The organism is Chamaesiphon sp., assembly GCF_041738855.1.
GTDB lineage: Bacteria > Cyanobacteriota > Cyanobacteriia > Cyanobacteriales > Chamaesiphonaceae > Chamaesiphon.
Genome location: NZ_JBGSPA010000197.1, coordinates 1 through 54,621, shown reverse-complemented (window position 1 = coordinate 54,621; position 54,621 = coordinate 1). Strand labels below are relative to the sequence as shown.

Here is a 54,621-nt window from a genome sequence, read left to right as displayed (position 1 = left end):
AAATCAATGTTTTTTCAACTATTAATGATATTGATGGTGGATTTTAATGTGCCAAAAATTGAAAAAATTCTGCTGTTAGCCTAAAAGTGTTGAAATGCCTGAGTTTGAGGAGACAAAACTTCATCGAACTCAGGTTAGTAGAGCGGACAAATTAGATCTCCAAGTGCGATCGAGTTGGATCTCGATCGTGGAAAATGGACAACTCATTGGCATCTTGACGGAACGAGATGTCTTCAAGCTGAGTACCGAGCGGCAGGATTTAGCTAATCTCGCGCTCCGAGATGTGATGAGCAGGAAGATCGTCACCCTGATGGCGTCAGATTTTACAGATATATCCGTGGCGATCGATCTCCTCGATCGACATCATGTTCGCCATTTACCAGTTGTAGACGATCGCCATCGTTTGATGGGATTAGTTACTTATGAAAGCATCCAATATCATCTAGCCGCAGCTTTAAACGCCCAGGTTGCCCAGTTAGCAGCAGAAAACGTGGGACTTTTGGAACGGCTGACGATCGATCGCTGTGAGGAGAAGACGATTCAATTACAAGCGCGGGAGGCTCAACTCCAAGCATCGCAACAATTTTTGCAAACTGTCATTGAAACTTTCCCACTCGCCGTATTTTGGAAAGATCGAGAATCTCGTTATTTAGGTTGTAACAATAACTTCGCCCAAGATGCCAATTTAAACTCACCGACAGAAATCGTCGGCAAAACTGATTATGAGCTGCCCTGGGGGGCGATCGAAGGTGATGCTTACCGCGCCGACGATCTTCAGACGATCGCTTCAGGTGTTGCCAAGTTGGGCATTATCGAGACGCAGACATTGGCAGATGGTCGTTCGCGCTGGGTCGAAACCAATAAAATACCATTGCGTAGTGTCGATGGCGATCCGATCGGGGTACTGGGCACCTATCAAGATATTACCGAGCGCAGACACACAGAAGCTCAACTATCTAGACTATCCGAACGATTGTCGCTATCCCTCAAATCTGGCTCAGTCGGTTGTTGGGAGTGGGACATTGTGCGAGATCTGCTGATTTGGGACGATCGGATGTACGAACTGTATGGACTAACAAAATCTTCAGATTGCGAAACTTACGCTGTTTGGCTCGATACGATCCATCCCGAAGATCGAGCGGCGACAGCAGCTCTGATGGCGCAAGCCCTGTCGGGACAGGCGGACTTTGACACCGAATATCGAGTCATTCATCCCGATGGTACTATTCATTTCATCAAAGCTTATGGTTCATTAGAACAGGTGCGACAAGACTGTTCGTACAGCATGATTGGCATCAACTTTGATATCACCATTGCCAAGCAAGATGAGGTGATGCGTCAACAGAACGAACAAATGATTCGTCAGCAAGCCGAACGAGAATTGGTGCTGCGAGAAATTACCCAACGGATTCGGAAATCGCTCGATCTCAAGACTATTTTTGAGACGGCGGTGCGAGAGATTCGGCAGTTTATGGCAACCGATCGAGTAACGATATTTAAATTCAATGACTCAAACTTTGATGAGGGCAAATTTGTTGCCGAATCTGTAGATATTAATTTTAAATCGATTTTGGAAGTCAAGATTGACAATTCTGGTTTTGGAGAAAAGCTGGCACATTTTTATCAGCAAGGGCGAATTAATGTGCTTGAAGATATCCATACAGCCGGACTGCGGGATTTTGAAATTCAAACTTTAACCAAATTTCAGGTGCAAGCAAATCTAGTCGTACCATTGCTCAATGGCTCGATGTTGTGGGGTTTGCTGTGTATTCATCATTGCTCGGCAGAGCGATCTTGGCACCAGAGTGAGATTAATTTTGTCAACCAAATTACCGAACAAATCGGCATCGGTATTCAACAAGCGACCCTCTATGCAAAAGTCCAGTCAGAACTAGAAATCCGGTGGCGGGCAGAAGAGGCGATCGCGCTCCAACTCAGACAGCAACAAGCACTAGGCGAACTCACTCAGCAAATTCGCAATTCGTTGAACATCGCCGAAATTCTCGCGACGGCAACCGCGCAAGTGAAAGAATTGATGATGGTCGATCGAGCGAGTATTTTTCAAGTATCAGCCAATGGTCAGCTCCGCGCCGTCGAAGAGGTTGTCTCGCCAGCATATCCCAGCACGATCGAGCGAAATTGGGACAATGAATATTTAAGTGCCGAAGAATTGGAATTTTACTTAGACGGCAACCCCAATGTTGTCTTCGACCTCAAGCAAGATCCTCGATCGGCATCTTTGCAAGCGTATGTAGACCAGATCGGTGCTAAATCTAAAATTGTCGCACCGATTCTACTACTATTTGGCAATAGTGAAACCGATCTCGATCTGGAAACCTGGGATGAACCTTATCTATGGGGATTGTTGAGCGTTCATGCTTGTAGCAATCATCGTCACTGGCAAGATGCTGAAGTAAAATTACTCCAACAAATTGCCGATCGCCTCGCGCTGGCGATTCATCAAGCTAGCTTATTTGAGAAGCTACAGCAAGAATTGACCGAAAGACAACAAGCCGAAACCCGATTGCTCAGTAGCAATCAACAACTTGCCGTCTCCAACCAAGAACTTGCCCGCGCGACTCGACTCAAGGATGAGTTCCTCGCCAGCATGAGCCATGAACTGCGGACTCCACTCAATGCTATTTTGGGGATGTCGGAAAGCTTACAGGATGAGGTATTTGGTACCATCAATGAGCGACAACAAAAATCGATTATCGCGATCGAAAAGAGCGGTAAACATTTACTGGCGTTAATCAATGATATCCTCGACCTTTCTAAGATCGAAGCCAATAAATTCGAGCTGGAATTGACCGATGTGTCGATTCAATCGCTATGTCAAAATAGCGTGCTATTTATCAAAGAACTCGCCCACAAGCGGCAAATTCGATTGCAGACCAAAATATCCGAATCACTCAAATATCTCAATATTTGCGTAGACGATCTCCGCTTTCGGCAAGTCCTGATCAATTTGCTCAGTAATGCGGTCAAATTTACTCCTGAAGGTGGGAGTATTACTTTGGATGTACGGGTGGGAACTGGGGGACTAGGAGCGACAACAGACGGACAATCGTCAGCACCACAGGTACCGCAGATCGCTTTCTCGATTATCGATACGGGGATTGGGATTGCTCCTGAAAATATGGATAAACTGTTTCAATCCTTTATCCAAATTGATAGCAGTCTCAGTCGTCAGTATGCAGGGACAGGGCTAGGACTGGCATTGGTCAAGCGGCTGGTCGAAATGCACGGTGGTACTGTCTCCGTCCAGAGTCAAATCGATCGGGGTAGTTGTTTTACAATCTGTCTGCCATTGGAGCCGACTACAGCGATGTCGCTGACCCCATCGGCTCCCCTTGTGTATCCGAGCGTCACAGCTGCCACTCCTGAAGAAACTCAAGCGGTGAAGCCTCAAACCTCGATTTTGTTGGTGGAAGACAATCAGGCCAATATCGAAACCATGACGACTTATCTGCAAAGTCGTGGCTATCGAATAGTTGTAGCTGAAAACGGACTGCAAGCGATTTCTATTTTAGCAGCCTGCGGCAAAGATCTGGAGCGAGTCCACTATCCTCATCTGATTTTGATGGACATCCAGATGCCAGGAATGGACGGTTTTGAGGCAACTGGGCGCATTCGCCAGCTCCCTGAGTGTGCGAGTATCCCCATCATTGCCTTGACAGCTCTAGCCATGCCCAACGATCGCCAAAGATGCTTGGATGCTGGAGTCGATCGCTATGTGACTAAACCTGTCAAACTCAGTCAACTAGTAGCGACGATCGAAACACTACTAAATGGCGTGTAATCCCTCTGGTGTCAATGGGAAGACAAATGGCAAATTCCCACAGGGTAAATCGAAGGCAAACCGACTACCGATCCCCACTTGACTACTGACATCCACTCGCCCCCCATGTAGCTCGACAATCTCGCGCACCAGATTTAGCCCCAGCCCGGTACCTTTGGCTTGGCGGTTGAGCGCGCTATCGATTTGGACAAAAGGCTGGAATAGCTGGGAGAGATGTTCCGGCGAGATCCCGATACCTGTATCGCAGACAGCCACTCGCACCCAAGCCTGCTGCTGGGCGGTGGCGGCTGCATGTGTCACTTCCAAACTCACGCGACCACCCACTGGGGTGAATTTGACAGCATTGGAGAGCAAGTTGATCGCGACTTGGCGAATCCGACGATCGTCGAGCATGAGATCGGGGATGTCGGCCCCAATATTGAGATCCAGTTGAATCTGCTTGCGATCGGCTTGTGGTTCGACAAACAATAAGCTGGCTTGACAGAGCTGCCCGATATTAGTTGCGGTGCAATATAGTTCCAATTTGCCAGCTTCGATTTTGGCTAAGTCGAGAATATCATCGATCAGTGCCAGCAGATGCGTACCACTGCTGTAGATGACTTCGGCGCACCGGATTTGTTGTTTGTTGAGCGGCCCATGTACCAGTTCTGCCAACCCCTCCGACATCCCCAAAATGGAATTGAGCGGCGTCCGCAGTTCGTGACTCATATTGGTGAAGAAACTAGTTTTGGATGCGTTGGCACGATCGGCTAGTTCCTTGGCAGCTTTGAGTTCGAGCGTGCGTTCGACAACTTTTTGTTCGAGATCGGTGAATGATGCCTGGAGATCGGTATAGAGTTGGGCCTTGACGATCGAAATCGCTGCCTGGGAAATCATCACCTTGAGCATGTCTAAGCGATCGCGTGTAAAGGCACCCACCGTGTGCTGGTTTTGGAGATACAAGATCCCAACTAGCTCACCTCGATCGAGGATCGGGGTACAGAGGATGGATTTGGGTTGATGTTGCGCCAGATAACGATCTGCGGCGCATAGTTCCCGATCTGGCGCATCAAGCAGGAGTATTGGGGTCAAATCATGCAGAACTTTGTTGACTAGGCTGACGGCGATATCTGTACTCAGAGCGAAGGGTATTGGCTCCACTAGCTGGGGTTGTTGCCCCAATTCGACTGTGGCGACGACTTGCAGGTTTTCTGCCTGTTTGAGGAGGAGTACACATTTATCTGCACCCGCATTGGCGATGACGATTTCCAAGAACTTGGCAATGAGTCGATCGAGTCCGATCTGTTCGGAAATGGTTTGCGAGGCTCTGAGGAGGGTAGGCAAATCCAAGATATCGGCAGAACCAGCGATCGATTTGAAGACGATCGTCGTGTCGATGTCGGAATCATCATCACCAGCATCTTCCTGGGGGCGTCGTGCTACTGGCACATTCAGGACAGATGCCAGTAGTTGCGGATACCGGGCGATGAGCTGGTTGACTTTGGCGGTAGCACCCCAACGTCCGTAACAGTAATATGCCTCGATCGCATAAGTTTGGGCGATCGCTGATTTGCCCCAGTCGAGATAAAACTTGGTGGCGAGTTCGTTGGCGAGTGCTTCTTCGTGGATGAATTGATGTTCTTTGGCAAGTGCGATCGCCCGATCGTAATGGTCGATCGCCGCAGCACGATTGCCCAACACCCGCTGCTTTTCGGCTTCGATCGTCTGCCATTTATGAAGGTAATTCATCGGTGCATTTTGCGCCCACTGATGCACGATCGCCTGATGAATATCTACTTGAGTAAGTGCTTCCACCTGCTCCGATTCAGATTTTTCAGCAAATAGTGCCAGATGTGTTAGGGCTGCGTAGAAATGAAACACAGGCACCGGAATCATCCCTGAGACAGCCTGTAGATATCGATCGCCTTGGGCAATATTCTCCAGAGCAGCCGTGTAATTACCAAATAGATACGCCAGCATCAATTTATAAGTGTAGACAAAGGCGATGGCAATAAATTCACCATCTTGATGATGTTTAGGAATCATCACCATCTCGTCATAAGCAATACCTATTAGGCAATCTGAGTGACTATCCGTTGCCATCAAGTTCAGTGCTACCTGCCGCTTCATCTCTAGATAAGCTTGAGCCGAATATTGCTTGAGCCTCCCTAATTCAATGATATGAAGTGATATTTCTGGTTCCCAATCCTCTAATCCTAGCCCACAGATTAGACTTGCATCAAAGTAACAAGAACTACCATAGCCGATTGCAAGCGGATCGCCAGATTCTATGCTAGCCGCATACGCATATTTTAGTATCGGGATGGTCAATTTGATTGGTTCTTGACGATGCTGAATCCAAATAGCAAATAATAGCGAAATTCTACCCTGAAATTCTTTTGCGTTAAGATGATCCACCAGTTTCAGTGCTAGTTTACCAAACCTATAACCCGTCTTTATCTCTCCGAAAAAAGTGCTTATTACAAAGCCGTAGTTAGCATAGCCCATTGCTGATGCAGCAGTATTCCCAAACTGGAGTGAAATTTTCACCATCTCAACGCTCAGAATAGGTATTAAACTTGGTACCACAGTAAAAATAGGTGTGATTAAATCAGCCAGCAATTTCATCGTGAGTTGTGCTGGAATGTCGATCATCACTGGCAGATCTAGGAGATCTTCAATTTGTCTGCCTTCAAGTTGGTGTGCAAGAGCCTGTAGTGCTGTACCAGTCGCAGCTTCATCATGTGAGATAGGGAGTTCAAACCCTAGTTGAGCTAACACATCTCGACCTGTAGAAATCGCTTTTAGCATCTTGCCATTGGCAGTAAGTGCTGCGATTTGAATGCGGTAGATCGCGACTTTATCCAAGATAGTTTGTGCCGATCGCAGTACTATATCCGCAATCTTTTCCATTCCTGCTATATTTCCTTCAAGATAGGCAGCTTCAGCCGCAGCCACATGGAGATCCAGTGTCAACTGATACTGATTTTCCCAACTATTGGCACTCAGCAACTCGATACCTGTTTGCAAATAAATATTTGCCGCTGCATAAGCAGTCGAATTCCTCGCTTTTTTACCTGCTTTAAAGTTAAGATCGACAACGAGTTGTCGATCGCTTGGATCGGCAATTAAGTCTTTGGCGAGATTCAGATGCCCCACAATATCAAATAGTCGGAACTCGTTACCGAGTTCCGAGCAACTTTGTTGGAGTAACTGCCCGATCTGGAGATGTGTTGCTTGTTTTTGATGCTCGGGAATCAAAGAGTAAGCAGCTTGCTGGACGCGATCGTGCAAAAAGCGATATTTACATTCAGCTTCAAACTGGAAGCCACCTCCAGCTCCGGTGAGGTGGGGAAGATGTGTGAGGGAGTGGGTAAAAAATTTGTAGATATCTGTGGTAGGAACTAGTAAATTTTCTTGCAATCCACTCCACAATGCGGCTGCGACATCTGCTGGCGATCGCTGCATCACGATTGCCAAAGTATTGAGGTCGAACTGTGCGCCGATATAGGCTGCGAAGGAGATTGCCGATTGAGTTGCTGGGGGCAGTTTTTGCAACTGCAATGCCATAAACTCGACGACATCATCGGTGACAGCAGCAGCTCTCACCCGAGCGAGATCGCAACTCCACCCACCGACGCCGCCATCCTGGTTGGTGCGATCGAAGGTAATCAGTCCATCTTCATATAGTACTTTGAGAAATTGGATCGCAAAAAAGGGATTACCTTTGGTTTTGATGGCTACCAATTCAGCTAATGGTTGAGCGGTAAGCAGATCGCAATGTAATGTATCTGCCATCAATTGATTTAGATGCTCTTGCTGGAGCGATTGCAGGGCAATTGTATTGACAGTGATGCCAGTTTTGGCAATCTCATCGATCGCCAAAATCGCTGGATGAATGGCGGAGACTTCATTATCGCGGTAGGCTCCCAATACTAGCAAATATCCCGTATCCTGCATCAATGACTGTAACAAATTCAAAGACGCCAAATCCGCCCATTGCAAATCGTCGAGGAATAACACCAGGGGATGTGCTGCGGTGGCAAACAATTGCACAAATTTGTGCATCAGCAGATTGAATCGTTGCTGCGCCGCACTCCCTGACAGTTCGGGGGCTGGCGGTTGCTTGCCGATCAGGCGTTCTAGTTCGGGAATGACATCCACCAATACTTGTCCCTGTGCGCCTACTGCCGCGAGGATCTGTGTTTTCCAGCTCTCCAGTTGGGCATCTGATTCAGACAACAATCGATCCATCAGTTCGCGGAATGCTTGCACGAACGCACTAAACGGAATATTGCGCCCAAATTGGTCGTACTTACCTTTGATGAAATAGCCCCGCTGACGGACGATCGGTATGTGGACTTCACTCACTACCACAGTTTTGCCGATGCCCGAACAGCCAGAAATCAGCAAGACTTCTGATATCCCCTTGCTAACTCGATCGAAAGCATTGAGCAATACCGCAACTTCTGGCTCTCGACCGTAGAGTTTTTCAGGAATGATGAAGCGATCGCTCGGATCGCGCTCTCCCAATTCAAATGATTCAATCTTGCCATGCGCTTGCAACTGCGCCAGACACAGCTCCAGATCGTGCTTGAGTCCCAGCGCATTTTGATAGCGATCTTCGGCATTCTTGGACATCAACTTACTGACAAGCTGCGAGAGCATCAGCGGGATGTTGGGCTTGAGTTGGTGGATAGCAACTGGCTGCTTGGCAAGATGAGCGTGTACCATGTCGATCGGCTCGTTGGCAACAAAGGGCAATTGTCCCGTTAATAGGTGGTAAAACGTCACCCCCAAAGCATAAAAATCGCTCCGGTAGTCAATCCCGCGATTCATCCGTCCAGTTTGTTCTGGAGCCATATATGCCAGTGTTCCCTCCAACATGTTGGCATTTTTAATTTCTTGCGTTTCTTGGGGCAATAATGAAGCAATCCGCAGATCGATCAGCTCGATCTGCTGTGTCTCTGGATTGATGAGGATATTGGAGGGTTTGATATCTTTGTGAATGACCCGCTGCACATACAATCCATTCATTGCCTCGGCAAGTTGAATGGCGATGGGGAGAAATACCATTACTGTCTGGTGGTTTTCGCCAAACGCTCCCGATTGCTGTAAAAAGTGTTTGAGTGAAACACCGCCGCTATCCCCTAAAATCAGTGCATAGGAATTTTGGTAGGTTTCTAAGGCTAGAGTTTTGACAATATGGGGCAAGTCTAAATTTTTACCGATGTCATACTGATGTCGGAACTCCATCCGTTCGTGATGGCTAGGAAATGGCTTCCGCAGGACTTTGATGATGACTGGATAGCGATCGTCGTCTCGCACACCTCGATAGATCAGGGTGCGATCGCTCACATGAATCTCTGATGTAATACTATAGCCTGGGAGGTAGACGCTCACTTTCATGTTCCAGCCCTCAATGTGCAATTACAATTGAAGAGGGCTAAAACGATCGAAAGTTCACGTTATTAGCCGCTCTCGTACACATTTTACGAATTGTTTCCCAGGCTAGCTGTAATCTAGATCGCACCTAAATGATTTGTGAGTCTCCTCACCTAAATTTTCTGCTCACTTATTTGGTCGGTTGGCGATCGTCTACAGGTAACATGCCTGATACATGTCGTTGCAAAAATTCCACAGTACATCAGCAGTCATCTTGACTCCTTGTAACACAGCAGCCTTATCTCCGTCTGAATTATCGATCTGACGTGCTAGGTTCAATACTTCATCAGCATGGTCGCCCTCTAATTCTCCATGCAGGTAGAACCATGATGAAACAGAACTATCCAATGTCGTCCGAACTAACTCTTTGGTGACGATTTTGTCCCTTTGCTCACCACGAACTTCCATGAGAATGGCTGCGCCCACGCCTACATAAGGATTGGGATCGGAGTAGAGTGTCTCCAGACCTTGGCTCAATTTCAAACCAGGTGCTAACATCTCTCGGGTCACAAGTTCTGGCTTGTATGGTTCGAGACCAAGGATGAATCGAGCGAATATTTCTTTGTGAATATGGGACTCATCTCCATTTCCTAATTCTTCATGCAACTGCTTTGCAAAAACACCACGAATTAGATCGTCATCAATGCGATCGACGATGAGAGAGAGTCTCGTAGTAAAATGTGAAATAATTCCTTCCTGGACATTAGCAAAGAACAGCCACAGGTTTGTTAAGTTTGCAGGTTCTCTATGCAATCTTTGAAAAAAAGGATGATCCTCAATCGAGTTAGTTTTATAGTGCCATGAGATCTCTTCTAGCGAATGACAAGATTTTTCTAGTTGCGGTGGAACTATTTTTAGTGGAGGTCTAACTACATTTACCTCTGGATTGAGATAAACGGTTACTCGTCTTTTGTGATGTTCGCGACGCAATGAAGTATATGACTGCATCCCAATCCCTGCTTCTAGGGGACGTGTTGCCAATGCTTGGAGCGTTGAGTAGTAAGTAGATATCGGCAGACCATACTGGCTAAAGTAGCTATCGATTCGATCGCTCACCGCCCGATCGTTGGTAGCGTAGTTAGAAATAGGTATGTGTAGCGTACTACTTGAAGGAGTCGCATCGTCTTCTTCGACCCAGGAAAAGGCAGAGATTACTGACTTGGCTGAGAATGATGTTTGACCTGGTGCCATGGCTTGGCAGAACTCGATCGCGTCGCCAGGGATATAGTTGTGGGCCGCGCTCAGTGCTGCTTCTAGCTCTACTGGAGTAGCATCATGGTGGCGGATGTAGACTTTGACTCGCGCCTTGTCGTGGGCGGCGAGATCGAGAGAGAAGTAGACAAATTGGTCTTTGTCGGGGCCGCGTTGGGCGGCTGTCTCGGCGAGTGTCGGCCAAGCATGGGTGAAACCAAGTCGCACCAAGGATTCTTCGACTACTGCGGCGGCGCGACTCGGTGCTTGGGCTTGGGGGTTGAGATATAGCTTAAATGATGGCTCTTTGTCAGGGTAGAAGCAGACAGCGTGCCACATCGAGAATTTGGCTGCTGAATTGGTGGGCGCAAAGAGGTCGGCGATCTGCTCGAAGCGATCGAGGCTGACGTTGTAGTGTTGGGCGAGGTGTTGATTGAGATCGCGTCCGGCTTGCCAATTGGACTGAAGGTTGGGATCGCTGCCTTGGGCTTCCACCAGGACGCGGAGTTCTGCCTTGTCGGGGTCTAGAGCTAGGGAAAATTCAAAGGGAGCGCAATCGTCGGATACGTCTGATGCCCAGGTTGATGTGTCACCAACTCGACGATCGCCCCATGAGGCAGTCAGTGCCCCAAAGATTTCGGTAATTTGTGGGAGCTTATCGGTTAAGCCGACAGCATGACAGAGCGCGGTCAATTTTTCGACGCCACATTCAACGTAAGTTTGGCTGGGTACTAATTTTTCTGGGTCAAATCCGACTTGCGGATGATGCTCGATCGCGTGCAGATCGGTTGCTGGAAATTCTGTATTTACTGAGTAATTTTCGGATGTATCGATCGATTTTGATGCTGTAGATATGCTTTCATGATTAGTCATATACACCCCAATATTTGATTAAGTAAGTTTTTGTTTCATGGACTTAAAAATACTTCATTTCATACTAGCACATGAATATATAAATAGATGATTTGGTTGCTTTTGCTACATCAAGTGTACGTATAATCTAGAGCATCAGATGGGAATAAAGAGAGATTATTAGTCTACATCTGTTGCTAGGCAACAGCTTATCAGATTTAGCAATATTTTAAATATCCAGATTTCAATCTCAAAAAAAGTCACTATATTATCCTTGAGTACGTAGAAAATCACTAGAGCGGTCGAGATCTCGACCGCTCTAGTGATAAATTGGCTGTTAAATTAAAATTTGTTGTAACGATCGTTACCAAATTTATTTGAACAAGTAAAATTTATAACGGTATCGTTGGTTCCAAGTTTAAATGTGCTTTAAAGTACAATCTGGCTCGATCGAGTCAAGCTAGATTTTATGCCATGTCGATCGCCGCTTTAATTGATTGCCTTGTAGTCTGCGGAGGTAGACTTGGCACCATGAGCGACGACTTCCAGTTGTTGTCAGATCCTCAGCACTGTGGCGGTTGCGATACCTTAGCAGCGGTGATTAGTGATTCGATCGTCACTACCAATTGACTGAGCTTGACAGGCTTACTCACATACTCATTAGCCCCTGCATCGAGACATTTTTGGCGATCGGGAGGCATTGCCAAGGCTGTCAGAGCCACGATCGGAATTGTCATACACTGAGGTAGTTGACGTAGTTGGCGGATCGCGTCAAACCCGTCCATGTCTGGCATCTGGATATCCATCAGAATCAGATCTGGATGATGGATCTGAGCTAGATCGATCGCCGCCTGACCATTGCCAGCTTCGATCGGGCGATAGCCCCGACTTTTCAAGTAACCCGTCATGGTTTCCATATTGGCATGGTTATCTTCGGCAATGAGTATCATAGCTTTGGTAACCGTGGGAGTCGGCTCAGTAGCGGCAGGGAGGGGAAAGACTAGGGGCGGCAATGATGGGGGGACTAAGATCGCGGCACTCGGACAAAAAGGTAGCGATACAGTAAAACAACTACCCCGATCTAGTTCGCTGTGGACGGAGACAGTACCACCGTGCAATTCGACAATTCGTTTGACCAATGCTAGTCCCAGCCCCGTTCCGGCGTATTGGCGACTGAGGCTGCTATCGATTTGGACAAAGGATTTAAACAGCTTCTCGATATTGTCAGCAGCAATCCCGATCCCAGTATCGATCACTGAGAAGACAATCCGCCACGACGATCGTCCGGCTGTGGGTGTAGCGACGTCATCGTCACTATTTGCCATCGGCATCGCGTCCACTGGTGTCCCCTCGGCTCCGCCGCTATCGATCGCTCGGATGTCCAAAGTCACAGTGCCACCTTGTGGTGTAAATTTGACAGCATTGCTGAGTAAGTTGATTAGCACTTGACGGCAGCGACGATCGTCCACTTGGATCTGGAGGTGGTGGAGGTATTCTGGGATGTGGGTAGTGAGCCGAATTTGCTTTTTGAGGGCAAGTTCTTTGACAAATAGGAGACTATTTTGGCACAGATCGCGAATCGGGACATCGGTCAATTCCAGATCGAACTTATTGGCTTCGATTTTGGAGAGGTCGAGAATATCATTGATGAGTGCCAGTAAATGTGTGCCACTTTTTTCGATCGTGGACAGCGACTTGTGCTGACGTTCGGTAACGGGGCCAAAAACCGCGTTTTGTAGTCCTTCTGACATCCCCAAAATGGCATTGAGCGGGGTGCGAAGTTCGTGGCTCATACTTGCCAAAAACTCATCCTTGAGCTGAGTCGCGCGGGCGAGTTCTTGGTTGCGTTGGCGCAATTGGGCTTCGGCTTGCTGGCGTTCGGTCAATTCTTGCTGCAACTGCTCGAAGAGACTCGCTTGCTGAATGGCGATCGCCAGTTGGTCGGCAATTTGCTGGAGGAGTTGGGCTTCGTCAGCTTGCCAGTGACGGTAAGCACTGCACATGTGTACGCTCAACAATCCCCAGAGTTGGGGATGACCCGTCGTAGTATCGCTCAAGCGATCGGTGTCACGAGATCCGAGCAGCAAGATCGGCGCGACCATTTTGGACTTGATATATTTCATGCCCGTCCACTCTTGTAACTTGACCGACCAGGCATCCTGCATCACATCCATCACGATCCGAGGTTGTCCCTGGAGGTAGAACTCTAGCTCTGCTTGACTAAATTGTTCGCGTTCCCAGTTCAACCCGACCAAGCCTGGATCGGTGGAGGCGACACATTCTTCGACCGCCCGAATTTGACGATCGGGAAATACTCGAAAAATCGTCGCCCGATCGACTTTCATCACTTCCTTGACTTGGGCGGTGGCAGTTGCGAGGATATCTTCGACTTGCAATGAGTTGCGGATCTGGTGGGCGATGACTCCCAGTGCTTGCTGTTGGCGGAGTTGGAGCGCGATCGCGACCTCTGCACGTCGGCGAATATCTAGCTCTAGTTGGACTTGTCTATACAGGGTAGCTTGTTGAATGGCAATCCCGATCTGTTCGGCAATATGTTTGATAAAGTCAACCTCGATCGTTTGCCAGGAGCGAGGTGCCACACAATGATGGATACAGAGTAACCCCCACAACTCACAGCCATCCAGCAATGGGACGACTAAATTTGCCCGCACCTGGAAGCTTGCCAAAATCTGGACTTCACAATCTTGTAACCCAGCCGCATAGATATCTTCGACGACATTGATCCGATCTTGCTGATAGTATCCCACCAACTGCTCGGCAAAACACGGATCGTGCAGTTTGGCTCCCAAAATCGACTCAAATTCGGCACCGACAGACTCAGCGACAAATTCACCCTCTTCATGGTGGGAATCAACATCAAATTTGAAGATCCCGACTCTGTCGGTCTGCATAAATTCTCGAATTTCGCGTACCGCTGTCTCAAACACGATCGGCAGTTCTAGCGATTTGCGAATCCGTTGCGTCATTTCTCGCAACACAAATTCGCGCTCGGCTTGCTGGCGGATAGTGACTTCGGTTTGGCGGCGGTTGGCTTCAGCATATTTGGCGGCGGTGATATCAAAGTTAATGCCAATCACGTTGTAGGGACGCGCTAGCGCGTCCCATTGCACCAAGCCATAAGATTTGATGAAATGGATGCTCCCATCAGGATGGATGACTCGAAATTCGGGATCGAAATCGGTTTGTCCCAACAAAGCTTGTGCCAAGAGTGCCTCGGTCGCAGCCCGATCGTCTGGATGGACACTTTGGATCCAGATAGCATAGGTTGGAGTAGTTTCAGTGCTCGATCTGGGTGGTACAATCCCATACAATTCATACATCCGATCGTCCCAAATCAGGCAATCGGTAACGATATCCCACTCCCAACAGCCAAGTGAGCCAGATTTTAGTGCCAATGACAATCGTTCGGACAATCGGTGTAGTTGGGTTTCGGTGTGGTGGCGATCGGTGATATCTTGATAAGTCCCCAGCACCCCGATCGTCTCACCATTGGTGTTCTGTAATGGTAATTTGTTGGTTTCAATCCAGATCGAGGTACCATCCGATCGCGTTTGGGTTTCGATAATCCCCAGTTTGGCAATACCTGAGTCGATGACTTGGCGATCGTCAGCGCGGTAAGTATCCGCCTCATATGCGCCCCAAGGCAGATCGTAGTCTGATTTACCAATTATTGCGGCGGGTGAGTCAAGGTTCGCAGCTTGAGCGACTTTGTAGTTGCAACCGAGAAAACGCGACTCGCGATCCTTCCAAAAGACAGCTAGTGGCAAGGTATCGAACACAGTTTGCACAAATTGCTGTGATTCATCTCGTTCTGATGTTACTTGTTGGTAAATCACTTTGGTGCGATCGCAAAATGCTTGGACTTGCACCTCTTGCTCTTGCAATTGGGCATCCTGTTGGGCAACTTTGGCAGCTAGATCGGCGACTAGCTGCTGCTGGAGACTAGCTTGAGTCAATAGTCCTACTAAACCACCGCGATCGTCAACGACCAGCAGATACCCGATCTGATGCTGCGCCAACAACTCGATCGCCACAGCTAAATCTGTCAATGCCGATACCTGGAGCGCGATCGGATTTGGGGTCATCACCTCCCTGACGGCTAAATGCTCCAAATCCCGCCGCTCGGCGATCATTCGGACTAGATCGGCTGTCGTCAAGATGCCGATCGGTCGATCGTCCTCTACCACCACCATCCAATCTGATGGCGAGGTAGCCACAGTCTGAGGATCGCTGCTACCCATCTGGACAATGGCGTCCATGACGATCGTCTCGGAGGTCACTACCAGCGGATTGCGGACGATCGCCGCTAAGCATGAGAGGGGGGTTCGCATGGATTTTGGGCGAGGATGCTAGCTTTAGAATGCCCTCAAGAGCGCAGTTAATCGCATCTTGTCGGATCGCTATAGACATTGGTGCAAGATATTGGTAGAGAAATGGGCACTCTAGAGGAAATATCAAAAAAGTCATTATTATGAGTAGCTATTCCATCCTAATCGTTGACGACGAACCAGATAACTTCGATGTGATTGAAGCACTATTGCCTGGTGAAAGTTATCAGTTGCATTATGCTAGTTGTGGCGAGGATGCCATTGCCGCACTGGATAAGTTTGACCCTGATGTCATCTTGCTAGATGTGATGATGCCGAGTATGGATGGTTTTGAGGTCTGTCGGCGGATCAAACTGATGTCCAAGTGGCAAGGTGTCCCGATCGTGATGGTGACGGCTCTATCTGGTAAGGAAGACTTGGCGCGTTGTCTGGCTGCTGGGGCTGATGATTTTGTCAATAAGCCTGTCAATGGTCTAGAATTGCGGGCGCGCGTCAACTCGATGTTACGTATCAAAAAACAATACGATCGCATTCAATCTTTTTCCAAACTTCAGCGCAACAATATTCATACATTAACCAACAATTTGAGTGAAATTCGGTTGGATTTGGCGGTTGGTTTTCCCAATGAATTCAATGCACCATTGACGATCGTTTCCGATAACATCGAGCATCTGAAGCAAAATATTACCCATTTAAGTGCGCCAGCTACGATGCAGATTCTGGAAGCCAGCGCACGATCGGCGACCCGATTACACACATTGACTCAGAAATTTTGGTTTTATTTAAAACTACTGATCGATACACCCACCCCACATCGCGACGATCGCTCCCATCCACAATCGATCGTCGCACAGATCCTGAGCGATCGTCGCGACAGATTGCCCACGCTCAACCCGCCACTCTGTGAAGTTGAAGACATGAATCTAGCAGTGAATGCCGATCTGGCTGAGTGGATCTTTAATGAATTACTAGATTATGTATGCGATCGCTGTCAAACTAATTTTTGCTTAAAAATTCACGGTCAAGCGATCGATGGTGCCTTTCATTTATCATTATCCAGCCTCCCATTAAACAACCAAACCAACTCAACTTCTGACATCTCTAGTTTCATCCAATTTAATTCTTCCCCCGAACAAAATCCCGAACTGGCGATCGGTTTGAAAATTGTCAAAAAGATTGTGGAGATCTATGATGGCTTATTTTTGATGTCGGTTGGCGATCGAGAGGAGATGACATTTTATCTGACTTTACCATTGATACCTGAGAGTTTACCTACTGCTGGATCGCCGTCAGCAGCTCCCACACTATCGAGCCAAATTTTTTAGGCTGCAACGGCGATCGGTACCATCGGTATACTTGAGATATTCTGCAAAGGTTAACCGATCGAGTGAGATAGTCATCGCAGATCTTCCGCAACTAGTTACAACGATGATAACACCGCAGATAGCTTACCATAGTACTATTGGCTTCAGGACGATCGCTCGATCGTGCATCCCAAAATGCTGAAAATTGGCTTCCCAATTAGTCTCAAAAACCCAATTTTTCGACAGCTATATCTCGCCCAAACGGTGAGCTTATTTGGGGATGCTCTGACTTGGCTGGGTTTAGCATTACTCGCTTTTGAACTGGCTGGTAAGTCTGCGCCAGTTGTCCTCGCAGGTGCGTTGACGTTGCGGGTGACAGCGTTTACATTATTGTCCCCAGTAGCAGGGGTACTAGCCGACAAATGCGATCGTCAGCCCATTTTGATGTTTACCCATCTGGGGCGAATGGTGCTGGTTTGTTTATTACCTTTTGTGCAGAGTATCTGGCAAATTTACACACTGGTACTGGGGTTAAATATCCTCAATGCTTTTTTCGCGCCGACATATCAAGCGACAATTCCCCTCGTCACAGGCGAAACTGACTATCGTCAAGCGATCGCGCTATCAGGTACTACTTACCAAATTTTGGGCGTATTTGGACCAGGATTGGCGGGGGTGCTGGCGTTATTGATCGGTGCTAGGGAGTTGTTTTTTTGGGACGGTGTCAGCTTTCTGATTGCGGCGATCCTGATTGGTACTCTCCCTGGTAATTTACGATCGGATGTCACTGCCGCTCCACAGCGGCGAGTGGGCAGCATCGGCTCGGATATTTTGGCTGGAACCGCGAGGTTATGGGCTGATGCACCGATTCGTTACGGGTTGATGCTCCAGTTGGTGGCGTCGATCGCGGGTGCCCAGATTTTGGTCAATACTGTGGGCTATGTGCAAGGGACACTCCATCGGACGGCGGTAGAGTATGGTTGGGTAATGATGGGGTTTGGGTTGGGTGCTACCCTGGGGACGATGGCGATCGGGATTTTCCCACAATATCGATCGAAAATTATCACCCTCCTTGCTGGTGGCATCGCGATTAATGCTGCCTTGCTCGGTGCCAATTACGTCGGATTAGCTCCACTAATTTTGCTCTGGGCGATCGCTGGCTGCGGACAGAGTCTCATCAATCTATCGCTGCAAACATTAATCGCCGATCGGACCCCGACAAATATGCAGGGGCGCGTGTATGGGGCACATTTTGCTTGGAGTCATCTCTGGTGGGCGGGGGCTTACCCCCTAGCTGGGTGGCTGGGTACGACTTTTCCCGACCGCACGTTCTGGTATGGTAGTTGCATCGGATTGGCAGTACTAGCGATCGTGCATCTGTGCCTAGCACCCGATCGATTTAGTCATACTCACCCAGAATTTTCCCACGCTCATGCTCATGAGGGCGATCGGCAACATCACCACGAACATGCTACTGATGTTGAGACTGAAGATCGCTCTCTACATCAGCACCCACATGTTCATCCCCAAGTTAGTCATAGTCACTCCTATACAGATATCAGTCATCAACATTAGCAACCTTGAATCATGGCCCATAGACTAAAGTACCTGTGATTTTTTTAGTCTTTTTCCCTTGAGTAATTGTCACTAATACTTCGACCTCACCACTCGGTATCCCATCATCATTACGCTGCTTAATAGACCTAATTTGGTTGACATCAAAGCGAATCCCGCTCCCAGCAAATGAGCCAGTTAGATATGGCGGCACGGGATTTCCACGGGTGCGTTTGAGTGAGTATTCAACGCCATCGATCCCGAGCGTATAATTCTGACTAGTACATCGATCGGAGAAAAAAGCCACTTGGGTACGAGCGGCAAGATGCTGTTGACAAGCCTGGATCTTTTGAGATTTGCCAGGATTGTTCTGGGTACAATATTGGCGATCGAGTGCTCGATGAGCGGCAGTTTTGACAGCGGATATCCTTGGTGCCACACAGTCCCCAAGATTGATTTCAGTGGGTATCAACCGCGACTGAGCAGTAGATCCAGGTGCATGGGCGATCGTCAAGATGGTCGCAACACTGACAATCTTCATCCACCTGGTGAGATCGTGACGACAACTGTAAAATAGGGATAAGTACATTGAATAATTACGATAACTAGTCGTCTGCGCCGATCCTCTCTTTGAGCATCGATTGTTTTGTCACTTATTATAGCTATATCTATGCTTGCCGATCGCCAATTCCTAGCCCCGATGAATGAAACTCAGCCAATTATTCGCCTCGAAAACATCAACAAAACCTATGGGATCGAAGACACCTTCGTCAAAGCATTGGATGAGGTAAACTTGACCATCGCTGCTGGGGAATATTGCGCGATTATGGGGCCATCTGGTTCGGGCAAATCTTCAGCGATGAATATTATTGGTTGTCTCGACAGACCTACCAGCGGGCATTACTATCTCGACAAGTTGGATGTATCGACCCTACCTGATGCCGAACTCGCCAAAATTCGCAATCGCAAGCTCGGTTTTATCTTTCAACAATTTCATCTGTTACCCCAACTCAACGCGCTCGAAAATGTGATGCTGCCGATGATTTATGGGGGGATGCCAGCGGGCGAACGCAAAGAGCGTGCCGTCCACGCCTTGGAGCAGGTGGGCTTGAGCAACCGGATGGCAAATCGCCCCAACCAGCTCTCTGGGGGGCAGCAGCAGCGGGTGGCGATCGCCCGCGCGATCGTCAGCGAACCGCGCTTGTTACTCGCTGACGAGCCGACAGGTGCCCTAGATTCGCGGACGACTCAGGAGGTGATGGATATTTTTACTCAGCTCAATGAGTCGGGAATTACGATCGTCATGGTGACTCATGAACCCGATGTGGCGAAACAAACCAGACGGATTGTGTGGTTTAAAGATGGTCGAGTCGTCCACTCACATCTGACACCAAGTGATATTTATCGGGTGGCAATGGCGGCGGAATAAGTTTGGGTGCGCCCACATCTAAGCCTGTGCCTAATTGCGATCGGCTTCGGCTTGTTCTTCTAGAGTTTCAGTTAGTTCGACCAATACTTTATCGACTCTTTTGCCATCCATATCGATGATTTCAAATCTGAGTTGCCGCCATTCAAAATATTCTCCAGAAATGGGAATCTTGCCGAGCTGCATGATCGCAAATCCTCCCAGCGTGTGGTAATTACCGCGATCGATCGCATTTTCAGGGATATCAAATTGTTCTAGCAATTCCTCGATCGACAACATCCCATCCAGCAACCACGAACCATCCTCACGCTGAATAATTTGGGGTTCTTCGGGAACTTCATTAAAGTCGGTAATATCGCCAAAAATCTCCTCAAACATATCGTGCATCGTCACCAAACCCTGAATTACCCCATATTCATCTACCACCATCGCAATATGGGTGCCAAATTTCTTAAATTGCTCCAGCACTTTCAACCCACGCGTACTTTCGGGGATAAATAATGGTTGGCTCAGGGATGCCGTCAGGTTGATTTCCTCGCCTTTGAGCGTTTGAGAGAGTAAGTCAGCTACATGAATGACGCCCAAAACGCGATCGAGTTCGCCTTCACAGACTGGTAGCCGCGAATAATCACTATTGATAATTTTGTCACGAGTAATAGCGATGCGATCGTTGATATCAATCCAAGTAATATCTGGGCGGGGGGTCATCAGCGCACCAATTTTGAGATCGCCTAAACTCAGTACTCCTTGTACCATATCTTGCTCGGACTCCTCAAACATTCCGGTTTCAGTACCCTGCTCGATCATCACTTTAATCTCTTCTTCTGTCACCTCTGGCTCCTCAGAAGGTGTGATACCCAATAATTTGATAATGAAACTGGTCGAGCCACTCAAAGCAAAGATCAGTGGTGTCGATACCCGCGCGATAAAATTAATCGGGATGGCGAGAAAACTGGCAATTTTTTCAGGACTATTTAAGGCTAATTGTTTGGGTACTAACTCACCAATCACGAGTGTAAGATACGTAATCATCGCGATCGCCAGGATCGAAGCGATCGGTTTGCTATACTCAGCAGGCAGTTGTCCGAATAGCGGTGTTAGCAATCTGGAGACTGCACTCTCACCCCGAGCACCTGACAAAATCCCCATCAGGGTGATCCCAACTTGAACTGTCGGTAAAAATCGATGAGGAGTAAGTGCCAAGTTGAGAGCGATTGCAGCACGACGATCTCCTTGATTTGCTGACTGTTGCAATCGGACTTTTCGGGCTGAGATGATTGCCATCTCTGACATCACAAATATACCGTTGACTAAGATCAGGACGAAAACTAACGCTAATTCCGCAGTTAGGGACATGAAACCAAGAATGAAGGATTGTCTGAAATACTGTCTCTAGTGTAGCTGCTTGGCGGCTGGTCGCTCGGCTAGTTAGTGCCGACCCGCGCTGATGCGCTCGGCGATAGCGAGGATCGCAAATTTCGGTAAGGCTAGCGCGCGCCGCCACCGACTGGGTTCTTGGACGATCCGATACAACCATTCTAGATCGAGATTGCGGATGTATTGTGGGGCGCGATTTTTGACGCCAGACCAGACATCAAAACTACCACCCACACCAATCCAGATTGCCTGGGGACACAGATGAAAATTATCCCTGATCCAAATTTCTTGGCGGGGCATTCCCAGTGCTACTAGGATGATTTTTGGCTGAGTCGTCTGAATTTGGAGCAACAATTTGGCTTGCTGTTCGGTGTCGAGATAGCCATGCTCGATCCCGACGATCTTGAGATTGGGTAGTTTAGCTTGCCAATTTTGAGCGGCGCGCTGGACGATCTGGGGCTGACCTCCATAGAAAAAAACTGGATAGTTGGACTCTGGCTGCGCCGCCAAGCGCAGTAAATCTTCGCCTAGATCGATCCCCGCATAGCGCGGTTGCTCGACACCGTGCAATCGCAATGCCATGATAATCCCCGATCCGTCTGGAGTCACCAGATCGGCTCGATCGATAATCGTCGCTAATTCAGTGTCATGACTAGCTTGGATGATTATTTCGGCATTCATCGTCACCACATGGGTACCAATCCCACGCTGCAATCTGTCGATCAGCCACGGTGTATATTCCGTCGCTAGATGCACTGGGCGATCCAAAATCTTGAATTGTGGCAAAGGCTCGGAGGTGCGGAGCATGGCATCAGTAGAGTCGTTTAAGGATGTGTTCATCGTTGAGTTGTGGTCGAGCTATTGAATATCATTGAGTTGGGCGAGCAACCACTCATCTACTGGTTGACCATCTTGACGCTGTAGCTCGATCGCGATCGCCATCACAGCTCTAGAACCCACAGGTGCAGGTTGTCTATTAAAGATAATATTGTAATCGGCCGGATTTTCATTGCGCTGCTTGAGCCAGTCCTCTACTTTAGTTTTAGCAAATAAAGATTGACCGCTCTCGTACATCCGATTAATTTGGAGTTGAATACTATGAGGATTGTGCTGTGCCATTTGACTGATGCGCTAGGGGCTAGAAACAAGGTGACGCAGATCGTGGCTGCTAATGCTACCACTGCACTAAAATCAAACCACATTTCATCACCTAATTTTACCCATTCTCACACCGAGCGATGATATTTATTGGATTTGTTTGCTGTTTGGCTCTTTATGTTGCCTGTAATCTGGGTGCCAATGATGTTGCCAACTCGATGGGGACTTCGGTTGGCTCGAAAGCGATTACGCTCAAACAAGCGATCGTCATTGCTGGTGTCTTAGAATTTACAGGTGCGGTCTTATTTGGGCGACAGGTATCCTCGACTTTAGCCGTGAGTATCGCCAATCCCGATTTATTTGTCAGTCAACCACAAACACTGTTGCTGGGAATGGTGGCGGTATTGATGAGCTGTGGGCTGTGGTTGCAGATTGCCACTACCAAAAATTTGCCAGTGGCGTCTTCTCATGCGGTGGTTGGCGCGATCGCGGGCTTTAGTTGGGTCGCGGCAGGATCGAGCGCGGTAGAATGGTCGTCACTGGGCACCATTTCGCTGGCATGGATCGTCACGCCAGTGCTGAGTGGAACGGTAGCTGCGGGCTTGTATTTACTGATTAAACGCTGGATTCTGGAGCAAGCGCAGCCGCTAGTGCAGCTTGATACCTGGATGCCCTGGTTGTCACTGATTTTAGTTGGGGTATTTGGGATCGTCGTGTTACCGACTGTTGTCGCATCTTTGCCGTCAGACTTTTTACCAACTGTGCCCCGCCATGATTTTTCACTAGGATTGGGGGGGATAGCTGCACTCGCGATTACGGTGGTAGGCTGGCGGCGGCTGAGAGCGGAACCCCTCACCGTCAACTCAGCCGAAATCCAAGTAGTCGTCGAGCGGCAATTGGCGAGATTTCAATTATTGAGTGCTTGCTGTGTCGCTTTCGCACATGGCTCTAATGATGTGGGAAATGCGATCGCGCCGCTAGCCACCATCTTGTATATTCAAAGTACTGGCACTGTCCCGCAATCTAGTTTGGAGATCCCCCTGTGGGTGCTCATCCTTGGCGGCGTGGGGATTGTCACGGGTTTAGCCATTTGGGGCAAACAAGTCATCACCACGATTGGCGAAGGGATTATCAAGCTCGAACCGAGCAGCGGATTTGCCGCCGAACTCGCCACCGCAGCCACGATTTTGATTGCTTCGAGTCAGGGGATACCCGTCTCGACTTCCCACGCTCTAGTCGGTGCTGTGGTGGGCGTAGGTGCGGTCAAAAATTGGCGATCGCTCAGTCTCGATACCCTCAAATCGATCGCTCTCGCTTGGATTGTCACAATTCCGATCGCGACGGCTCTAAGTGCAGCGATCTTCATCCTCCTGAGATACTTTTTTGGCAACTCTCTCCCCACCTGATTGACGAGTTGTTCCAGAAAACTATAGCAGTCCTAAATCAGATCCTTATGTGTTGACACTGGTGCGTTACGGCTCTATTGTCTTGATTCGCTAAACCCTCGGCAAAGCTGAGGAGCGCGAATCGCTGTCTTGATTCGCTAAACCCTCGGCAAAGCCGAGGAGCGCGAATCGCTGTCTTGCTAAACCGTCGGGGAACAAAGGCGAGCGCAAGCCGCTGAAGCCTAACACATCCACCATCCACCATCCACCATCCACCATCCACTAGACCTCGAACACACGCTACAAATCTGTAAGTTGTTGCCCTGACCTGCGCTATAATCGGGCTAAACCCACTCAGCTTCTAACTCCAGACTGATGAAAGGTCAAAACTTTGTGAACTGGTTGATGGGCGATCGAGCCGGAAAAGTCGTCATCAATGTCTGGGATTGGTTGTGGGGCAAAACACCCCCAGTCGCGCTGCCGCCCAGTCAAGCGGACACCTTGGCGATCGCCGAGCGCGCTCTGACTCAGATGTCCCAGTCGGTTGCCAGTCTCTCAGCGGCGGTTGCCCAGCAAGCAGCTTCCTACCAGGATTTGCAAGCTCAATATGATACCAAGATCCAAGAGATCCGAGCCTTGGAGCAAGCAGCAGAGATCGCTGCTAACAAGGGGCGCGATCGCGATGCACGGCTGAGACTGGCACAAGTCATCCAACAGGAAACATTACTAGAGCAGCTCCATAGTCAAGTCGATCGCGCTGAAGCAGTCTTGATTAGTGCTCAAAATCGCCTCACTCAAGAACAGTTAGAAGTCGCACGTTACCGCACCGAAATTCAGAACACTCGGGATCTATCCCGTGTCAATCTTGCATTGCAGGAGATTGCCCGTGCGAATGATGAATTCGACGGTGGTTCCGCCAAGTCTACCTTGGACAATGCCCAACTCCAAGCCACCGAATATGAAATGCAGCAGAAGCTAGTTGCAGATATTTCGCTCAATCGATCGACACTAATCGATGAAGATAATGATGCCCAACTTCAAGCCAAAGTCAATGAGCGACTGGCAAAGTTGAAGCAGCATAACTCTCAGTTACCACCCAATTAAACCAATATTTCGTAGTGTTAGTTAGTAAGGCGGGAACTGCTACTAGGCGAGTGACCCAACCAATCCATCCTTCAGGTTTCAGGCATAATCTAGCTTCCAAATAATTATATCTACCTACTTATTTAGTGTTACTCGCCGCTCTGTTCGATCCTTCATATTCAATGATGACATTTTATGAGTAGTTCCAAAAAAAGTCCGCCCCCCATTGTTTATATCGCTGGAGCATTGGCTCTAGCAGGCGGAGGCTACGCTCTCTACAATCAATTCACTAGTAATAATAATTCGCCCGCACCGATCGTCAGTCCTGGCAATAGTAGCGATAGCGATCGTCAAAACTCACCACCCAAGGTAGCATTTGAGACACCGAATGCAGTTCCGGCGGGTACGATCCTCAAGATTGGGGGTTCCACCAGCTTGGCACAAGTTAATCAGGCTCTCAAAATCGCCTTCGAGAAAAAATTTCCAGGCGTTCGTGCGATCCCTCAAGCATCGAGTTCCAGTCAAGGCTTGACCGATCTCGCTGCGGGGTCGATCGATCTGACGGGGATCTCGCGCACACTGACGGCTGCCGAACAAAGTCAAGGCTTAGTCTCAGTGCCAATTGTCAGTCAAGACAAAATCGCGATCGTCGTTGGTAACAATAACGCTCTCCGTACGGGTTTGACCGCCGACCAAATCACTAAAATATTTACTGGTGAAGTGAATAACTGGTCGCAAGTCGGTGGGAAATCTCTACCCATTCGACCGATTTTACGACCCGCCAATAGTGGCACCCACCAATCTTTTCAAGAGATCGGATTGAAGGGCAAAAGCTTTGGTGCTGGCGGTAACTTCCAGGTCTTGGCGCGAGACGCGACGACGCCACTGCTGCAAGCTCTGGGTGCTGACGGTATCGGCTATGCGACGCTTGCTCAGGTTGCCAAACAGTCCACAGTCCGCGCGATCGCCATCGACGGGATCGCACCCGAAGCCGCCAACTATCCCTACCAACGCCCGCTATCCTACGTGTATAAAGGGCAACCCAGCGATGCCGTCAAGGCATTTTTGGGATTCGCCACATCCAGCGCAGGTCAACAAGCGATCGATCTTCAAGCTCAGAATTAGTAACATCGATGTGAAGTACCCCAGCGCACTATCCATCCCTACCCCGCACAGCACGAGGGTAGGGACTTCCGCTGAGTTAGTACCACAGATCTTTACCCCACCCAGCGACTCGCTAAACCCGAAACTTGTCCGTCACCAATTTCCACAATTCTGCGACAACCATCAGCGCGATCGCTTGGCGCAATGGTTGCTCATCTTACTATTGTGGTAGAAACTCGAACTGACCGAGTGCTATGGCAACAATATTAATTCTTCACATCGCAACTAGCCTTGATGGATATATTGAAAAACTAGATGGATTAATTTGGTTGAATCGAAATCGAGTTCATCGGGAACGGTAGAGCTTCACTATCAAAATATAAAGTCAATTGAGTAGTATTTCCCAATTATCGGTCAAATATACCAATCTACCTTTACTTCTTTTCCTATGCCTTCACCACAGCATCGTCACGCTTCGAGCCAACGGCAAATAATGGCAAATGTAGATCCGTCTTGGCATACACTGACTATTACTCAGGCGTTAGCACAACTAGATACAGACGACAAAACAGGGTTAACCGATCGACAGATAATCGATCGACAACAAGAATTTGGCACGAATGAACTGGTTGCAGCGGCTAGTCGCCAATGGTGGCAGATTTTACTCGACCAATTTACCAATGTCATGTTGGTAATGTTGATCTTTGTGGCGATCGTATCGGGAATTTTCGATTTTATCGAACTTCAGGCGGGAAAAACGATTGGATTGCCGTATAAAGATACGATCGCCATTCTATCGATCGTCATCCTCAATGGGATTTTGGGTTATGTCCAAGAAAGTCGCGCCGAACAAGCATTAGCCGCCCTCAAACAGATGTCTGCACCCAAGGTGAGGGTATTGCGCGATCGTAAGATTGGTGAAATTGATGGGCGGGAGTTGGTACCTGGAGACGTAATTCAGATCGAAGCTGGTAATCAACTCGCCGCAGATGCGCGTCTACTTGAGGCGGTACAACTCCAAATCCGAGAATCCGCGCTGACAGGGGAAGCCACGGCTAGTAGTAAAACCGCCGAGACTGAATTAGCCGCCAATACACCTTTAGGCGATCGCCTTAACCTAGTCTATCAGGGAACTGAAATCACCACTGGGCGCGGTGTTGCCATTGTCACCGCCACGGGGATGAATACCGAACTCGGCAAAATCGCCGCGCTATTGCAAGGTGTCGAAAGTCAGCCGACTCCACTCCAACAGAAATTAACACAGCTTGGCAATGTGTTGGTGATGGGTGCATTGGTAATTGTCGCGCTCACAATTGGCGGGGGGATGTTGCCCGATTTGCTCCGAGGTTCTTTCAATCTGGATACCTTCACAGGATTAGTCAAAACATCTCTGAGTGTCGCCGTAGCAGTCGTACCCGAAGGATTACCCGCCGTCATTACCGTCACCCTCGCGATGGGTACCCAGCGGATGGTAAAACGCCAAGCCCTCATCCGCAAACTCGCGGCGGTGGAGACGCTCGGCGGGGTGACGATTATTTGTTCTGACAAAACAGGTACCCTCACCCAAAATAAAATGGTGGTGCAGCAAGTGGCTACCTTAACGGCTGAATATCAAATTAGCGGCGAGGGCTACATTCCCAACGGCGATTTTCAACTCCATGGTAAATCGATCGAGCCACTCGCAGATCCGGCTCTAAAAGGTTTACTCTGGGGCTGCGCTCTCTGCAATGATGCGGTGTTGCAGTATACCGATAATCAGTGGCAAATTTTGGGAGATCCGACGGAGGGATCCCTATTAGCACTTGCCCGTAAAGCTGGAATTGACGCAACGTCTCAGAGTTATCCGCGCGTTCAGGAATATCCATTTGATAGCGACAGGCAACGGATGAGCGTCATCTGCGAACAAGCCCCATATTACCTACTATTCGCCAAAGGATCGCCAGAATCAATCCTCGATCGATCCACCCATACTCTCGTCGCAGATCGGTATGTCCAATTAACTGAGATCGATCGACAAACCATCCGCACCCAAAATACCCAGCTAGCGAGTCAAGGGCTAAGAGTCTTGGGTTTCGGCTATCGGTATTTCCCCCACCTTCCTGACGCAGATAGCGCGGAATCAGAACTAATTTGGGTCGGTTTAGTCGGGATGCTCGATGCCCCCCGCCCCGAAGTTCGTGCTGCTGTTGATACCTGCAAAACTGCCGGAATTCGGACGATGATGATTACAGGCGATCATCCTCTGACTGCGATGGCGATTGGCACCGATTTGGGCATCACTCAAACCGATAGCCAAGTCGTGAGCGGGAATGAAATTGCCCAGATGGATGAGGCAACTTTGGTACAAACAATTAGTAGAGTCAGCGTCTATGCCCGTGTCGCCCCCGAACACAAATTACGCATCGTCAAAGCCTTACAACAACAGGGTGAATTAGTGGCCATGACAGGAGATGGGGTGAATGATGCCCCTGCATTGAAACAGGCAGATATCGGCGTAGCAATGGGGATTACTGGTACTGATGTCAGTAAAGAAGCCAGCGATATGGTGCTATTAGATGATAATTTTAATTCGATCGTCGCCGCAGTTGAGGAAGGGCGGATTGTCTACACCAATATTCGCAGATTTATTAAATATATCCTCGGTAGCAATGTCGGTGAAATCCTCGCCATCGCCGCCGCTCCGCTAATTGGGCTGGGTGGTGTACCGCTCTCCCCGCTCCAAATCCTGTGGATGAATCTCGTCACCGATGGGATTCCCGCTGTTGCGCTTGCCTTGGAACCAGGGGAACCGGATGTGATGCAGCGTCCACCTTTTCAGCCCAGTGAAAGTATATTTGCTAGAGGTTTGGGTGGATATATTATCAGGATTGGACTAGTTTTTGGAATTGTGACGATCGGGTTGATGAAATGGGCATTCGATCGCACCCATGCTGTCGATTATCATGGCGATCCCGATACCTGGAAAACGATCGTCTTTACCACCCTCTGTATCGCTCAAATGGGTCATGCTTTAGCTGTGCGCTCTGTGAATAAACTCGTTATCGAAATTAATCCATTTAGTAATCCACTGTTATTGTGGGCGATTCTGGGCACGATTCTATTGCAGTTGGCGGTGGTTTATCTTGCTCCATTGCGATCGTTTTTTGGCACCCATCCTTTGAGTTTATTTGAACTGGGGGTCTGCTTTGGTTGTAGCTTGCTGATATTTATCTGGATTGAAGGGGAAAAGTTATTTGTGCGGTGGTTTTGTTCTAAAGGTTGAGATTAGTCAAAAGCTAAATGCGACGGCCGCATCACCAGATTCAACGACTTTTAGCCCTTCAAATTGAACGCCTGCACCATGTTCAGTTTCCCAATTACAGCCAAGCTCGATACCAAAGATTGGCTCTCCAGCAGCAGTCATGCCTCCAATATGGAGTGCTACCAAGCCACATAGGGGGGCGAGATTATCTGGATTTTCAATCTTGGGGACAACATCATCTGGATCTTCGTCAATCAGGCATTCAATTACCAGATCGCGCATTTCCCAATATTGCTCGACGAGAGCGGCGAATAGCATAGGTCTGATATAAGCATCATGCTCAATCACCCATAAGATTGCAGTTTGAAAGACTTTCGGATCGAGAGATTTATCAGAAGCAGCGTGAGTGTCTCCGGTTGAAGCACCAGGTTCAGAAACAGATCCATAAGGGCCATTTACAATCTGCATCCCAGCGAAGGCAGGTAATCGAATACTCGACAAATGACGGTACTCATCATCGATATATTCTGGAAAAGTCGGTGCGTTAACGTTATACATGTGGTGGATGGCTATTGAAACATTTTGCAAGATCGAGTTAATTCAGTTAGATTTATCTTATTTCCAATGGTGAATTGCCGGACTGCTCCTGTTTCACTTTGTCAAGATATTGTTTTTCTTCCATTTCCTGATTGATAATCTGTTCTGAATCTAATCCTGTAGCCTGATTAGTAATACCTTTTTGCGCTAGTTTGTAGATAAGTACTTTCTCTTTCCAATCTTCTGAGCTGTTATTAATTCCAATATAAAGACGACTACATTTAAAACAGTGCCAGACTTCCTCAGCCCCAGAATCTTCCCAGTGCTCAGGCCACATATCAATTTTTGTATTGTTATCAGCTTCTTTGTCAACAAGATTCTGTAACTTTTCTTGAGCATGAGAACTAAGTAGCAGATGTTCGATCTTGCCTGGAAATACGATGTTGTGCATTACATACCCACAGATACATTTCAGATACATTAGCTCTTACCTTCGCTTTACTGCTACACTACCTTTATCTAAGTTTCAGGCATTAATTGGTGGTATAAATATCTATGCCTACCTACTTACTAGATTTTATTCGATCGATAATGCTTCGATCGTGACAGAACCACCTTCTATTGCCTGAATTTGTAAATCATACCCTCGCAGTAGCTGCATCCCAATCAACGGAACTATTTCTGATTCATTGATATAAATCTCACGGTACTGACCGTCCCAAATCACAAGCCCAATATAAACTTCAAATGTGCAAAAAGTCCCATCACCTAATGTCGCAGTATCCCGACCTTCCCACCTAAACCCCAACGTTGAAATCATGTCAGATGGCAAGGTAATAAATCCTGAAAAACCTGTATCAATTACAGTGTCTACCATCTGAGTTATCTCATTGTTTTTGACCGCAATCGCCAACGTCGCTTCGCACCTTTGATTCACACGACCTTGCATCATGGCTTTGTTCTCAAACTCCGCGATCCAAAACGATCGACGGCTGAATGACCAATACGAACGAACCAAGTCTGAGCATCGGGCACTCTTTCACAGAGCCGTTTTGATGCCGTCAACAAATCATCTGCTACCTCAAAGGTTCCGGTTTCAATGTCGATCGCGACAATTTTACCGTGATTCCCTTCTTCAACTTGCGATCGAATCTGTGACTCATAAAGCGCATCACCTCGTTGGGCAAACTCTTCCTTGCTATATCGGGGTTGTCGAATTGTCATCAATTTACTCTCTCTGTGCATTGACTTCTCCATTTTAGCTTGAAGAGTCGATCGCACCCACGCAGTCGGTTATCCTGGCGATCCCGATACCTGGAAAACGATCGTCTTTACCACCCTCTGTATCGCTCAAATGGGTCATGCTTTAGCTGTACGCTCTGTGAATAAACTGGTTATCGAAATTAATCCATTTAGCAATCCACTATTGTTGTGGGCGATTTTGGGTACGATTCTATTGCAGTTGGCTGTGGTTTATCTTGCTCCATTGCGATCGTTTTTTGGCACCCATCCCTTGAGCTTATTTGAATTGGGAGTCTGTTTTGGTTGTAGCTTATTAATATTTGTCTGGATTGAAGGGGAAAAGTTATTTGTGCGGTGGTTTCTTGCTAAAAATCGACCGTAGCAAACGATCGATCGGATGACCAATATTTACATATAACTATTCATTATACGGAAACTTTCCGCCTATCCTCTGAAAATTGGGATGGTATCCAGAAACATATCGGCATAAAGCCCGATGCTTCGTCGAGACTTTCTAGATATCATCCTAAATTGGGATAATATCCAGAACTAAAATTTTGACGACGGAGCCACCACCAAAAAGCTCATAAACCGAGCTGTAGGTTGGGTTTCGCTCCGCTCTATCCAACCTTCTAGGTCTATTACAAAAACAGTCGATCGTCTGTTGATTTGACGATATTCATCTCCGCATCTGCAAACCGCTGATATGCAGCATCAGCCTGAGCAGTATAATCAACCACTCCAGGTATCACCACTGGCGAAGTACAATCTACCAATAAATATACTTTCCGTGCCAATTGCGGATCGATCGCCTGAATTTCTGTCAATAGATCGTTCACCGTCCAAGCCACACAATGACTCTGCGCTTGTCCGGCGATAATTAACTTATCTGCTGCTAATAAACGTTTAATCAAACTATCATTTTTACCCGCAATGATTTCCCCTGCTTGGTTTGTAAAAACCTCTGGAGCTACCGCCGAATAATTTTCGGTTAAGGTGCGATCGCCCTTGATCTCGAAACTCGCTTGACTGGCTCGTGCTATCCCATGAAAAAAGATCGCTTCTTCCACCGCTGGGACTAAAGCATGACCGATACCGCCGAGGATGGCGTGATACGGCCAGATCGTGAGGGGATATCTGCCACCGTCGCTCAACTGCTGCACGTAGTGCGAGGCGTATGCCTGGAGCTGTTCGGGATCTTCGCTATCAAAGTTGGGATTGACGCGCCATTTGCCCGATCGCACATCGGCTGGCTCGATCGTCACTGCTGGCAGCGGATGTTCGTCCAGCTCATCGATCCAAAAACTCGGATGGAAAATTTGGTGCAGATGATGGGTATCCATCGTGACAATGATTTGGTCGATTTTACCTAAATTACGATAGATAAATTTACATAGGCGCACATTATCATCGATCGCCCCCCGACCACTACCACCCCCGACAAACAGCTCGAAGTCCGGCAAGCAGAAGGTATTCTGGACATCGATGAGCAATAACTGCACATTGCTCTGTCCGCGCGATGTGGGTTGAAGCTGATGTTGCTGTGCCCATGACTTGGCGGCGATCGATCGCTCTTGATAGGGGACGCGCCAGATCTCCCCAACTCTGGCTGGCTGGAAGTGCTGGGGTATCGGCAACTGGGTCATATATGGTTTATATTAAACTAAGTAATAAAACTATTATAGTGATTATTACCATATATATCAACCCATCAATAACTGTCAAATATTAACTATCGACCTCTACCCTCAGTGCCAAACCACTATCTCGATCGAATAGATGAACTTTATCAGCAGCTACTGACAGCCAGACTTCCTCACCCACCGTAACTAATTTATCTGGTGAAACTCGAACTTGGAGTACCAGCTCGGGTTGCTCTAATTCCTGAATTTTGACAGCAATATAAGTATCATTGCCCAAGGCTTCAACTGCTTCGACAACGCCATGAAAGTTCTTGGTTGCAGGTAAGCCGATCGTGAGATGTTCGGGGCGAATTCCCATTAATAACGATTGATTCGCGGACTCATTGAGGAGCGGTTCCCATTCTTCAGGAAGTGTCACCCGAAATTGATTATTGCCGATCGAGAGTGGTAATTTGACTTGAACCGGAATCAAATTCATCGGCGGCGAACCGATAAATTGGGCGACAAAAATATTGGCAGGATGGTTGTATATTTCGAGCGGGGTTGCTACTTGTTGAATTTGACCGCGATCCATTACGGCAATGCGATCGCCCATCGTCATCGCCTCAGTTTGATCGTGGGTGACATAGATCGTGGTTGTGCCCAATTGCCGCTGCAATTTGACGATTTGGGTACGAGTTTCCGCGCGCAATTTGGCATCAAGATTGGATAATGGTTCGTCCATCAGGAAGACTTGGGCGTCGCGAGCGATCGCGCGACCCAGTGCTACGCGCTGCTTCTGCCCACCAGAGAGTTGCTTGGGAAACCGATTTAGTAGCCCCTCGATTTGGAGCATTTCGGCGACTTGATGCACTTTTTTAGCAATTAGTTTTTCCCGTGCGGAAATATAGCGCAAACCGCGAGGAAATCCGCGACTGATTTCCACCAGGAAATTTTCCACCTCTGGAGCGATCCGCGTCGGATGTTTGGCTACATCTAGAGCGCGAAAAGACTGACTTCGCCGCAGTCCAAAGGCGATATTGTCGTATACCCGCATGTGTGGATAGAGCGCGTAACTCTGAAATACCATCGCGATATCACGTTCTTTGGGCGGTAACTCGTTGACTAACGTTTCGCCAATGATGATATTCCCCGCAGTAATCGTCTCCAGTCCCGCAATTAGCCGCAGCAGCGTACTCTTACCACAGCCAGATGCTCCCACTAGCACCATAAATTCACCTTTGTTTACGGTCAAGTTTATCCGGCGGAGAACACTGTCTGGAATGGTGAGATCTGTCGTTCCGGCAATACTTTTACTCTGAGCAGTCGGAGGATAGCTTTTATAGATATTTTCAAGAAGAACTTGTGCCACGGTAGATTGCTGTCAATTACGTGAGAGTCTTTATCTTCCCACACTATCGCAAATAGCTCCTCGAATTGCGGAATAGCTACTTTAAAAGGGTCAAGAGAGGAAGGGTTGTCCTGCTAACAATCAAGCGTATGTTCTACTTCCCAGGTGCTAACTTGGGTACAATAGCCTTGCCATTCTTGGTACTTGAGCTTCAGATAAGCAGCAACAAAATCTGTGCCCAAACGTTGTGCCAATCGCTCGTCCTGTTCCAGATTTCGCAACGCGTCTAGCAAATTGCCAGGTAATTGTGGTACGGTTGCTGCTGGTAAGGGATCGGTGTAGTTATTATTGTGACACGGTGCGCCAGGATCGAGTTGGCGATCGATCCCATCGAGTCCTGCCGCAATCAATGCAGCAGGGAGTAGATAAGGATTGGCGGCACCATCAGCCAGTCGAAATTCAAACCGTCCCGCATCAGGAATCCGGATCGTGTGGGTGCGATTGTTGCCAGCATAACTGATGCCATTGGGCGACCAAGTTGCGCCGGAGGCGGTTGTGGGTGCATTCAGGCGTTTGTAGGAGTTGACGGCGGGATTTGTCAACGCACAGAGCGCAGGAGTGGCATTCAATACCCCACCGATAAATTGATAGCCCAATGTCGCAAGACCCAATTTTCCGGCTGGCTCGTCAAAGAGATTGACATTACCCGCCAGATTCCAGATCGAGAGGTGCGTGTGACAACCATTGCCCGTTAGGTGCATGAATGGTTTGGGCATAAAAGTCGCCCGCATCCCATGTTGTTCGGCGATCGATTTGACCATATATTTGAAGAAGGCATGACGATCGGCAGTCACCAAGGCATCAGCATACATCCAATTCATCTCAAACTGCCCATTGGCGTCCTCATGGTCGGTTTGATAGGCACCCCACCCCAGAGCCAGCATCGCATCGCAGATCTGGGCAATAATCTCGAACCGCCGCATCAAGGATTGTTGGTCGTAACAAGGCTTACGCGATCGATCTAGCTCATCAGCTACCCCTTCCCCATCCGCACTCAGCAAGAAATACTCGCATTCTACCCCCGTCTTCACCCGATAACCCATTGCCTCAGCCTGTGCTAGCACCCGCTTGAGCACTAAGCGCGGCGTTTGTGCCAATGGTTGACGATCGATCGTCAATACATCCGCTGGCAACCACGCTACATCTGGCTGCCAGGGAAGTTGAATCATCTGACTGGCATCGGGAATCGCCAAAATATCCGGATCGGCAGGCGTCATGTCCAACCAGGCGGCAAAACCCGCAAAACCCGCACCATCTACAGCCATCCGATCGATCGCCTGTGCTGGCACCATTTTGGCGCGTTGGGTACCAAATAGATCGGTGAAGGAAATCAAAAAATACCGAATCCCGCGATCGCGCGCAATGTCAGATAGCAGTACAGTCATGTTATCGCTAGCTCTCTAGTAATTTAGTTCGGTGAAAAGTCGATCGGTCAAATTACCATCGATCGCAAACAACTTAGTCGATCTGACTCGATAGCAGATCCTGCACCTGAGCGCAAATAAATGCCGCATCCGCTGGATTTTGATAAGGATTACCCGCGCGATGTCCCCAGATCGAGGGAATTGGGAGATATTTAGCCTTGGCAATCTGCGCCGCTTCAGCGGCACAATCTTCGGGTGTAAAATACAGATCGGTGTGGGAGGGCATCACTAAAGTTTGGGCTTGAATTGATGCCAATGCCCGATCGATATCGCCTTGATAAGTAGGATTATCGCTAATGTCACAATGCAGCCAGGTATCGAGCATGGCAATGAGATTGTGTGGATCGCGTTTGCGGTAGCTTTGCTCCCAACCACGCCATAGATAGTCATCGAGCGATTCATATCCGAGCTGGAGATACAACTGCTCCCGATAAAATGCCGGAGATGCTGCCCAACTTGCATATATTCTGGCAAATGTCCGAAAGCCTTGCACTGGCATCCCCTCAAACTGTTGTCCCGTCCAGGTGCGATCGGTTTTCAGTGCCGAACGCAAGCTTTCTAAAAAAATCCGATTGTGCTCGGTAGTTTTGGCAGTGCCGCAAATAGCCACAATTCGCAATACGCGATCGGGATATAGTGCCCCCCAGTGATAAGCTTGCTGTGCGCCCATCGACCAACCATAGATGAGGGCAAGCACTTCAATCCCAAATACTTGGGTCAACAACTGCGCTTGAGCGCGGACATTATCTACGTGTGTAAACCAAAAACTGGGTGTCAACTCACAAGCTGGATTGTTACTAGGCGATGTCGATAAACCATTCCCAAACATATTGGGGATGATAATGAACCACTGAGTTGGATCGAGGATGCCATCGGGACGAATCAGCCACTCAATATCGGTGTGCTGGGCACCATAAGAAGTCGGGTAGAGGATCGCATTCGAGCGATCCGCATTCAACACCCCGTAGGTTTGATAGACTAATTCAGCCTGGGGTAGTATTTTTCCACATTGCAGTTCAAAATTAGCCAATGTGAAAGTGCCAGCATTCACGACCATCGGGATTCGAGCTTGCTAATAATACCGAGATTGACCCGCACATAACCAGGATCGACTGTTCTAAAATGGCTCTTGAGTCGTTCGTGCGCCGCTGGCAGAGCGTGAAAGGGGATCGAGGGATGTAAATGGTGCTCGGCATGGAACGGCATATTCCACATCAGATAGCGCAGTGGTGCCCACGTTAGGGTGGTACGAGTGTTGGTCAATGAGTTGTCATCTAGCGTACAACCCGTATGTTCGGCGAGTAAGACAAAACGAAGTAGCGGTTGACCGACAGCCAATGGTAATAGCCAATACATGACAAACCACGGCTGAGCAAAGCCGATCGACACCCCAATCGCGATCGCGTATACTAGCAACTGCAATCTCGTCGAGCGAATTACCTCCGCGCTGGCTGGAGCGGGGATGTATGGGTATTCATCAAGGATACCTAGTGCGATCCGACTATGCCCGCGTAGTTTGCCCCACCACCACGGCAAACCAGTTAATTCTAAGCCATAGCGGTAGAGACTATCGGGAGTGCGATCGGTCAATTCAGGATCTTTGCCAGGGATGCGAGTATAGCGATGATGCCACTTGTGATAACGACGATAAAAGGTGCCGTTGTAAAAAGATAGTACCCCCGCCCACCAGGCGACAGCATCATTAACTTGATTGTTGGCAAAAGCCGTACGGTGACAGCATTCATGCATGGTGGCAAACATCGCTGCCAAGCTAAACCCATAGATAACCAAGCAAGGGATCGCCACTGGGTACATCGCCCATACATAACCACTAATCGCGATCGTTGCTAGGTGTCCGCCCAAGCGGAGTGAACCCTGGCGATTGGAGCGAGGATTGAAGCGGCTCAGTTCGGCTGCTGATAAGATGTGGTCGGGTGTGGGGATCTCAGATTCGATCCGTGCTGAGGATGCTAGTTGATGAGCTGTCATATCCGATCGAATTACTGGCACTAAGTTTAACGAGACATTGTCCACTAGATCGAGCGATCGGGTAGTAGTCAGCGATACGATTATTCGCAGCAACAAGTAGCAAAACAACAACCCGACAACATCCATGCTGGACGCGATCGGGCTGTCAAGAGTTAAGCCTCATCATTGATACATAGTTCGGGATTAGGTGCGGCTCGATCGCTAAAGTCACCAGCAGCTACATTTTACGGATCGAGGGTAGCGATCGAGCCAAAAGCTACCCCCAGCTTTATACGGTTGCAGGTTCGACTTTTTGGTTTCTGTGCTTGTTGGTGCTGCTGCTAGTCGTTTCGTTGACTTCGAGCGGTACGAACTCAATGTGATTGAGCAGGGTGGTGACGAAGGCAAATAGCAAGAAGGGTAAGGATAAAACTAAGATCAAGCCGACTGTCGCCATCGCATAGATTTGACGAGCGGCACTCCAGAGCGACAAAGCCGAAGCAAGACTGATGAAAATTACCATCAACCAGATGACAATCTGACCATAGATATCACTGAAGGTCAGGGTGCAGTTCATCCGATATTTCTGCTTGTCCATAAGTTTTTACCAGGATTATTTATATATATTTTCAGCATAAATCTTTTGGTGCGAGATGGTAAATTTTTCAATTAATCGATAAGAATTGTTATAGATGTTTACAGTTGCTAAGTTGCCCTGACAATCGTCAATCCGCACGATCGCTACTGTGGACAAAGTAGTAATTTTACCCAGATATCACCCAATTGTGAGCAGGCGCGATGCAATCCCGAAGTCGGGTAATCTCGACCGATCGCCCATGCCCACGCTCATCCGTGTTTGTTACAATCTAGATAAGCACCCCAGGAGAAGCTGACATGACTGTTTCGATCGATCCCAAAAGTTTTCTGCTATCCAAGCAACTACCAAATCTACACTATTCATCCACCGCGCATCGATTTGATGAAACCTGGGAAGCTCCACTGGCGACATTACTAGGTTTGGGACGAGCGGCGGGGGCTGATTTTGTCGAGTTTTTCTTAGAACGATCGAATTATATTAGCTGTCTGGCGGAAGACGATCGGATCACCAGTGTCTCGCCACGCCTCTCTACCGGGGCAGGCATCAGGGTATTTAAGGGTAAAACTGATTGCTATGTCAGCACCAATGACATCTCCTTTATGGGGCTAAAAGCAGCCTTGGAGAAAGCTTTGGGCAGTCTGTCATTGCACTTACCTGCACCAAATTCGTTTGTCCCCCAGATCAATCTCGAACTGTTGCGCGACTATGCCACCAGAAAGGGTAAAGATAGCTGGTTGACAGCGTGTAGCTCGATGCGGGAGATGGGCGAAGTGCTCCTCGCCGCCAATGGCAAACTCCAACAGACGGCGACACATATCAAATCGCGACGGGCTGGTTATTTTCGCGATTGGCAAGAAGTGCTAGTTGCCTCCAGTGATGGGACATTTGCCCGCGATATCCGGTTGACGCAATCTGTCGGCTACAACTTATTGTGCGCTGATGGTGACAATATCTCATCGATCGGGCAACGTGTCGGTGATACTAGCAATCCAGCATTTTTGACAACTTGGGACTATACCAGCACTGCTGAGGATATCTCCGCATCGGCGGCGAAGATGCTCTATGCTGACTTTGTAGAGTCGGGCACCTACCCGATTGTGATGGCAAATCAGTTTGGTGGAGTGATCTTCCATGAGGCTTGCGGACACTTACTCGAAACTACCCAAATCGAGCGGAATACGACGCCATTTGCCGAGATGAAGGGTCAGAAAATCGCCCATGAAAGCCTGACGGCGTGGGATGAAGGCTTGTCTGGCAATGCTTTTGGTACCATCGATATGGACGATGAAGGAATGCCAGCCCAACGCACCCTCCTGATCGAAAATGGCATCCTCAAGAATTTTATCGCCGATCGCGCTGGATCGGTTCGCACGGGACATCCCCGCACGGGTAGCGGACGCCGCAATAGCTATGCCTATGCAGCCGCCAGCCGGATGCGGAATACCTATATCGCCCCTGGAGAGTATCAAGTAGAGGATCTATTTAACTCGATCGAAAAAGGAATCTATTGTAAGAAAATGGGTGGCGGTAGCGTTGGTGCTACCGGACAATTTAATTTCTCGGTGGATGAAGCTTATCTGATTGAAAATGGCAAAATCACCAAACCGCTCAAAGGTGCAACGTTAATTGGTGAAGCCAAGGAAATCATGAACAAAATCTCGATGTGTTCGGCAGATCTGGGATTAGCTGCTGGTTTTTGCGGTTCGGTAAGTGGCAGCATCTATGTCACCGTCGGACAACCACATATCAAGGTTGATTCGATGACAGTTGGCGGACGTTGATTGAGTAATGAGCAATAAGTAATAAGTAATAAGTAATAAGTAATAAGATCCAAGATTCTGTAAGGTGGGCACTGCCCACCATCTAGATTTTAGGCGATCTCTATCTAATCAATATTTATGCCCACCTACTCATCCAGATTCTGATTAGTAACTTATCAAACCTAGCTGGTGGGCAGTGCCCACCCTCCGAATTTAGCTCTCAACTGTCAACTATCAACTGTCAACTAATTTACCCATGCCTCTAAATATTCAAACAGTTTCCGATTCGGCTCGTCAAATCGCTACCAAATTGGGGATCTCCAAATTCGATCTATCTGGGTCTACTAGTGATGAAACCAGCGTCGAAGTAGACAAAGGAGAACTCAAGCAAATCGAAGCCGCCAATAGTGCTGGCATCACCGTCCGCGTGTGGAATAACGAGCATACCGTCGGGATTACTAGCACCACCGATTATGATGAAGTTGGCTTGGAACTCGCACTCAAAACTGCACATGAAGCGAGCTTTTTTGGCATCAAAGAACACGCGCCAGATTTTAGTCCCGAAGCGACAGCTCCGATCGCCCAAATCGAAGTAGAATCAGGTGAAGCTGTCGCAGTTCCCCAACTAATTGAGAGCTTGGTAGCGGCGGAGCAGAAATTATTGGGGGCACATGAGGCGATCGAGAGCGTCCCTTATAATGGGCTATCACAAAGCTCGATCGAGCAATTTTATATCAATAGTGCGGGAGCATTGCGGAGCGAAGCCAGAACTTACACTTCGATCTATCTCTACGCTAAAACCGAGCAAGAAGGGAAAAAGCCGCGCAGTGCCGGAGCATTTGAAAGAAGTCATACTTTTGAGAAATTAGACATCCAAAAATGTATCGATGAAGTAGCCGAAAAAACAATTTCTCATCTCGACTATAAAAAGGTCGCTACTGGGAAATATACGATCGTCTTTTCACCCAAAGCATTCTTGAGTCTGATGGGTGCTTTCTCCAATCTATTTAATGCCCAAAGTATCCTAGACAATCAAAGTTTATCAAAGCTAGAATCTCTAGGTACACAAATTGCCTCACCCTTACTGTCTGTAGCCGATGATGCGCTCCATCCCAGCAATATCGGGATTGGAGCTTTCGACGGTGAAGGCACACCAACGCGACGAGTAAATCTGATCGATAAAGGTGTTTTGTCATCATTTATTCATAGTGCTGGCACTGCCAAACGCCTGAATGTCCAACCGACAGGACATGCGAATATGGGGGCAAAAATTACGGTATCGCCCCATTTTTATCATGTATCTGGGGGTGAGAAAACCGATGAGAATTATCATCTCGATACGGCTGAGAATGTCATCCTGATCGATAGTCTCCAAGCCCTCCATTCGGGCGTCCAATCACTACAGGGTTCGTTCTCGTTGCCTTTTGATGGTTGGCTGGTAAATAAGGGTGTAAAGACCAGTATTGAAGCAGCTACGGTCGCGGGTGACTTCCGAGAATTATTAAATTCAATCGTTTATGTGGAGCCGGAGGAGGAGGTCAGAAGTGGTGGGATTTGTCCGCATATTTGGGTGGAGGGATTGTCGGTGACTGGGGAATAAGTTGGTGAGGACAGATCCCCGACTTCTTGCAGAAGCGGCTCGCGCTCCTCGGCTTTGCCGAGGGTTTAGCGAGACAAGACAGTCGGGGATCTTGCAGCAATGGTAGCATTTAAGTCGCTAAAATTAAGATTGTTGATGCGGTGTTTGAGTCAGCAATCATAGCTACGTGACTGGCGATCGCGATCGCATTGTGAGTCCGAAATTCGTTTGGAAGAGTCCGAATCCGATCGAGTGGAACATCAATCAATGTCGGAACTGTGACGATCGGAATACCGAGTAGTTGACCATTATCGCCTGTAAAGATGACGATCGCGGCAGGGTTGGCGATGGCTACTCCAGTCAAGCGATCGTGAAGATCGAGGATTTCTACCTGCTGGATGAGCGGATTATCTTCGTCAAGATGCACGTTACTAATAATCCGATCGAGTTTGTGAATGGGAATCCCAAAAGTTACTTCATCAATCTCGAAAACAATTAATTCGATTGTGAGTTTATTTTTGGGGGCGGTTTCAGACCATTGATGCGATACGATATTGGCAAACATATTATGGTGAATGGTGGATGGTGGATGGTGGGAAGTAGTTCGGTGCAAATATCGATCGAAGCGAGACAGTATAGAATCTAATTCATAACACTATTTAAAAAACGTAGACTTTAGATGGTGGGCTACTAGCTAATCTATTCACCATCCACCATCCACTAATCACAACGCTGTCAACTATCAACTGTCAACTGTCAACTATTAACTATCTTCCCAATCGCTGCCATAAAATCCTGCTCGATATAGGGCTTGATAAAATACTCAACTGCGCCGAGATGGGCGGCAAATTGACGATGTTTGGTGTTGCTGCGAGAGGTGAGCATGACGACGGGAATGTGGGAGATTTCGCGATCTTGGCGATAGATATTGAGAAATTCAAAGCCATTCATGTTGGGCATCTCGACATCACAGACTACCAATTTCAGTTCGCTAGTTTTCTGGCGAAGGATGTGGAGTGCTTCTTGCCCGTCTTTGGCTTGAATAGTCCGATAGCCAAATTTTTCGAGTGACAGACAGAGGCTTTGGCGGGTGGTAATGGAGTCATCAACGACGAGGATGGAATCGATGAGCAAAGCTCCCTCAGGGGCGCACGCCTGACTTGGAGCTGGTGTCAGGCTGGGGGTACGCACGCGGGGACGTTCGACGAGGACTTGAATCAGGGTATGCGGATCGAGGACGGGGAGGATAACGCCATCGCCCAAAATCGTGCAGCCATAGCTATAACTCGGCGGCTTAATCGCTTTACCAAATGGGACGATCGTCAGTTCTTGTTCGGTAATCAGTCGATCGATTTCCAGTGCGACGATCCGATCGCCTTGGCGGATTAATAGTAGTGGTGGGAGCCAGTCGCTGGGATTATTGGCACTACTTTTGAGGGTGTGAGAGAGGGTGCGTTCGGGGACGGGAATCGAGTAGGTAAGCAGATCGGCAAGTTTGTAAATCGGGATCGTGAGATTGCGCCACTGAAATACCTGCTGGGTGCCTTGCTGCGCTCGTTGGGCGGGGGTGGGAACGACAATTTTTTGAATACTATCAGTCGGAAAGGCGTATACAGCGTTGCCGACTTGGCAGACGAGCAGTTGGGCGATCGTCAGGGTGAGGGGGATGCGGAGGATAAAAGTCGTCCCCGTGCCGAGTTGGGAATCGATCGCGATCGTCCCATCGAGGGCTTGAATCTGAGCTTTGACAATATCCAAACCCATGCCCCGCCCAGAAAGTTTGGTGACTCGATCGGCAGTCGAAAAACCAGGTTCAAATAACAAATCGAGGAGTCGCTCTCTGGTGGCAATAGCAGCCGCGACGGGCGTCAAGAGTCCTAAAGCGATCGCTTTGGATTTAATCGTATTGAGGTCGATCCCGCGTCCATCGTCAGCGATCTCGATGACGGTTTGACTACCTTGATGGTAGGCGGTAATCGCGATCGCGCCACGGGCGGACTTACCTGCGGCTTGACGGGCGGCAGGGAGGTCGATTCCATGATCGAAAGCGTTGCGGAGTAAGTGTAGCAGCGGATCGAGGAGTTTGTCGATTGCGGCGCGATCGACGAGGACTCCAGATCCAGTGATGGTGAGATCGACTGGCTTGTTAAATTCGACGGAGAGATCGTGGAGGGTACGGGGAAACCGATTGAGGATTTCGCCGAGGGGGAGCATTCGCGCCCACATCAGATCGTCGCGGAGGTGAGCTAGGATCTGCTGTTGGCGATCGATCTGCTGGGCGGATTGGGTGGTGAATAGTGCTAGATCCTCGATTTGTTCGTCGATCTGGGCGAGTTGTTCGATGGTAGCTTGAGCGATGGTATGGAGTTCGCTATAGCGATCGAGTTCGAGCGCGTCGAAGTGTCGATCTAGATCGAGAGCGAAGGGGAACTCAGCTAGCTGGGTGGTTGGGGGCGGATACTGAGTGGAGATCGCTAAGGTGTCGGCAATCTGGCGCAGCCTGTCGCCAATGGTCTGAAAATTCTCGCATTTCGACCGTAATTGCCTCAAAGTGTCGCCAAATTGTTCGGTATAGAGAGCCAATCCATGTCGTTCGATCGCGAGTTCGCCGATGAGGTTATTCATCCGATCCAATCTGTCGATCGCCACGCGGACAGATAGTTGGGGGAGCGGAGCGGGAGCGGATTTGCGAGACTTTTTGATGCGTCTGGGGGCGATCGCTTGGGGTGGCGGGGTAAATGTCGCTGGATCGCTCGGTGCTAACTTGTCAAAATTGCTGGTGAGATCTGCTACGATCGATCCGATCTGACTCTGTTGGGGCTGGGTAGTGAGGGGGACATCGAAGATATCTGCCAAATCGAAGCTCTGACTAGTTGGCTCTGCATCTGGCAAAAATACGGTAATCGCTGGCGATCTCCAGTTGTCACTGGGCAGATCGAATAGATCGACCAGATCGTAACCGATCGCCAGATCGGCTGATAAGTCGGCAGTCGCCAGATCGAAAATATCTACCAAGTCAAAACTCAGATTAGCAACCTCGGCATCCACACTCGATCGCGGCGATTCGATTTGGCGCAGTGCGACTTCAGCTCGATCGGTACTAGCTACTGGGGCGATCGCTACTGCCAGCCAATCGAGCTGAAGCTCCGCTACAGGTGCAAATAAGTGTTCGACTTGCACGTCGAGTGGAGTGGCACTGGGATCGTACTCGCGATCGTCGAAGTCAAAAATCAGATCGAGTGCGGTATCCGCGCGATCGAATAGCTCTTCGAGATCGAATGAGTCGTGCGGCTGGGCAGTCGCCGAGCGCGGTTGCTCTGCCATCAAGAATGCAAAGCCTGGAGAGATGGCTCCACATGTCGCGCGATCGGTCGTCAGCACCGCATCCAAGGTGGCATAAAAATCTACTAGCGCAAAACAACAAATTTCGCGGGCGCGGTCGGGATGGCGATCGAGGGCGGCGATCGTGGCACAAGCGAGGTTGCCAAATCCTGGCAAATTCGTGAGTGAGGCAATCCCCGTAAATACTTCGGATTGGGCGCGAAACTCGCCGACGGCGATGTTGGTACACTCTGGATCGAGCAAGACGCGTTCGAGTCTGGCTAGACTTTGGGCAACATCTACTTCAAAGATGGATTGGGTCAAATCGACGCTGGAGAGGAAGCCGTCGGGTACTTGCTGTCCGGCGATCACAAAGTGACCGATCTCTTCGTCGAGGTTGGCAAGGACGATCTGGGTGTTGGTGTGCAATTCAGGGGCTAAGGTTTCGCCGTCAAGCTCGGCAGTGACAAGCCGATCGAGGCAATCGTAGACTTGAAAGAGGAGTTGTTCTAAGTGGCGATCGAATGGTAAGTCGGGATGATTGAGGACGCGAAAGATATCTTCGATCTGGTGGGCGAGATCGGCGATCTGCTCTAGCCCCAAGCTGGCAGCACCACCTTTGATCGAGTGAGCGGCACGGAGGAGGTTATTTACTTTGGTGACACTGCGATCGACACTCAGAGTTACTAGTTCTGTTTCGATCGTCTGCAACATCTTGGGTACTTCCAAGCTAAACAGTTGATAAACTCGATCTCGTAATTCTGGGTCGATGTACATGATTAGGTGTTAAGTGTTAGGCTTTAGGCGGGGACTAGGCTTTAGGCTTTAGGCTTTAGGTGTTAGGTGTTAGGTGTGAGATTTTAGGTGTTAGGAATTAGGGCTGAAGGATTAGGCTTTTGATGGCTGTCTTGTCTCACTACCGCACTCAGGAAAACCGACTGGAGCGAACCGCTCCGAACCCTACTCCAAACCCTAAAACCTAAAGCCTAAAGCCCAAAGCCTAAAACCTAACCCGCTACTCAATCTTAAACTGCCCTACATTCCGCTGTAGCTCCTGCGCGAGCTTGAGGAGATCTTGGAAGGAGGCTTGGACATTGTCGGCGCGGAGGGAGGTTTTGTGGGAGATGTCGGCAACGCGATCGATGCTGCTGGTGACTTGGGTAGAGCTTTCGGATTGGAGGAGGGCGGCTTGGGCGATCGCTTCGACGAGTTCGCCGATTTTGGTGCCGATGGCGGCGATCCGATCGAGGCTCAAACGCGTGTCATCGACGAGTTTGGTACCGATGGCGACTTGTTCGGTACCTGCTTCCATCGCCATGACGACTTCGGTGGTTTGGGATTGGATACTGGCGACGAGATTCTCGATTTCTCCGGTGGCGGCGGCGGATTGACGAGCCAGAGAGCGGACTTCTTCGGCGACGACTGCAAATCCGCGTCCTTCCTCACCCGCGCGCGCGGCTTCAATACTGGCGTTGAGCGCGAGGAGATTGGTTTGGGCGGCGAAGCTACTAATCAGGTTGACGACTTTGGAGATTTTTTGGGAAGATTCACCGAGTCGCTTGACTTTTTTGGCAGTTTCGGCAACTGTATTCCGAATGGTCAGAATCCCTTCGACAGCGAGATTCATCGCGGTGTCGCCAGCTTGAACGAGTTGGGCGGATTCCATCACGGCGGACTCGGCGATCAGAGCATTGCTGACGACCAGATCGATCGACCCAGACATTTCCTGAAGACGACCGAGGGCGACCCCGATATCTTCAGCTTGCTGGACGGATTCGATCGACAATTCGGCGACGGAGATCTCATTGACAGTGGTAGTAACAACTACTTGCTGCGAGACGGTGCGGACATTGCCCACCAGCCGTCGCAAACTCTCGACGGTAGAATTGTACGAATCGGCGATCGTGCCGATTTCATCTTCAGTAACATGGGCGCGAATAGTCAGATCGCCTTGACTGATCCGATCGACTTGCAACAGCAAATCCCAGGCATTTTTCTGGAGTACTTGTCTGGCAGCTTCTTGACTGGCGGCGTATGCTGACTGTTGGAAGTTGGCAAACTCCAATTGCTGGACTAGCTGCGCTTGAGTCAGCGCGACACCGATCTGAGTAGCGAGTTGAATCAGAAGATCGATGTCAGACTGCGTCCAGATGCGCTGCTGGTGACACATGGTGCCACTAAATAGTCCAAAAAATTTATTGTTGACAATAATCGGCGTGGTGACGATCGATTTGATGTGAATTTTTTGGAGATTGGCGATCAGCCCTGGGCTGAAGTCCGCTGTCTGGAGATCGTCGATCTTGATATAGCTACTCTCGGCATAACCCCGTCCCAGGACTTCAAACATATCCGTCGCTGGCACCGTGGCACCGATGATGGAATACTCGGCGGCGGCAACGGATTCAGCCAAGATTTTGCCTTCGCCTTCACCATTGGCATCTACTACCAAAATACTCGCCCGATCGAGTCCCAAGGCCAGCCGGATTTCTGGAAGCGCGAGATTGAGGATCTCGGTTTGGTCGATCGATTGGCGGAGTTTGAGCGAGATCTCGGAGACTAGCTGAGACTGACGCGCGGCAGCTTCCCGCTGTTCGATCAGTGACGCCTGATTGAGTGCTAGAGCTAGTTGCGTCGCCAACTGGTTGAATAAACTGATTTCTTCAGGTTGCCAAGCTCTGGGGGCAAGACATTGGTGCGCGATCAGTAGCCCTAGCAAGTTACTGTCGATCGTAATCGGGACGACCAAGTTTGCCCGCACTTGCAAGCTCTCCAGCATTTGGAGATAGCAGTCGGTGAAGCCAGCTTCATAAATATCGGGGATTGATGTCGTTTTACCTAGCTGGTATCCAGCATCTTTGATACAGCAATCGTCGATCTCGACATTTACAATTGACGGCTGACCAGCGGCGATCGCTTCTGCAGTGACCTTGCCTTTAAAGTCTGGATCTAGCTCAAACACGACGACGCGATCGAGATCCAAGGCGGTGCGTGCGAGTTCGACAGCCGTGTTGAGGATATCTTGCCGTTTTAAGGATTGGCGTAGTTGGAGCGTAAAGTTGGAGATGATCTGCGATTTGCGGGCATCGTTTTCGCGTTGGGCAAATAGCTGCGCCTGGGTGAGCACGAGACTGACTTGGGTGCCAATTTGGCTCAACAGCTCAGTGGTGGCTGATTCCCAAGTGCGGGGGGTGTGACACATCTGACCGACGATCGCCCCGAACGGTTTGCGATCGACTGAGATCGGTACGACAATCTGTGCCCGCACTTGCCAACTGTTGAGGATCTCCAGCCGATCGTCGCTCAATCCTGCCAGCTCGATATCTTCGATCGCCACGAGCTGACTTGGCGCGTCGCCTTTGCCTGGAGCTGGTTGTAGCCAACTCGCCTCGATCGCTCCACCCCAAATCGATCGGGCATCGGGGGCGAGAGCCTCGGCGGAGATCGTGGCAGGCTCACTGCCATTGAGCGTCACAAAGATGGCGCGATCGAGTGCAAATGCCAAGCGAATGTTCGTCAGTGCCGTAGCGATAATCTCATCGCGATCGAATGATTGCCGCAGTTGGAGGGTAATATCTGAGAGTAAATGCTGGTTGCGCTCCCGATCGGCACGGTGGGCGATCGCTTCCCGTCGCTGGAGTACCAAGCCAATTCGCTCGGCAATAGTGGTAAATTTGTCAATTTCCAATTGTGTCCACTGGCGATCTTCACTACTGACGTGTCCGACAATCAAGCCCAATAGTCGATCCTCAACCAAGATCGGTGCCACCAATCGAGCGCGGATCGGTAGATGCTCCAATAGATCGATCTCATTAGCTTGGAGTCCGCCAGCAGCATCGAGATTGTAAATACAGGAAACCTGCTCGGGCACACACCCATCGCGCTCTAGTTCATAGTGGAGATAGCGACTCATCACTGCTGCATCTGGCAGGACACAACCTGGCTCCATCGCGGTGGCGACGATCTCGCCCTCCCGTCGCTCGTTCAAACCAAATACCATCACCCGATCGAGATTGAATTCTTGGCGAATAGTTGCCAAGGCGCGATCGAGTAAGTCAGTTATCTCGGCTGGCTCATTGAGCTGGAGTGCTTGAGACAACATATTCGTCCGCTGCAATTCCACCGATTGAGTCGTCCAAGTGGCGATCTGGTCGATCGCCAAACCCAGTTGCTGTGCCGCTTGGTTGCCAAAAGCTACTTCCCAATCCTGCCAGTGACGCACTTGCGATTGATAGATCGCCACCAACCCAATTAGTTGTTTGCCAGCTAAGATCGGGATCGAGATCGTCGATCGGGCTTGCATTTGAGCAAACAATTCCTGGCGGCGCGGACTGAGTTTGAGCTGTTGCAGATCGTCGCTGACGACGCACTCACCTTGCTGGTAGCGTTCCAGTTCATCGGGTTCCTCGGCGATATATATTTGTCCCAGCGGCTGGGCAATGGGCGATCCTCCAGCTCCGACTGATTCAGTGATGACTGCCGCACTGCCGTCTGGCTGGCACCGATAGATTGTCACCCGATCGGCTTTGAGGATCTGCCGGATGCCCTGCGCGCCAGTCTGATATACTTGCAGCTTATCTACTGATTCTTGGGCGGTGAGGGCGATCCGACTAAATAGCTTATTGGCTTGAGCGGCTAACTGTTGTTGTTGCAAAGTCCGATCGAAGTTGGCAACCAATTGATTGAAGCTATGAGCCAGCTCTTCAAATTCAGCCAGATCGGTCGCTTCGATGTGGGCCGACAGATTGCCATTGGCAGCTTCAGCCAGCTTGACATTGACTGACTCGATCGAGCTGGCAATCCGGCGCGTCACCCATGCTGCCATCCCGACATTGACACAGCCAATCGATAGCAATATCAGCAAATCTCGATCTAAAATCCCCCTGGCCGCTGACTGCGTAATTTGTGCTGACTGTGGCTGACTCGGCTGGGCGAGTCTACTCCAGCCCAGCCAACCACCCATCCCGAGCGGCAGGATCGTCAACGGCAGCATCATCAATAAAATCTGTCGTTGTAAGGATGTTTGCTGCCTTCGGGGGAGCTGCACACCTGCTGGTGGGAGGACAATGATGGCATCTGCCGCTACTGGTGTGAAGTCTTCGCTCGCCGACCACAGCACTGAATCTGCGCTCGGTGCTAGCTTGGGGCTGTCTGTTGCCGAAGTAATTGGCTCCACATTGGGTTGTTCGATCGTCTTCATCAGTTTATTATTGGAGAAAAAATTAGTTTCAATTCAATCAGACATCCGCATCAAAATCAGTCCGATCGAAGATTGCTTGCCCATCCACTACCAAAAAATCCGCACCTGTGGTCGATGTCCATACGCCCCGCACCCAGGCTCGACTGGGATCGAGCGGGCGGATCTGTGCGCGATCGTACCATTCGATCTCAGCGATCTCATCTACTACCAAGCCGATCTGCCGCTCTTGGCGATCTTCCACCCTAGCGGTACTACCATCAACTTCAGTAGTACTAGCCAGAATAATTGTCGGCTGGAGACTGCGATACCGCCGCGTGGTAGTCGCCGTCCCCACCAACATCGCCAAATCCACCAGCCACAGGATCTCACCCCGCCAGTTGTAAACACCCATCACCCCAGGGGGTAGATGCGGCAGCGGTACCACGCGATCGATCTGAATATTTATCAGCTCGACAATCCGTTGCTGCTGTGGCTTGCCAGCAGTGCTACCCAGTGCAGTATCGATCTCAATTAATGCCGTCAGACTCGGGGCGATCGCAAATCTCAAAAACTGTTGTTGAGTTGCAGTTGCCGACTCAATCTGTGGTGATGTGCTTGCTAAGTTCAATATATTCACCTCTCCAGTGCGCGGTTCAACAGCGGCTAATTTACCAATTTCTGTAATACCTCGACAAAATCATGCCGATTTACTGGCTTGGTCAAATAGAGATCCGCACCCTGTTTCAACCCCCAAAATCGATCCATATCGGTATTTTTAGTCGAACACATCACGACGGGAATTTTTTGGGTATCGACTTGGGACTTGATGACCCGACAAATCTCAAACCCGCTCCGTCCTGGCAAAACGACATCCAAAAAGACAATATCTGGCTTGTTAGCACTCAAATAAGTTAGTGCCTCTTCGCCATTTATTGCCGAAATTACCCGCCAGCCCAAGGTCTCTAAATAATTAGTTAAAATCATCAAGTCGGTTTGAACATCATCAACAATCAACGCTGTAGCCATTTTAATTATTAGTTAGAAATTAGTAATTACGATTAGGTTGCTAGGACGGGATTGAGATACTTTTGAGCAATTTCTGTGACCAATTCTGACTGAACTGGTTTGGTGATAAAATCAGTTGCGCCGACCACCTTGGCTCGAACTCTGTCAATTACGCCGTCATTACCTGTGAGGATGACAATCGGTGTATCCTGAAAAGCACCAATTTTCCGCAGCCGACTACAAATTTCATAACCATTAGCATTTGGCATGACTAGATCTAGAAAAATTAACTGGGGCTTTTTGGAGATCGCTAGCGGGATTGCTTTGAGCGAATCCATCACACTGATAAACTGATACCCCTGCTCTCGAAAAATTTGCTCCAGTCTGTCGCACACAAAGGGACTATCATCGATACACATGATCAGTGGCGGCTTGGTGCCATGTGGGTACTTGCTCCGCGCGACGGGACTGGGAAAGTCAGGCAGATCTACCAAACTCAAGGTTCCCGATAGCAGATGCGATCGAAATGATTGACCGATGACGACAGGCGATTTGCGCGCCTTGGCGGCAATTTCGCGAATACTATGGTGTCCATCCAACACAAAGCGCAATGCTTGATAAGCCGCTGGTGAGACTATTTGTTGAAACTCCTTGACAGCCGCAATCTTAATCGATCTGTCGGGTAAAATATCTGTCAATCCTACCTGTTGCCATTGCTGCTGCTGTTGGATGGCGATCCCAAAGGCGCGATCGATATCGATCAGTGTCAACTGCGGGCTGAGTTGTTCGCGTGCTACTTGCTCGTAACTCACTGATGCAGCTTGGACGATATCAAACAGTACCTCGACGATGGTGGTTTGGATCTGCTTGATCAAGGCATTTCTACTAATCCGACCTTGTTTAGCCCAGTTGACTAGCAAATAATACTCCCAGCAGCTATTTAGCTCGGCGAGTGTCAGTGCTGAAATATTTGTCAGTCCATCGATCCGCGCTTGGAGATCCTCGGCAATACTCACGTCCACACCCGCTAGCGTGGAATTTCGCACCCACCGCCGGATCGGATGGCTACCACCTGTCGCATACAGGATGCGACCGAGGTAGACATAAAGGCACCACTCTTGCCCTGATGAACTTTTCAGCACAACATGTCCACTGAAGTGTTGGTGCTTGATCTCACTCAACTGAGTAGCCAAGCGATCGAGCGTTATATATTCAGCAACCATTGGATTTTTCCCTTGTCAGCAGGTATCATTCGGGATGTTTGGGCAGGCTAGTTTTGTTGATTCGTACAGCTATTGTGCCCATTGTCGTTAGCTTTTGCTCATATTTATTAAATTAAGGTTGCTGACTACTGACTACTGGTGAGCAGCATGGCGGTAGCGATGCGCGATACGTAGGCTCTGCCGTGCGCGTAGCGTCTCCATTAGGAGAATTTGTGTGTAGCGTGGTGCGGCGTTCACTCCGTCCTTAAACAATTGTCAAAGTATCTTGACAAAATTTAGGTTTTGTTCATATTGAGCATTTTCGATCGAATTAATTTGTTAAAAATTAAATCAAGCAGCTCTGGACTCCTGCAAATCGGTATTTATGTCGATCGGAGTAGCCCAAATCTGTCAATGTACAGATCTACAACTTTGTCAAATAAATGTTAAACTTCTTAATATCTAAAATAAAGTTAGATCGCGACCGCATTACCTGTCCCGCTCAGGGACTACTTTGCTCAACACCAATAGTTAGGAGTAAACCATGTCTAAATCCTCTGAATTATCTCTGGAACAACAATTTAGCATCCGTTCGTTCGAGCACCAGGTCAAGGATATGAACCACGCCCAAACACAGGAATTCTTGGTCAACCTGTACACCCAAATGATGATGCAGGAAAATAGCTACAAAAACTTGCTCAAGCACCAGTGGGGCATGGACGAACCCAGTCAGCAAGCAGCATAGGGGTCTATCAGTTGGCACAGCCTCTCTGAACGGAAATCGCCAGACCGCCAGATCGATCGTCCATTTACTGTCGCAGACTAGCGACCTCCCTCTCTGTCTAACCGATCGATAAGGTGGGGATTGGGGCGTGAACTGTTTGACATCACAATATTCATCAAATCAACCTAAGACCGCTGGCACAAGTTCAAAGTTTGCCACATTCACCACCAGCGACAAAAATATTCACCATCCACCATTCACTGTCTTGAAAAGGTGCTCTACTTGCGGAGTTTGTCCGGCCTTTGTCTCCACGGCTCGGGTGACCCGAGACGACGACCATGGAACAAACCCCAGCGGGGAAACCCCTGTTCCCGCACTTTTCGCCATTCACCATCCACCCTCTAGTATCCAGACTATAGCTAGCTGTACAATGGTCGAAATCGTGGCAGATCGAAGCCACCGCCAAAGTATCCAAATAGCTAAATTATGTTTGATTGTATAATTGTCGGTGCTGGACCTGCGGGAAGTAGTGCAGCCTATCATCTAGCCAAGCAAGGTAGATCCGTCGCGATCGTCGAAAAAGAGTCTCTACCGCGATACAAGCCCTGTGGGGGCGGAGTATCTCCGGCGATCGCTCAGTGGTTTGATTTTGATTTTAGTCCAGCGATATCCTGTCGGGTAGACACGTTGCGGTACACTCTCAATTTAGAAGATCCAGTAGATGTCAAGCTGGAAAACCAAGAGCCGATCTGGATGGTGCGCCGCGATATCTTCGATCGTTTTATCGTCCAACAAGCCCAAAAACTGGGTGCAACATTGCGAGATAACGAACAGGTGACGGGGATCGAATTCAAAGTCGATCGCTGGCAGGTAAATACCACCAATGGGAGCATCGAAGGCAAATATCTGATTGCAGCGGATGGTGCCAAAGGCAACATGGCAAAATGGTTGGGCTTCAAAGATCGCAAACGGCGTCTCGCTGGGGCACTCGAAGTAGACGCCACTAGCGACAACATTGTCAACACGATCCACTTTGAATTTGGACTAGTCAAAAACGGTTATATTTGGAACTTCCCCAAAGCTGATGGTTATTCGATCGGGATTGGCACCTTTCGCGGCGGTGAAGCCCAAGATTTCAAAAAAATCCTCAACGCATACGGTAAACAGGCGTTTGGGATCGATATCGACAACTTCCAACAATACGGACATCCCCTCTGTCTCTGGGATGGCGATCAAAAACTCCATACTCAAAACGCCCTCCTCGCTGGTGAAGCCGCTTGTGTCGTCGATCCGATGACTGCTGAAGGGATTCGCCCATCGATTTTTTCGGGCATCAAAGCGGCTGAGGCGATCCACTCCGCCCTTTGCGGCACCAGCAATGCACTAGAAAAGTATAGTGAAACTATGGCAACCGAATGGGGCGCAGATATGAAATGGGCGCAGCGTCTAGCTACGGCTTTTTACCAATTTCCCAAGGTGAGCTACAAAGCAGCCGTGAAACGTCCCTCGGCGAGTCTGACGATGGCAAGAGTGCTCGCTGGCGAACTCAGCTATTCGGATATCGCAGGCAAAGCAATCAAGAAACTCAGCGGTAGTCTATTTGGGAAATAAGGAAGTTGCTGCCACATCATATTCCAGATTGTAGGGTGTGTTAGCGGCAGCGTAACGCACCATCTTTAACGGCTCACTAAAGCCTAAAGCCTAAAACCTAACCGATGACTTATCAACCTGAGTTCGATGAGGCTAGCCTCATCATCAAATCAATTACCTGACTGTGTTTGAGCCAATCACTACCAATCCTCAAAAACTAAGTGTTTCATAAATTATTATCAATAAGCTCTGCTTGTTGATAATTAGCGGTC

Annotated in this window: 35 protein-coding genes and 1 pseudogene; 13 read left to right on the top strand and 23 right to left on the bottom strand. The window is 49.0% G+C overall.

The features are described 5' to 3' along the window. Positions 1-94 precede the first annotated feature (94 nt). Complete coding sequence (locus ACEW9I_RS21670) at positions 95-3,802, top strand: GAF domain-containing protein (RefSeq protein WP_373542400.1); 3,708 nt, start codon at positions 95-97, stop codon at positions 3,800-3,802. Here ACEW9I_RS21670 and ACEW9I_RS21665 read toward each other — a convergent pair. The 3 genes from ACEW9I_RS21665 to ACEW9I_RS21655 all read right to left on the bottom strand — a co-directional run bounded on the left by ACEW9I_RS21665 (position 3,788) and on the right by ACEW9I_RS21655 (position 15,621). Continuing rightward, the gene (locus ACEW9I_RS21665; protein ID WP_373542399.1) at positions 3,788-9,190 is read right to left on the bottom strand and encodes an AAA family ATPase; all 5,403 of its coding nucleotides are present in this window, start codon (positions 9,188-9,190) and stop codon (positions 3,788-3,790) included. The genes ACEW9I_RS21670 and ACEW9I_RS21665 overlap by 15 nt on opposite strands. Positions 9,191-9,379: 189 nt before the next feature. After that, entirely contained in the window at positions 9,380-11,290 is a 1,911-nt protein-coding gene (locus ACEW9I_RS21660) for a tryptophan dimethylallyltransferase family protein (protein ID WP_373542398.1), read from the bottom strand. A gap of 542 nt (positions 11,291-11,832) precedes the next feature. Next, positions 11,833-15,621 (bottom strand): GAF domain-containing protein, encoded by a 3,789-nt coding sequence (locus tag ACEW9I_RS21655; protein WP_373542397.1) that lies wholly within the window; start codon positions 15,619-15,621, stop codon positions 11,833-11,835. Positions 15,622-15,761: 140 nt separating this feature from the next. On the opposite strand from ACEW9I_RS21655, the gene ACEW9I_RS21650 reads away from it, so the two are divergent. Both ACEW9I_RS21650 and ACEW9I_RS21645 read left to right on the top strand, forming a co-directional pair. Beyond that, positions 15,762-16,943, top strand: a complete 1,182-nt coding sequence (locus ACEW9I_RS21650; protein ID WP_373542396.1) for a PleD family two-component system response regulator — start codon at positions 15,762-15,764, stop codon at positions 16,941-16,943. 174 nt (positions 16,944-17,117) lie between these two features. After that, entirely contained in the window at positions 17,118-18,497 is a 1,380-nt protein-coding gene (locus ACEW9I_RS21645) for an MFS transporter (RefSeq protein ID WP_373542395.1), read from the top strand. A gap of 10 nt (positions 18,498-18,507) precedes the next feature. Here ACEW9I_RS21645 and ACEW9I_RS21640 read toward each other — a convergent pair whose 3' ends face one another. Further along, complete coding sequence (locus ACEW9I_RS21640; RefSeq protein ID WP_373542394.1) at positions 18,508-19,065, bottom strand: hypothetical protein; 558 nt, start codon at positions 19,063-19,065, stop codon at positions 18,508-18,510. Between the two features lie 81 nt (positions 19,066-19,146). On the opposite strand from ACEW9I_RS21640, the gene ACEW9I_RS21635 reads away from it, so the two are divergent. Further along, on the top strand, positions 19,147-19,905 hold the full coding sequence (locus ACEW9I_RS21635) for an ABC transporter ATP-binding protein (RefSeq protein WP_373542393.1): 759 nt from the start codon (positions 19,147-19,149) through the stop codon (positions 19,903-19,905). A gap of 30 nt (positions 19,906-19,935) precedes the next feature. Here the strand turns inward: ACEW9I_RS21635 and ACEW9I_RS21630 are convergent, their stop codons facing one another. The 3 genes from ACEW9I_RS21630 to ACEW9I_RS21620 form a co-directional block, all read right to left on the bottom strand. After that, positions 19,936-21,258: a hemolysin family protein gene (locus ACEW9I_RS21630; RefSeq protein WP_373542392.1), complete on the bottom strand. Its 1,323-nt coding sequence runs from the start codon at positions 21,256-21,258 to the stop codon at positions 19,936-19,938. 72 nt (positions 21,259-21,330) lie between these two features. Next, positions 21,331-22,119: a WecB/TagA/CpsF family glycosyltransferase gene (locus ACEW9I_RS21625; protein ID WP_373542391.1), complete on the bottom strand. Its 789-nt coding sequence runs from the start codon at positions 22,117-22,119 to the stop codon at positions 21,331-21,333. Between the two features lie 18 nt (positions 22,120-22,137). After that, positions 22,138-22,398 (bottom strand): hypothetical protein, encoded by a 261-nt coding sequence (locus ACEW9I_RS21620; protein ID WP_373542390.1) that lies wholly within the window; start codon positions 22,396-22,398, stop codon positions 22,138-22,140. 119 nt (positions 22,399-22,517) lie between these two features. Between ACEW9I_RS21620 and ACEW9I_RS21615 the strand changes: the two genes are divergently transcribed. The 4 genes from ACEW9I_RS21615 to ACEW9I_RS21600 all read left to right on the top strand — a co-directional run bounded on the left by ACEW9I_RS21615 (position 22,518) and on the right by ACEW9I_RS21600 (position 29,211). Continuing rightward, a complete protein-coding gene (locus ACEW9I_RS21615; RefSeq protein ID WP_373542389.1) occupies positions 22,518-23,783 on the top strand; it encodes an inorganic phosphate transporter in 1,266 nt (421 codons plus the stop codon). Positions 23,784-24,137: 354 nt separating this feature from the next. Then, entirely contained in the window at positions 24,138-24,866 is a 729-nt protein-coding gene (locus tag ACEW9I_RS21610) for a PspA/IM30 family protein (RefSeq protein WP_373542388.1), read from the top strand. Positions 24,867-25,040: 174 nt separating this feature from the next. After that, positions 25,041-25,970 (top strand): phosphate ABC transporter substrate-binding protein, encoded by a 930-nt coding sequence (locus tag ACEW9I_RS21605; RefSeq protein ID WP_373542387.1) that lies wholly within the window; start codon positions 25,041-25,043, stop codon positions 25,968-25,970. Positions 25,971-26,397: 427 nt separating this feature from the next. Beyond that, positions 26,398-29,211, top strand: a complete 2,814-nt coding sequence (locus tag ACEW9I_RS21600; protein WP_373542386.1) for a cation-translocating P-type ATPase — start codon at positions 26,398-26,400, stop codon at positions 29,209-29,211. Between the two features lie 6 nt (positions 29,212-29,217). Here the strand turns inward: ACEW9I_RS21600 and ACEW9I_RS21595 are convergent, their stop codons facing one another. From ACEW9I_RS21595 to ACEW9I_RS21580, 4 genes are all read right to left on the bottom strand, one after another. Then, the gene (locus tag ACEW9I_RS21595; protein ID WP_373542385.1) at positions 29,218-29,748 is read right to left on the bottom strand and encodes a hypothetical protein; all 531 of its coding nucleotides are present in this window, start codon (positions 29,746-29,748) and stop codon (positions 29,218-29,220) included. A 52-nt stretch (positions 29,749-29,800) separates the two neighbouring features. Next, positions 29,801-30,178 carry a hypothetical protein gene (locus ACEW9I_RS21590; protein WP_373542384.1) on the bottom strand — a complete coding sequence of 126 codons (378 nt, stop codon included), beginning with the start codon at positions 30,176-30,178 and terminating at the stop codon, positions 29,801-29,803. 126 nt (positions 30,179-30,304) lie between these two features. Then, the gene (locus tag ACEW9I_RS21585; protein ID WP_373542383.1) at positions 30,305-30,679 is read right to left on the bottom strand and encodes a clan AA aspartic protease; all 375 of its coding nucleotides are present in this window, start codon (positions 30,677-30,679) and stop codon (positions 30,305-30,307) included. Then, the gene (locus ACEW9I_RS21580; protein WP_373542382.1) at positions 30,676-30,951 is read right to left on the bottom strand and encodes a hypothetical protein; all 276 of its coding nucleotides are present in this window, start codon (positions 30,949-30,951) and stop codon (positions 30,676-30,678) included. The genes ACEW9I_RS21585 and ACEW9I_RS21580 overlap by 4 nt, the downstream gene beginning before the upstream one ends. A gap of 49 nt (positions 30,952-31,000) precedes the next feature. Between ACEW9I_RS21580 and ACEW9I_RS21575 the strand changes: the two are divergent. Then, positions 31,001-31,351 (top strand): annotated as a pseudogene (locus tag ACEW9I_RS21575) (cation transporting ATPase C-terminal domain-containing protein); the annotation flags it as partial. Between the two features lie 259 nt (positions 31,352-31,610). On the opposite strand, the gene ACEW9I_RS21570 reads toward ACEW9I_RS21575, so the two are convergent. From ACEW9I_RS21570 to ACEW9I_RS21545, 6 genes are all read right to left on the bottom strand, one after another. Further along, entirely contained in the window at positions 31,611-32,615 is a 1,005-nt protein-coding gene (locus ACEW9I_RS21570; RefSeq protein ID WP_373542381.1) for an isochorismatase, read from the bottom strand. A gap of 82 nt (positions 32,616-32,697) precedes the next feature. Next, positions 32,698-33,963 carry an ABC transporter ATP-binding protein gene (locus tag ACEW9I_RS21565; RefSeq protein ID WP_373542380.1) on the bottom strand — a complete coding sequence of 422 codons (1,266 nt, stop codon included), beginning with the start codon at positions 33,961-33,963 and terminating at the stop codon, positions 32,698-32,700. Positions 33,964-34,076: 113 nt separating this feature from the next. After that, positions 34,077-35,387, bottom strand: coding sequence for a type III glutamate--ammonia ligase (gene glnT, locus ACEW9I_RS21560; RefSeq protein WP_373542379.1), 1,311 nt, complete (start codon positions 35,385-35,387; stop codon positions 34,077-34,079). A 73-nt stretch (positions 35,388-35,460) separates the two neighbouring features. Then, positions 35,461-36,477, bottom strand: coding sequence for an alpha/beta fold hydrolase (locus ACEW9I_RS21555; RefSeq protein WP_373542378.1), 1,017 nt, complete (start codon positions 36,475-36,477; stop codon positions 35,461-35,463). Beyond that, on the bottom strand, positions 36,474-37,415 hold the full coding sequence (locus tag ACEW9I_RS21550; RefSeq protein WP_373542401.1) for a fatty acid desaturase family protein: 942 nt from the start codon (positions 37,413-37,415) through the stop codon (positions 36,474-36,476). The genes ACEW9I_RS21555 and ACEW9I_RS21550 overlap by 4 nt, the downstream gene beginning before the upstream one ends. A 268-nt stretch (positions 37,416-37,683) precedes the next feature. Continuing rightward, positions 37,684-37,992 carry a hypothetical protein gene (locus tag ACEW9I_RS21545; RefSeq protein WP_373542377.1) on the bottom strand — a complete coding sequence of 103 codons (309 nt, stop codon included), beginning with the start codon at positions 37,990-37,992 and terminating at the stop codon, positions 37,684-37,686. A 296-nt stretch (positions 37,993-38,288) separates the two neighbouring features. Between ACEW9I_RS21545 and ACEW9I_RS21540 the strand changes: the two genes are divergently transcribed. Further along, entirely contained in the window at positions 38,289-39,773 is a 1,485-nt protein-coding gene (locus tag ACEW9I_RS21540) for a TldD/PmbA family protein (RefSeq protein WP_373542376.1), read from the top strand. 235 nt (positions 39,774-40,008) lie between these two features. Continuing rightward, a complete protein-coding gene (locus ACEW9I_RS21535) occupies positions 40,009-41,352 on the top strand; it encodes a TldD/PmbA family protein (protein ID WP_373542375.1) in 1,344 nt (447 codons plus the stop codon). 109 nt (positions 41,353-41,461) lie between these two features. Here ACEW9I_RS21535 and ACEW9I_RS21530 read toward each other — a convergent pair whose 3' ends face one another. From ACEW9I_RS21530 to ACEW9I_RS21505, 6 genes are all read right to left on the bottom strand, one after another. Next, positions 41,462-41,944, bottom strand: a complete 483-nt coding sequence (locus tag ACEW9I_RS21530) for a hypothetical protein (RefSeq protein ID WP_373542374.1) — start codon at positions 41,942-41,944, stop codon at positions 41,462-41,464. Between the two features lie 143 nt (positions 41,945-42,087). Next, a complete protein-coding gene (locus tag ACEW9I_RS21525) occupies positions 42,088-45,429 on the bottom strand; it encodes a response regulator (RefSeq protein WP_373542373.1) in 3,342 nt (1,113 codons plus the stop codon). A gap of 238 nt (positions 45,430-45,667) precedes the next feature. Further along, complete coding sequence (locus ACEW9I_RS21520) at positions 45,668-49,849, bottom strand: GAF domain-containing protein (protein ID WP_373542372.1); 4,182 nt, start codon at positions 49,847-49,849, stop codon at positions 45,668-45,670. Positions 49,850-49,886: 37 nt separating this feature from the next. Further along, positions 49,887-50,456 (bottom strand): CheW domain-containing protein, encoded by a 570-nt coding sequence (locus ACEW9I_RS21515; protein WP_373542371.1) that lies wholly within the window; start codon positions 50,454-50,456, stop codon positions 49,887-49,889. Between the two features lie 35 nt (positions 50,457-50,491). Beyond that, positions 50,492-50,854 carry a PleD family two-component system response regulator gene (locus tag ACEW9I_RS21510; RefSeq protein WP_373542370.1) on the bottom strand — a complete coding sequence of 121 codons (363 nt, stop codon included), beginning with the start codon at positions 50,852-50,854 and terminating at the stop codon, positions 50,492-50,494. Positions 50,855-50,886: 32 nt separating this feature from the next. Next, positions 50,887-52,056: a response regulator gene (locus ACEW9I_RS21505; protein ID WP_373542369.1), complete on the bottom strand. Its 1,170-nt coding sequence runs from the start codon at positions 52,054-52,056 to the stop codon at positions 50,887-50,889. A 523-nt stretch (positions 52,057-52,579) separates the two neighbouring features. Between ACEW9I_RS21505 and ACEW9I_RS21500 the strand changes: the two genes are divergently transcribed. Both ACEW9I_RS21500 and ACEW9I_RS21495 read left to right on the top strand, forming a co-directional pair. Continuing rightward, the gene (locus ACEW9I_RS21500) at positions 52,580-52,780 is read left to right on the top strand and encodes an NblA/ycf18 family protein (protein WP_373542368.1); all 201 of its coding nucleotides are present in this window, start codon (positions 52,580-52,582) and stop codon (positions 52,778-52,780) included. 465 nt (positions 52,781-53,245) lie between these two features. Continuing rightward, positions 53,246-54,370 carry a geranylgeranyl reductase family protein gene (locus ACEW9I_RS21495; RefSeq protein WP_373542367.1) on the top strand — a complete coding sequence of 375 codons (1,125 nt, stop codon included), beginning with the start codon at positions 53,246-53,248 and terminating at the stop codon, positions 54,368-54,370. Positions 54,371-54,621: the final 251 nt, after the last annotated feature.

What these genes read in the sequence shown, in the direction of transcription:
- ACEW9I_RS21670 (WP_373542400.1), top strand. Translation starts at nt 95, where the DNA reads ATGCCTGAGTTTGAGGAGACAAAACTTCATCGAACTCAGGTTAGTAGA.
- ACEW9I_RS21665 (WP_373542399.1), bottom strand. Translation starts at nt 9,190, where the DNA reads ATGAAAGTGAGCGTCTACCTCCCAGGCTATAGTATTACATCAGAGATT.
- ACEW9I_RS21660 (WP_373542398.1), bottom strand. Translation starts at nt 11,290, where the DNA reads ATGACTAATCATGAAAGCATATCTACAGCATCAAAATCGATCGATACA.
- ACEW9I_RS21655 (WP_373542397.1), bottom strand. Translation starts at nt 15,621, where the DNA reads ATGCGAACCCCCCTCTCATGCTTAGCGGCGATCGTCCGCAATCCGCTG.
- ACEW9I_RS21650 (WP_373542396.1), top strand. Translation starts at nt 15,762, where the DNA reads ATGAGTAGCTATTCCATCCTAATCGTTGACGACGAACCAGATAACTTC.
- ACEW9I_RS21645 (WP_373542395.1), top strand. Translation starts at nt 17,118, where the DNA reads ATGCTGAAAATTGGCTTCCCAATTAGTCTCAAAAACCCAATTTTTCGA.
- ACEW9I_RS21640 (WP_373542394.1), bottom strand. Translation starts at nt 19,065, where the DNA reads ATGTACTTATCCCTATTTTACAGTTGTCGTCACGATCTCACCAGGTGG.
- ACEW9I_RS21635 (WP_373542393.1), top strand. Translation starts at nt 19,147, where the DNA reads ATGCTTGCCGATCGCCAATTCCTAGCCCCGATGAATGAAACTCAGCCA.
- ACEW9I_RS21630 (WP_373542392.1), bottom strand. Translation starts at nt 21,258, where the DNA reads ATGTCCCTAACTGCGGAATTAGCGTTAGTTTTCGTCCTGATCTTAGTC.
- ACEW9I_RS21625 (WP_373542391.1), bottom strand. Translation starts at nt 22,119, where the DNA reads ATGAACACATCCTTAAACGACTCTACTGATGCCATGCTCCGCACCTCC.
- ACEW9I_RS21620 (WP_373542390.1), bottom strand. Translation starts at nt 22,398, where the DNA reads ATGGCACAGCACAATCCTCATAGTATTCAACTCCAAATTAATCGGATG.
- ACEW9I_RS21615 (WP_373542389.1), top strand. Translation starts at nt 22,518, where the DNA reads ATGATATTTATTGGATTTGTTTGCTGTTTGGCTCTTTATGTTGCCTGT.
- ACEW9I_RS21610 (WP_373542388.1), top strand. Translation starts at nt 24,138, where the DNA reads ATGAAAGGTCAAAACTTTGTGAACTGGTTGATGGGCGATCGAGCCGGA.
- ACEW9I_RS21605 (WP_373542387.1), top strand. Translation starts at nt 25,041, where the DNA reads ATGAGTAGTTCCAAAAAAAGTCCGCCCCCCATTGTTTATATCGCTGGA.
- ACEW9I_RS21600 (WP_373542386.1), top strand. Translation starts at nt 26,398, where the DNA reads ATGCCTTCACCACAGCATCGTCACGCTTCGAGCCAACGGCAAATAATG.
- ACEW9I_RS21595 (WP_373542385.1), bottom strand. Translation starts at nt 29,748, where the DNA reads ATGTATAACGTTAACGCACCGACTTTTCCAGAATATATCGATGATGAG.
- ACEW9I_RS21590 (WP_373542384.1), bottom strand. Translation starts at nt 30,178, where the DNA reads ATGCACAACATCGTATTTCCAGGCAAGATCGAACATCTGCTACTTAGT.
- ACEW9I_RS21585 (WP_373542383.1), bottom strand. Translation starts at nt 30,679, where the DNA reads ATGATGCAAGGTCGTGTGAATCAAAGGTGCGAAGCGACGTTGGCGATT.
- ACEW9I_RS21580 (WP_373542382.1), bottom strand. Translation starts at nt 30,951, where the DNA reads ATGACAATTCGACAACCCCGATATAGCAAGGAAGAGTTTGCCCAACGA.
- ACEW9I_RS21570 (WP_373542381.1), bottom strand. Translation starts at nt 32,615, where the DNA reads ATGACCCAGTTGCCGATACCCCAGCACTTCCAGCCAGCCAGAGTTGGG.
- glnT (WP_373542379.1), bottom strand. Translation starts at nt 35,387, where the DNA reads ATGACTGTACTGCTATCTGACATTGCGCGCGATCGCGGGATTCGGTAT.
- ACEW9I_RS21550 (WP_373542401.1), bottom strand. Translation starts at nt 37,415, where the DNA reads ATGACAGCTCATCAACTAGCATCCTCAGCACGGATCGAATCTGAGATC.
- ACEW9I_RS21545 (WP_373542377.1), bottom strand. Translation starts at nt 37,992, where the DNA reads ATGGACAAGCAGAAATATCGGATGAACTGCACCCTGACCTTCAGTGAT.
- ACEW9I_RS21540 (WP_373542376.1), top strand. Translation starts at nt 38,289, where the DNA reads ATGACTGTTTCGATCGATCCCAAAAGTTTTCTGCTATCCAAGCAACTA.
- ACEW9I_RS21535 (WP_373542375.1), top strand. Translation starts at nt 40,009, where the DNA reads ATGCCTCTAAATATTCAAACAGTTTCCGATTCGGCTCGTCAAATCGCT.
- ACEW9I_RS21525 (WP_373542373.1), bottom strand. Translation starts at nt 45,429, where the DNA reads ATGTACATCGACCCAGAATTACGAGATCGAGTTTATCAACTGTTTAGC.
- ACEW9I_RS21520 (WP_373542372.1), bottom strand. Translation starts at nt 49,849, where the DNA reads ATGAAGACGATCGAACAACCCAATGTGGAGCCAATTACTTCGGCAACA.
- ACEW9I_RS21510 (WP_373542370.1), bottom strand. Translation starts at nt 50,854, where the DNA reads ATGGCTACAGCGTTGATTGTTGATGATGTTCAAACCGACTTGATGATT.
- ACEW9I_RS21505 (WP_373542369.1), bottom strand. Translation starts at nt 52,056, where the DNA reads ATGGTTGCTGAATATATAACGCTCGATCGCTTGGCTACTCAGTTGAGT.
- ACEW9I_RS21500 (WP_373542368.1), top strand. Translation starts at nt 52,580, where the DNA reads ATGTCTAAATCCTCTGAATTATCTCTGGAACAACAATTTAGCATCCGT.
- ACEW9I_RS21495 (WP_373542367.1), top strand. Translation starts at nt 53,246, where the DNA reads ATGTTTGATTGTATAATTGTCGGTGCTGGACCTGCGGGAAGTAGTGCA.